Origin of the sequence: Prochlorococcus marinus str. MIT 9211 (assembly GCF_000018585.1) — a bacterium.
GTDB lineage: Bacteria > Cyanobacteriota > Cyanobacteriia > PCC-6307 > Cyanobiaceae > Prochlorococcus_D > Prochlorococcus_D marinus_B.
The window spans coordinates 1,247,464-1,302,585 of the sequence record NC_009976.1 but is presented as its reverse complement, the minus strand read 5'-3'; the positions used below and the strand labels follow the sequence as shown (position 1 = coordinate 1,302,585).

Here is a 55,122-nt window from a genome sequence, read left to right as displayed (position 1 = left end):
AGGGAGCCTTTGTAGTTCTTGAGTGGAAAAAAATCAATCTTATGCTTCCTATTTCATTTCAAGCAGGAGAGATTAGTTTTACTGATAAAAAATGGTTGTGGAGTTATCAAGATAAAGAACATGGATTATTCAAAGACACACCTAGATTTTCGCAGCGTTTACCCTCTGGAGAGATTGTAGAGCATGATTGCAAGCTCAATGACCCTATTGAACTAGAAAAGGAAAATATTGCTATGGGCTAATCAAAAAGGCGTATTGAGATTGGCTCTTCATTAAGCTTTAGAAATCAACTTATTTGGAACCCCTTTCAAAAAAAGTGCAACTCTTCTAGACCAAATCAAAATAGGGAACAAAAAAAATGTCCTTTTAGGCGATGAAAAAACAGCTCTAATAATTTCTAGCATTGTATCTGAAGGATTCTTAAGTTGAGAACAAATCCAACTAATGGCACTTGCTCCATGGAGAATTTCATCGTCCTTAATCAGAATTGCACCTTTATCTAAGTCATAGCCTTTTGCATATAAATTATTCATTTTGGTGAGATAGTCCCTTCCATTTAGAAATGAAATATTGGGCAAGTTACTTTTTAGTTCAAGCAATTCTGCAAAATGATTACAGAATGGACACTCCCCGTCGTAAATGAAAACAAGCTTATGTTCCATTCTGCAAGATTAATTATTTAAATTTTAGGCTCTTCTAATAAATTTTGCGTTTATTTTTTATTTCATTAAGCTTTTATTTATGGATTCAATTTGTAAGGCCTATCATTATTTATAGTGATCAAAAGAAGATTTCGTGGATTTCCAAGACAAGTTAATGATTGGCGCACTAGTTTTTCTAGGGATTTCTGGTGCTTATTACATTTGGCTTTGGTTTAGTGGCTTTATTCGTGAGAGTAGGGCTAGCGACCCAGTTAAACAGCCATGGGAATAAATCATATAAAAACTTTTCACGGTGAACTTAACTGTAAATTCAAGATTAGTTATTCCATCTAGGGAGCTCCAATGGCGATTCTCACGCTCATCAGGCCCAGGTGGGCAAAATGTAAATAAGACTGATAGCAAAGTAGAACTTATTTTTCATATCGAACAATCAAATGTTCTTAGTAAATTTCAAAAATATATACTGCGAGAACTATTAAAAAAACATATTGTTAAGGACTGTATTCGTGTAGTTGCTAAAGATAGTAGAAATCAATACCAGAATAGAAGATTAGCACTATTTCGATTGGCAAATTTGCTTAGATCTACTTTGAAGCCGCCTAAAAAATTAAGGAAACAAACTAAACCATCACTTGCTTCCAAGAAACGAAGGCTTGATTTAAAAAAACAGAGGAGTAATAAAAAAAAGAATCGTCAAGTGAAACCCTCATTAGAAGATTAATACAGCAAAATGATGTTATATACCAATCAATTAAAGCAAAGAGTCTATTTAACTAATACTGTCACTTTAACCTAGGTCATCAGCATAAACTCAATCAAGACTTATTTTTATATAAGCCCTAAAGCGGATGACCAGATTTGAACTGGCGACATTCAGCTTGGGAAGCTGACGTTCTACCACTGAACTACACCCGCATTTGACGAAAATTTCTTGGAAAGGTTTAAAGACCTTAAGGGATATGTATTGCATATACATTAGCTAAGATCTTCAACTATTTAACTATCTCCTTTCGCGATCGATTGCTAAGTCTTCTAAAGGCAAAGTCCAGTATTACCAAAAAGTTTGCAAACCTTATTCTTTCTTGCCTTTAAGAATTAATAAAAGAGGTAAGCCGATCGTAAAAATAATTCCAAAACTAATGATAAGTAGACCTAGCGTCGATGCTGGATCTACACCTTGAGATCGATCGGCTATCGAGATTAACTGAACAATCATATATTTCTTTCTTTCATTAAATGGAGGGAATGGATCTTTCTATCAGGACCGATGACTGCTCGCAAGGCAGTATCGACTTCTTCTTATTGTAGATATTTAAAAATTTCAGCGCTCATCAGAAAGGTCTTTCCTCTGAAAGTGGAGAGCACCTTTAGATTTCGATTCTCGGCCCTATAAGTAGCGTTTTTTCTTGGACTTGATCATTGCAACACTATAAGTAGTGTGTATCTTCAGATGACAAATCGCTTGACAGTGATTAGTGTTGAATTAATGGCCGGGTGATGGGGATTGTTCGGTCATCAGATGGGGGCTTTAAGCCCCTTCTTATTTCGAACTTTTGCCATGAATCTTGGATTGCTTTTTCTAGAATCTCTTAAAACAGGGATTATTACTAATGAAGAAATGGCTTGGGTGGCGAGTCATCAAGGTGATTTTTCCAGAATAGAAGAAGCAACCGCAATTAAATTAGGAAGGCTTTTGGATAGAGGATTGATTCGACTTGGTTGTCGTCTGTAGCGAATAAAAAGTCGTTAAATTTTTAACTGAGCTATGAAAAGCTTAAAAAAAATAAACCTTATGTCTTTTGGAGGCAACTAAATGATTTTTTGGTCTAAATAATCTATTGCTGGTTTTAAAAGCTCTGTATATTTCTTCCAGCCATAAAGAGATTTATTATTAATAGGATACCTTACTTGCACATTGCTTGCTGTACTAACTGCTCTATTACTTTTGTCAGGTGATAAATATAATTCTTCCCATTCCCATCCCAACCAATTTATTAGAGACCTGATTTGATCTTTTGGTGAAATAACCAATTGATCATAATCTAGGCTATAAATCTTTTCTGGGTATAATTTCTTATAATAATTCATTAGATAAATATGATTTGAAAGAACTTTTGAGCAATCTAATATTGATGAAGAGTAATAATTTCCTTTTGCAAAATTTGCTCTATACATAGAAAGAATATTATCAAGAGGATTCCTATAACAATGAATAATCTTAGCTGCTGGGAATTGACTAGCTATAAAACCAGAATACATATAGTTATACAAATTCTTATCTGTTGTTATGCATTCCTTTTCTGCAAAAGAAGACCTTTTTTCATAATAGATTTCAAAAAGACTCTTCCCCTTGGATTGCTTGTCTTGCATATTCCATTCAGAAAAGGCTTGTTCAAAAATAACTGTTTCTCCTAAGTCAACAACTTTTTCTTTCATACTTAGAATAGACTCTAATAATGTAGAACCAGAGCGAGGCATTCCTACAATGAAAATGCAATTCGAAACTGGACTTGTTACTGGTATGTCTTCTTGATAGTCTTTATATTTATCGAGAATTTCAATAGACTTTTTAATTTGCTTATTTGCATTAGATGGATATAATTGGAGCTTTATCTTATTGGCTTCTTTGAGATATTCAGAGCTTTCTAAAAAAAGATTTTTCTTATGAAGAATATTAGATCTTGCAAAACATAAATCTATCTTAAAAGATAAATTATCTAAATTATCTAAATTTATTTTAAAAAGTTTATCTTCTAACTCTCTCTCATTTGAATAATCGGTTAATGTTGATAATGAGTAATACGCTGGTGCGAGCAAGCCGTCTATCTGTATTGCTTTAATTAAAGTTTTTTCTGCTTCTTTTAGCTTTCCAAGGTCTTTTAATAAAATTCCAAGATTAAGATGTGCGTTTGCCAAGTTTGATTGCAATGATATTGCTTTTCTAGTGGCATCTTCAGCTTCTTTTAAATTGCCTTTTTCTTTTAGCAATACACCAAGGTTGAGATGTGCGTTTGCCAAGTTTGATTGCAATGATATTGCTTTTCTAGTGGCATCTTCAGCTTCTTTTAAATTGCCTTTTTCTTTTAGCAATACACCAAGGTTGAGATGTGAACTTGCCAAATTAGGGTCCAATATAATTGCCTTTCTTGTACAAAGTATTGCTTGATCTAGATCTCCTTGATCTTGTAAAATTCCACCTAGGATTAAATATGCATCACATAAATTAGGTTTCAATGAGATCGCTTTTCTAGCATATAACTCTGCTTCTTTTAATTCACCTTTCTCTTTTAGGATTAATGCTAAATTAGAATAAGCATCAGCGTATTCTGGGAATAAGGTGACTGCTTTTTTTAAGTAAAAACATGCTTTGTCAAGATTATTTCTTTGTTTATATATAGCACCGATATTTGAGTAGACTCTAGGATCTTTAAAACCTGCATTGATTAATTTCATATAGCAAGCCTCTGCGTCAACAAAATTACCGGAAGAAAGATGCCTTATTGCTCCAGTCATTAATTGATTAATCTGGACTTCTGATAGCTGATTGTGGAATTTCTTTTTATTTGAAATTTTTTTTTCTCCAAAGCCATTCATAGTTAGATATTAATGTTTAAAATTTTCTATAAATCGATTTAGTTCATTAGCATATTAATGCCTTTTGCTATTTCTTTATTTATTTAGCATTATATTTAAAGAATAGTGAAAGGCTTTAAGGCTAATTTACTGATTATGGTTACCAGATTTTTATGAGGCGAATAATTGATCAGAAGGTTTTATTTCGAGATTTGGCTAAGCCATGGTTAGGCCCATTACTCTCATTGATGGCTTTGTTCCTGCTTGGAGCATGTGGCTATCGCATCACAGAAGGATGGGATTGGGGTGATTGCCTGTGGATGGTTCTTATTACAATTAGCACAATTGGCTTTGGTGAAGTTGAACCGCTTAGTGCAGCAGGGCGAGTAGTTACAATATTAATCATTGGAGGAGGCTTGGTTGTTGTTCAGTTAACGCTGCAAAGATTTATTCGGCTTTTTGAGTCGGGTTATTTTCGTAGAATGAGTGAGCTTAGATTTCGTCGAAGATTAAGGAGTATGGAAGATCATGTAATCCTTTGTGGATTTGGTCGAATTGGAAAAGAAATTGCTGAAGAACTTCAATATGAAGGGGTCCAAGTATTGATTGTCGAAGCGAATGAATCTAGTCAAAAAGCGGCAGAGGCAAAAGGATTTAATGTTTTATTGGCTGATGCGACATTAGATGAGACATTGATATTGGCTGGAATCCAAAAATGTAGAAGTTTAGTCGTAACCCTGCCAAGTGATGCTGCAAATCTTTATGTGGTTTTAAGTGCACGAGGATTGAATTCTCAATGTCGACTAATAGCAAGAGCAGAAAGTGAAGAAGCTGCAAATAAATTGAAGTTGGCAGGGGCAAGTGTAGTTGTTAGCCCCTATGTAGCTGCTGGCAGAACAATGGCAGCAACTGCATTACGTCCTATTGCAGTTGATTTTTTGGATCTCTTGGCGGGATCACAATGTGAGATAGAGGAGTTTTTGCTCAGTAGTGATCTAAATAAGTTTAAACATTTAAACAACCCTACTTTGGCTGGGCTTGAACTAGGTAGTAAAAGCGGAGCAATGGTCTTGGCTATTCGTGACGGAACAAGTTTGAATACTAATCCAAGCGGGGATGTTGAAATAGGGCCTGGACAATTACTTATAGCTTTAGGAAGTAAAAATCAACTCTTAGCTTTAAGAAGATTGTTAGAAGATGTTTTGTCTAATGTTGGCAGAGTTAAATATTAGTTAGACCCTATTATCAATCTTAAAAAGTATTAAATAAATTGATTATTTAATTTACTAATAGGACATTTCTCAAGGATTATTGTTTTCTTTGAAGAAATCTAAAGGGAAAGGGCCAAAAGTATCAGCATCTTTCTGCTCATCCAAGTGTTGACAACTCATCAGAATACCCTCACCTAGACCATGTTCAATACGTATATGAATATCACCAGTATTTTGATTTGCTTTAAGAAAAACAGGTCCAGCATCATTAGGCTTTGTAGCTAAGTTCATCTTCGACCAACTAAAAAATGACTCTATTTCTCGAATAACCTTGATAGCAACTTCACTAGATGGAGCCATAATGCCAGTCGTTAACCAATCAGCGTTGTCAATATAACCAGCGAGCTCTTTTAGCAATCTTTTTGATTGATTTATGCTCAACCTTGGTGCTGAACGGAAATTATTTAGATCTTTCAAGGAGTCAATTTCGGAATCAATCATTATTAAATCAATCAAATGCTTAGCGAGAATATGAGCCTTTTAACTCTTCTGATGGCTTGATATTCTTTTTGGTTGCAAAAAGTTTAAAAAGCTTTGGCGAGATTAATTTTATAAAGTTTAATTTGTCGCACATCATCAAATCAGGGCACGGTGTGCGATACTTCTTAAACTTTTCTTTATTTTCTGTGTCCAAGGGCTACTGGATCAAGCAAGCAACAATTGCAAGCACTGACTTGTTCATTGAATATCTGCAAACAGTTATACCTTGGCTGCTTTCGGTTGGAGGCGTAATTATTGCAAAAGATATAAATCAAAATTCTGATTTGAACCAATGGGATGGTGGTCAGTTGGGGGTGATTGTGGAATTTGAATCTAAAGCGGCTGCCCAAAAAGCCTTTGATTCAGATGTTTTTCAGGAATATATTAAGTCAAATGGATTGGCTGCTAACTTAACGCTTTCAATAGTTGGTTAGATAATTATTTATTTTCATTGCTCATGGACTTATTTGGACCAGACATTATAGATAAAGCTATTGAGGCAGGGATTGATCTTGATGGCACCCAAATACCAGAAGAAATGCTTAAACTCTATAAAAGAGTCATGGATAAAGAAAAAAAAAGAAAAAGGAGTGGCGTTCAAAAATCAATGAGAAATAGGATTGTTAGAACTGGAGCAAAGCATTTCAGTGCAAAGGATCTTAATGAATTTCTTTTGAAGGCAGGCTGGGAAGGTTTAAAAGAAAAGGAGATCAGATTTTTCTTTGATTGATCAGTTCTTACAAGATTTAAATATTCTTGAACTCCATCTGTTTAGTACCCATAATCAAATTTTAGGAATACACCTGATTTATGCAAACTAGAGAGAAGTGGCGCTCTGGCTTAGGTTTTGTGCTTGCGGCTGCAGGCAGTGCAGTTGGTTTAGGCAATCTTTGGGGATTTGCTTATAGGTCTTCTCAGGGTGGGGGGCTTGCATTCCTATTGCTTTATATCTTGGTTGTTCTAGTGGTATGTCTACCAGTATTGGTTGGCGAGATGGTTCTTGGGCGAAGTACCGCAAGTAGTCCTTTCCTTGCGCCAGTCCAAGCTGCTGGTGAGAGTTGGAAGCCATTGGGGTGGCTTTTTGCTATTTCATCCTGTGGAATACTTTCCTTTTACGCTGTGATTATGGGCTGGACAGCTGATACCTTTTTCCATTCTTTGTTTATAGGACTTCCAGTAGATATGGTTGAGGCTAGTGATTTCTTTGGAAGAATTAGCAGTGGAAACAGTGTCTTTGTAGGGCAAATAATAAGCTTGGTTCTTACTGGATCAGTAGTAGCAGCTGGAGTGAGAGGCGGGATTGAACGCTTGACTCGTTGGGCTATGCCACTACTTTTTGTATTACTTTTGATTCTTGCTATTTGGGCAACCACACTTTCAGGTTCTTGGGAAGGTTACACTTCATTTCTATTCAAATGGGATCCCTCTCAATTATTAGATAAGACAACTATTAGGAATGCCTTTACTCAAGCTTTCTTTTCTTTAAGCCTTGGAATAGGAATAATGGTGGCATATTCCTCTTACCTTGACAAAAACAATAAATTACCCAAAGAAGCTTTAGGTGTAGCTTCTTTTGATACTGGGGTAGGCCTGCTTGCAGGGATGATTACTTTCCCCATAGTTATGAGCTTTGGGCTTAAAGATGTGATAAGTGAGTCAACAGTCGGCGCATTATTTATCGCTTTACCAACGGGCTTCGCAAATCTTGGCTTGATCGGTCGACTATTAGCTGCTGTTTTCTTTGGGCTAGCCTTTCTCGCAGCCATAACTTCATCTATATCTCTCCTGGAAGTTCCTGTATCTTCAATGATTGATAGACTTGGTTGGACTAGAAGGAAGGCAGTTTGGATATCAACATTTTTTGTCTTTTTACTAGGAGTACCTTCGGCAATTTCATTAAATTTTTTAGGCAATATGGATGCAGTATTTAATGTCTTCTTGATTTTAGGAGGCTTCTTGATATCTATATTGATGGGATGGTTTATACCATCCAAATATGATCAAGACTTAGCCAGCTCTAATTCAGATCAAGGCGTGCGCAGGTACCTTAAATTTATGATTCGATGGGTATCTCCGCCTGTTATTGCTTTTGGACTGATTGTAAGTGTTATAGATTTAGTTCAAGGTTGGTTCGCCTAAGCTACTAAATATTTAAAACAGGAATCGATGATAGATAATACTTGGTATATATTGATGGATATTTTAGGATTATAGAAAGTGATCATTTATCGAATGCTTGAATTCTAATGAATAACTTTGCTTTGATTAAAAGGACTTCCCCCTTGCATGATTATTGGCAATCAGAGCAGAATGATCTAGATGAAAGACAAAGGCTATTAAAAATTAATCATGAAAGCAAGGCAAAATATCTTTTTGAAAAAGAGCCTTATAAGTGGGAAAATTTATATCAGAGCATTATTAGAGAGGTTTTAAAAGGTGATGAAGGCTCTATAAATGGATTGAAGGTATTGCTCGATACTGTATCGTCAACTGAGAGGGAAAAAATATTTAAATCTTATCGAGATGTAAATCTTTTTGATGAAGATGTAATAGAGAATCTTTTGAATAAAAGAAAAAAAACAAAATAAAACGAAGAGGAATTTCTTGAGATTTATTAGAATATTATTTTCAATATTCTTCAATCCATATCGGATCGATATAAAAAGAAAATGTAATCATATATATGAAAAAACTGGTTATTTAAGTAATAGGCTCCTAATGCTATTTGACTGAAAGAAAAAGGTTAATAGAGCATACTTTCTATTTGCTTTACTCCTTCTTATAGCTTTAAAAGGATTTCTTATGAGAAGAGTTGATGGGAATAGTAACTACTTTTGTATCTACAGACTGATCAAGGATTCTTTTTGTGGGAGGTGCTTTTGTAAGCCAAAAAGCTTTTGGAGAATTATTTATTGTTGCCCAAGGGATTCTTCTTATATAACTTCTACGAGCATGTAGGCGCTGATTGGAGTAATCAAAAAAGTGTTCAAGTTCTTTGCTTTGAAACAATGTTCCAGAAAAATTTGCATAGAAGGTCTATGAATAAAAACACTAAAAGAATGAATTCAGACTTTGTTGGGCTAATTTTGAAAACTTAGCTTTTAAAGCCCCTTTAAAGCTTTTACCTAATGATCAAGGTTAGGACTCCGAAAACAAGGGCAGCTCCAACGAAGCCCAGTCCTACTAGGCCTGCCACGATTCCTGTATTGAGATAAACCGACACTGTCGCTAATTCTTTCCCTTTTTGCTCGGCCATGGGTTGATGAATGTGTTGATATAGATAATAAAACCATTCTTTGGCATTTAGCGACAAAAGAATTCCATTCATTAAATAATATTTGTTTTTAACTTGAGCAATTTTCGCTTTAAAGCGGCTTTCAATGGATTTTTACTTTTTCTTGGCTTAAGCTGACCGCCTTAAAATCATTGACCTGATTGGCTTTTCATTGACCGGCATTAGTTCAGTGCCATATCCCCCTTAAGAGTAAACAAAAGCATCATCCTTAGATCATTTCGCAGAGAAATGACTTGCTCTTGATGCAAAACAGTTTGCCCGGACTCATGCATTTTCTTTTCAATGAATAAAATTAATTAGAAACTAAATCTATTTTAAAGATAATAGACTCGTAAAGGCACTATTAGCGTGTCAGAAGCATTAACCCAAAGAGCTCAAGAACTTAGATTACTTGGATGGACCGAAGATGGTGCAAGGCACTATTCAGAATTATTAGATCAAGCTCAAATTCAGAGGGTCTTTTCACAGGTTGATATTGTCTTTGCTGTGTTAGCGTCATCAATTATAGTTCTTTGCTTTTTTCTCTATGCAACAAGGACTATCGAATTCAAAAAAGTTTCACAAGAGAAACTTCAAAATGTATCTGATGAAAGCAAAGCTTTAACAGCACCTTCTAAAAAAGAAGAAACTGCACAAAAAACACTTCCAGAAATAGCTCTTATTGAATCGACGGCAAGTTTAATTGAGGCAACCGCCTCTGTTCTTGAAAAAACTATTCCACCTATTGTTCTCAAAGAAACACCTAAAAAGCCTTTTATAACCTACTTCTCTAGCCTATTTAAAGATACTTCAATAGATACAAATAGATTGGCAGAGCATATATTATTGGCTACTGTACTTACTTCTGAGTCATTCATTAAGGCTATTAGACTACTTACGCCCTCAGTTAATAAAAAGGATCAAAAATCAATTAATTTAATTAAAGAGGCTCAAGTCAGGAAAGCTTTGTCTAATAAAAGTGATCAAGAGCTACGTGATTTATTAAAAGGAGTTGAGCTTGTTTCTACTTGTAGTAGTAAACAATTAACTGAGTTAATTTTATCGAATCCAAAAGCTTTTAAGAAGGCTTCACTTCAAGAAAGGAAAGCTACATTAATGGAGATGAAAAACACTGAATTAAGAGAGTTATTGGCAGGAGTTGGCAAAATCTCAAGATTGAATAAATCCCAACTAGTAGATAAGGTCTTATCTATTGAATATGGATTTGAATCTTAGCTCATTAAACATGGCTAACAAAGTTTAATTGTTCTTATTCATTGAAATTAAAGCCATGAGGCTTGAAAAAAATTAAGTGTTCGGTAAATTTTGACTATAAAATAAATTGAGGAACATGGTCGTCTCAACTTGCTTAAGAGGGAATCAGAAAGCGTTAACAGTAAATAGGTATAGTAAGATCAGGCGCAGAATTTCATTTTCATATCGGCAGTTAAATGGGAGACTTCTTGAGAGAATAAAAGAACTTGATTCTATTAGAAGTACCTCACTAAAAAAGAGTACTAAAAGTCTTCTTGATAGCTTTAAACCTTCTTTCAGAATACAAAATAGGATTGATATAATAAGGGCATTGATTAAAGCTTACTTTCCCTTCTTAGATAGTTCTTGCAATCAAATAATTGAGGAAAAAATTGACTGGACAAGAGGTAGATTTACAGGGAGTATAGTTTCTATAATTGTTTGTAATGGTTTAATTGTTGAAAAGATCTTTGTGACTTCAAAAGGATCAGTGATTTCAGTTAAACGATCTGAGCTTGGAATATTAGAAAGGGCATAATTTTTTTAGAGTATGTGCTGTTAGGGCTTTTGGGGCACCTCTGCTTTAGGCCGATTTTATTAAAACCTCTAGATAATTAACTTTTGGCAGATCCATTCCCCTGCAACTTTTGGTTTTATTAGCTATAACAAAATCGATTTTGCCTTAAGACAGATGTTCTTAAAAGATGAAAAGAAAGCTTTAACTCGCCTTGCATTGCTTTCTGTGGGCTGGGGTATAGGTCTTGATCGCTTTTATGAAGGGAAAACGCGTGATGGTTTTTTGGCCCTATTAGGTTGGGCGATTATCTTTGGCAGTCTCATATTCTTTATGCCCTGTCATGGCTATGAATATGCTGAAAATGGTAAAAGCTTGGCTTCGGAGAGCATTAGCCCATTAATAATTCTTCCTCTGAGCTTTGGAATTTATGGGATAGTTCTTGTTTTGAGAAAAGTCTTTAGGCTTTTGCGGCAATTCGAGCTAGTAGAAGAAGGATAAATCCACTTAAATTCTCCAATAAAGTCAAACATTTTTGCTGGCATTATTTCGGATTTGAATTGATTGCACTTCAAATGCCAAATTGCCTGTAATCTCTATACGTTTTAAAAAGCCTTTTTAACTCATGCAAACCTATGGGAATCCAAACCCCACTTACGGGTGGTGGGTTGGTAATTCTGTAGTAACCAACAAGTCAAGTCGATTTATAGGCTCGCATGTTGCGCATACAGGATTGATTGCATTTACCGCTGGCGCAAACACACTTTGGGAACTTGCCCGTTACAACCCTGATATCCCTATGGGACATCAAGGAATGGTAAGCATCCCTCATTTGGCATCTATTGGCATTGGTTTTGACCAAGCTGGAGTATGGACCGGGCAAGATGTTGCTTTCATTGGCATCTTTCACCTGATTTGTTCATTTGTATATGCCCTGGCTGGACTATTGCACTCAATAGTTTTCAGTGAAGACACTCAAAACTCATCAGGCCTTTTTGCTGAAGGTCGTCCCGAGCATCGTCAAGCGGCTAGATACAAGCTTGAATGGGATAACCCAGATAACCAAACCTTTATTCTTGGACACCATTTGATTTTCTTTGGTGTTGCATGTATTTGGTTTGTTGAATGGGCAAGAATTCATGGTATTTACGATCCTGCTATTGGTGCAGTTCGCCAGGTTGAGTACAACTTGAACTTGAATGCTATTTGGAACCATCAATTTGACTTCTTGACTATAGATAGCCTTGAAGATGTAATGGGAGGCCATGCATTCTTGGCTTTTGCTGAGATTCTTGGTGGAGCTCACCACATTGCAACCAAGATGGGTTCTGGAGCTCTTGGAGAATATACTGAATTCAAAGGTAAGAATGTTTTGTCAGCTGAGGCCGTTCTTTCTTGGTCTTTAGCTGGTATTGGCTGGATGGCAATTATTGCTGCATTCTGGTGCGCTACTAACACAACTGTTTACCCTGAAGCTTGGTATGGCGAACCTCTTGCTATCAAATTTGGAATTTCTCCTTATTGGATAGACACAGGAAACATGGATGGTGTTGTTACCGGTCACACATCTCGTGCATGGCTGACTAATGTTCATTATTATCTTGGATTCTTCTTTATCCAAGGTCATTTATGGCATGCAATTCGTGCATTGGGCTTTGACTTCAAGCGAGTTACAAATGCTATCGGTAACTTAGACAATCAAAAAATTACTCTTAATGGTTGAATTCTCTAGATGAGAAACTATTTTTAGTGGTTTAACTTGTTTTGTTTAAAAAAGCCCCGTCAAATTTGACGGGGCTTTTTTTTTTATTCATCTTGAAAGGTTTATTCTTTTAAAGCAGTGGCAAGATGATATTCCTTCTTTAGGAATGAACTTTGCTCTTTTGAATCTACGTTGAGCAAGTACTAAGAGTTTGCTTCCTATGACTAAAGAATTGACAGGTTTCAAATTTATAGAACTTTTAAAGCCAAATAAAATCTTCCCGTTTTTATTTATTTTCATTGGGCTTCTTGGCGCTTTTAACCATGTTTTGTGGCGAGATGAGATGCAAGGGTGGTTAGTTGCCTGGCGCAGTGACACTTGGGTCGAGTTATGGCAGAACAATGCTCCTTCGGGACACCCTGTCCTTTGGTCAGCATTGATTTACCTCGTTAAAGGCTTCACTGGCAACCCATTAAGTATGCAATTACTTCATTGGGGTCTAGGCAGTACTGCAATATTATGCTTTTGGCGTTGGAATCCTTTGCCAGCATGGCAAAAGGCATTATTTAGCTTTGGATATTTTCCTTTCTGGGAATATTTTCTCATATGTCGACATTATGTTTTGGCTGAACTCTTGACATTTGTTTTTTGCAGTAGTTACCCACTTCGCCGTAGAACTTACATACCTGCTGCAATTTGTATTGGTCTATTAACTAACACTCATGCATTTGCTTGGTCATTAGCATTCGCTATTGGGTTGGCTTTACTATTCGAGTGGTGTATTAGCCCTCTTCAAAGGTCTACCTATAAGTTAAATAAACTATGGCATTTTGACTTATTCTTCAGCTTCTTGTTGATTTTAATCTTAGCTGGCTTCGCAGCATTTAGTTTGTTTCAAGTTAGCGATTCAGTTGATCAAATTCCATCTTTATTTGACCTTAGACATTTTCTAAGAGTATTTGGGAGGATTTTCGGAGGATATTTATTAATAATACCTAATTATAATAATTGGTTGGATTTGTTTGTATGTGGAATCATCACTTCTGGAATGCTATCTATAACAATTGCATTTTTAAGAAGGTCTCCTGTCGCTCTAACTTTTTTTCTTGGGGGTATAGTTTCTTTATTCTTATTTAACTACTTTATTTATTTAGGAGTAGGTTCTCGACATTATGGATATTATTATTTAATGTTTATTAGTTCAATATGGCTGGCTATCCATCCGTCTAATAAAGATAATTCTAACGTCCAAAATTATTCACCTAGATCTAATCCTTTTCTCCTTAAGCTTAATTCGTTTTTCCCTATCTTGCTAACCTTTTCTCTTGCAGTTCATTTTGGGGCGGGAGTTCATAGAACTATGTATGATTTTTATCGTCCTTATTCAGCGGGAAAAGCAACAGCAGCTTATATAAAGGAAAAGGGATGGACTGATGCTGAAATCTTTGGGAGTAGAGATGTAGAAGTCTCAACTGTTGCAGGTTATCTAGATAAAGATTTTTACTATCCAGAAATTCAAGGTTATGGAAGTTATGCCCAGTGGAAAAAACGTAAATCTCTTAATCGAGAGGAAACCCTTGAACAATTGCAAAGCTACTTTGAGGGAAAGCCTTCTTTGAATAAGGCTCTCTTGGTTTTGAGTAGAGGGTCTTCAATAAAAGGATTAGAGCCTGGCCAAGCAATTATTAATGGCAATATAAGGATATTGGCTGACCAGAAATTTGAGAAGTCTTGGACAGACCCTGAAAGATTTTACCTTTATTGGGCTGAAAGGTTACAATGAAGAATTTTTATATTTAACTATTATCCCTATAAATACATGATTAAAAAGAGCTTAAGTAGCAGAATTGAGAATATTTATAGTCCTATATGCTCATATATGAAAAAACTTTATGCGGAGAAATATTTTTCAATATTGGTCATTATATGTATTTGTGGATTTGTTGGATTTGTTTGCCTTTTCAATGAAAGCACACAAAGTTTTTTTGCTCACGATGAAGGTCTTTATGCAAGAAGAGCAAAGTTGATATTGGATACAGGAGATTGGTTTGCACCTTTTTCTAAAGCTCACCATAAGACAATTGGTAGTTATTGGTTAATAGCATTAAGCATGAAGCTTTTTGGCTTAGGTGAATACTCAGCAAGAATACCAAGTGCTTTGTTTTCGGTTCTTAGTTCAATAGTTGTTTATAAGATAGGCTTAGAAATATCAAATAAAAGATCAGCATTTATATCGGCTTTAATACTTCCATCTATGCCGCTTTGGTTTCAATATAGTCATTACGCCAGCCCTGACATGGCGTTTGTTTTTTTAAATTTATTTGCTATTTATATGATTCTAAGAGCAAGTAGTGAAAATAACAGACAATCTAACCATCAATTCTTTTATTGGTTTTTAACAGGCATTTCCTTCTCTCTTGCTTTCCTGATAAGAAGTTTTTTAGCTCTACTACCGATTTTTGCTTTACTGCCTTTTATATGCCTATCTTTAAGACAGCAGGGTAGAAAAAAAGTTTATTTCTTATTGGGGGGGATGATAATAGGCTTTATACCCGTCATAGTCAGCATTTTCTATGCATACAATGCATATGGATCTGAGGCTTTTCTGGAGTTATTTGACTTTGCTAGAAGAAAGTCTATGGGAGGGAATTTGTTTAAGGGATTATTCTATTACCCTATTATTCTCATTATTCTTTCTTATCCATCAGGATTGATCAGTATATTTGGCTTTATCAGGGTAAATCAATACAAGAACTTAAAGCTCAGATACCTCTTGTCTATTTTCCCGTTGGTCATATTATTTGCCTTAATGGTTGCATCGACGGCTTTAAGTCATTATGCCTTGATGCTAATACCTTGGATTGCTATAGCATCAGGAATTGCAATTGATTCATTGATTTCATCAGAGCTTCTTAAATCATATCAATTTAAGAAGCTTTGCGCGTACATATTTTTATTAATAGGATTATCTCTGATGGTAATTCTTTTATTTAAAATTACAGGACTTGTATCAATAGATGTGCTTGATAAGCCAATAATAATAAGCTCTTTCTTTGTTGTATCATTAGTTAATATATCTGCTGGATTAGTTGGAATTAGGGGATTAAATAATCATAGAAACTTTTCAATTTCAATTGGTTTGATGGTAATTACACAAACTATTCTTTTAACTATACTTTATGGAATTGGAATCTTGGGTAATCCTAATCAAGAGATAAAAACGTTTGTTCGAGAGCCATTCGTAAATGAAATACTACGTTCAAATACTGTTTATCTTATAGGTGTGAATAGAAATACTAAAGTTAGAACTTTAATGGAATTTTATCTGCCTAATTATCAGGATTATCAAAAGTCACTTGATCAAGTCAAGGGAAACTCCTATTTTATGGTTAGCAAGGATGCTCTTTTGGAACTCTTAAAATTTAAAAAATATAGTATTAATAAAATAGCGAAGTACAAGGAATTCTTTTTTATAAGAGTTAATTAACTATTTCTTTTTGGTGACATAATTCTGAAGAATTAGCTTGAAGGATATGTCGAGCTTTTTATTTACTTTTGCAATATATTAGCATCCATTTACCTTCTGAACCTTTCTCTTGGCATTTTTCTTTTTCAATCAGATATTTACTTTTTCTCTGGTTAGAAGTTAGCAACCATTGATCAGATTGCCTACTACTTTTATTTACTATTCTTTGCTCTGCATACCAATTTAAGCTTGGTCTCTCGTTACTTCCTTCCATTACTACTTCTCCTGGATTGGCTTTTCTAATCATTTCACCTACAGGCTTGGCATTCCAAGTTTCATTTAGCTCCCATATCCAGTTTGGGGACCCCATTAGAATAAATAGACCTACTAAGTTACCTAAAGCTAAAGAGGATATTGCCAGTTGCCTTATTTTCATTTTCTTGTGATTTAGTAAATAACCTCCCACTAGCCAGCCTGAACCAACTGGAATCGAAATAAGTAAATATGACTCAAAACCTTTAATTAGCCCAGCAAAGCTTAGAAGAGAAAAAGAAAGCACTAAAGACCCTAGTAATAAGAACGAATATGGTATTAGTCGCAGTAAAAGGTTTCGGTGAAAAATACTTTTACTTTTCTTGATCAATTCAGAAACTGCTGGCCCACAAAGTAAAGCAAATGGTAACCACAGCGGATGGGAATACCAAGGTAATTGAGTCTTTAAAGGCAAAATAGAGATTATAAGAATTAAGGATGTACCTATAACCCACTTGCCCCACTTGCTTTTACGCTCATGCCACGCCAGGTAAGTTGCAAAGGGTAATAGAACCAGCCAAGGCCAGCCTCCTTCAATTAATTCAATTAAGGGAACCAAAAAGCCAAGATCACTCCCTTGCCCGGAATCGAAAATAACTCTTGACGCACCATCACCTAGCCAAAGATTTAATGCCTCATTTCCACGATTAATGGCATGCCATATATGCCATAAACTTCCTGGAACCAGTCCTATGCAGAACCATTTGCCCCATGACCATTCCCATAGGACCCTTTCCATTAGCATTGGCAACACAGCTGCACAAATAATTGGAATTAATAAAGGAGCTTTTAGTAAGAGCATGAAGCTGGCAATTAGGCCAGACATTAAAAACCTAATATTGTCTCTTGGAGAATTATCGATAGACACCAGTAATAGCCAAAACAAGGCGATAGCCGTCAATTGTGTCCCATCAAGCATTGCTAGTCGCCCATGTCTAATTATTGGCAGCAATGTCAGGAGAATAGTGCTGGTTGCAAGAGTTGTTATTGGTTCCTTTGGTCGCAACTTCCATTGAATTAGACCACCCAATGGAATAACTAATGTGGATAAAGATGCAGGTGCAAGTCTTATTAGGAATTCTGATGGAAGTTGATTTGATGAGAAAAAATTATTCAAATTAATCAACTTGGCTATTGCCCAATGAAGGCCAGGAGGTTTGTTTAAATAAGGGTTTGACCAAATTGTTGGGAGTAGTTGGTCAGCACCATTGCTTTGACTTAATTCATATGCAACTCTAGCCACTGTGGCTTCATCAAAATCTCTTAATGGAACACCTCCTAGTCCATATAAAGAAAGGCAAAAAGCAATAAACCATAAAACTAATAACCCGATCAAAGGTGCATCTGTAATGAGAGTGATTCTTTTCATTATTAGATATTTGTCATTTCGATTTGTATATTCCTAGCTAATGCATAAGAAATTTGGAGCTGTTAAAATACCTACGATTCATTGGGCGAAGAGTTCATTGCTGAGCTTTATAGTAATCATAGTTTAGAAATCCATTTATATCTTGTTATTGGTTTGATAGAACATCAAATAAATATATCTATTAGCTTTCTTATTAAGTCAGTGGAGACAATACAATTGAAGATTTTGTCAATTCTAGTGCAGCGCATCATTGCAGGATGATTCTGTATGAACAAAAAAGATTTCATAAGTCCCAAAAAGAACAAGTTTGTGCCAAACTTAAACAAGTTCTAAAAAGGTTCTACTGTTGGCTTCTTTTGCGGCAAACTTTAACCCATTTGCTCCTCTTAAAAAGAAGAAGATTCGAACACCCTGGGGTAACCTCACTCCAAAGGTTGATTTATTCCCAATACTCTACCTGATTATCATTTACGGATTAGTTTATATTTTACCTTATGGCAGATATATAGTGGGTATGAGTTGGTTTGATTGGTTTAGGAAGGAAGATGGTCCATTGGAATATGCACAATTTCTCTTTTATTTATTTGGATCTATATGTGCATTAATAGCATTCTTTAAAAAAAGGAAAAAGAGTACAACTTTAAATCTTACCTTATGGATTCTTATTGCCATTCTTTGTTTCTTTGTCGCTGGAGAGGAGATTAGTTGGGGTGAACGAATTACAGGTATTGGATCTCAGGCATTACGAGATATAAATAGTCAGGGTGAGTCGAATATTCATAATATGGAGTTTTTTCATCATATTCTTTTAGACCCTTCATTTGAGATATCTTGCGTCTTATTTGGATGGTTAGGCTGGAAACTATGGCCCAAGTTAGATTCCCTTCCTGCAAAAAGATTTAGTTTATACTTTCTAAGTGTAGCTCTATTTTACTTTTACTTTGATATATCTTATTCTTCAACTATTAAGCAGATACGTAATGATCAGGAAATCTTCGAACTATTAATGTCACTTGGCCTTCTTCTGCATTGTTGGACCAACGCATTTCCACTAAAAACGCCCAAAAAGTCCGATAAGAAACCAAAGAAGAAAATATTAATTAACTAAAAAATCACTTATCTATTAAATTTCTTTGGCTTCTGCTAGCCCCTATTGCTTTGATTACAGGAAGTAAGCTAGATGGGGTTTTAAGAACTTTACTTGCTTTATTCAAACTTCTTATTGCAATCAGACTATAATCAAAAAAGCTGATATAACAATTTTAACTTTTGCTCAAAATGTCTTTGGTTTTTGCATCTTTTAATGTAAACAGTGCCTTGGTTGCTTATATACACTATTTAAGCATCATCCTATGCTTTGGAGCTTTAATATACGAAAGGCTTAGTTTAAAAATAGATCCTAATAGAATTGAAGCTATTTCAATGGTTATAGCCGATGTTGTTTACGGATTAGCAGGCTTATCCCTTTTGATTAGCGGGATTCTAAGAGTTAAGTACTTTGGGGAGCCACCAGAGTTTTATACTCACAACCCTATTTTTTGGTGCAAAGTTGGAATATATGTGTTTGTAGGCCTTTTATCTCTTTATCCAACAATTACATATATTCTTTGGGCTATCCCATTAAGTAAAAATAAATTACCTGTGGTAGGGGAAAATTTAGTTTCAAGGTTGCGACTTTTAATTAATATAGAAATCACCGGCTTTTGCTTAATACCTCTATTCGCAACTTTAATGGCGCGTGGAATAGGACTCTAATCTTTTAGTAAGCAATTCTCATTGTCCAGTATATTGAGCTCAATAAACCTCATCTATAGAAATTTATATTAAGCTCTTGCTACTTTCCTTAATTGCTATATTTTGACTATATAAATGCAATTCTAGCTTGTACATACATCAACTAAGTCTTACTAATCAAATTATACGCAGTGCCTTAAAGAGATTTGACTCTAAAACTGTGACCTCGTCAGTTCTTCTTCTAGTTAATGGAGATGAAGATAAGGCAGATCAATTGGCAGAATGGTTTAGGAAAGTAGCAGAAAGTTGTAAAAGAGGCGAACATATGACATCTGATATTGCGATGATGCGGATGTGGCAGATTGGCAATGCAGATATAAAAGGCATTGATGAAGATGGCGAACCAATATTTGTTTTGACTTACTCTGGATCAGAGATTGTTAAAGAAGTCCCTAAAGATAAGGTTTTTCATGCTTTGCTTCTCGATAAAGAAGCCAAATCAGCTTAATGGCACTCACTTTTCTTACTGATTACCAGAGAACGAAACAAGACGAGACGGATGATGAATTATTTTATGCAGAGCCTCGCTTTGTTAATCATTTAGACCAGGGCTTTCGATCTAGGCTTACGCAGCTTTATAGGGACAGGATAACTTCAGGTTCTGTTGTGCTTGATTTAATGAGTAGTTGGGTAAGTCATTTGCCAAACGATTTAAAATATAAGCAAGTGATAGGTCATGGACTGAATAAATTAGAATTAGAGGCCAATAAACAATTAGATAGGTTTTGGGTTCAAAATTTTAATAGGAGCCAAAAACTACCTTTAGAAGATGATTCTGTAGATGCAGCTTTATTGGTAGCAGCCTGGCAGTATCTACAGTATCCAGAAAAAATTGCATCAGAAATTAGAAGAGTTGTCAAACCGAAAGGTCAATTGATAGTCTCATTTTCTAATAGGGCATTTTGGACAAAATCTCCCAGAATTTGGTTGGAAGGCTCAGATAGTGATCGTCTAAACTATGTTAGGGATGTGTTGCGTATGCAAGGTTGGTTAGACATAGAATATGTTATTGAAAATACCTTCTCAAAAGCTTTTTTTTCTTTACTGCCTCTGAAAGGAGATCCTTTTTTTTCAGTAATAGCTGTTAAGGAATCTTTCTGAATCTATTGAAAACTAAAATAATAGAAATTACATCACCTTACTTGCATAAATTCGATTTATTTGTTTTATTTTAATTGATGGGATCTTTAAATGAACCAAACATTAGAAGCTTTTGATGATTTTTTAGATGACTGCTTATTAGCTAATGATCCGATTTGTACATTCGAACTTGATCTTTTGGCAGCAGGTATTCTGAAAGAGGGAGAGGAATCTTATAAAAGCCTTTACACAGCATGAAAAGAATTAAACCTGAGGAAGTACTTCCTGTAAATGAATCCTTTTTAGGGGGGGCAGCAATCTCTAGGTCTGATTTGGCTATGATTGAATCCCAAGAAATACAATGGTCATTTATTGCTCATCAAGATGATTACTTAGAAGACAGGAACTGAACAGATAATTATATAAGCTTAACTATTCATAGATCTTTTCTAATTAGAAGTATTATTTATAATTTTCTCTTTTGATTTAAGGTTGTTTCTACTATCAAAGACAAACTTCAGTATTAAGATTGCCAAACCTAGTATGAAGGTGATTATATTGAATAAAATAACGGGCATCGAATGAATTTCCCAGCCATATATCTCCCATAAAACAATTCCTATAATAAATAGAATAAACATAAGGTAGGAAATATCATTTGCTGACTTTGATATCCATACTTTTAACAGTTGAGGCACGAAAGCAGCTGTTGTCAATGAGCCTGCTACTAACCCTAAAATATCAATAGGACTTAATGAGGACATGGAGCTTAAATAGATTTTGTGGGTTGATCCCATTCACCACAATATATCGCGAAAATGTACTTGTCTTTAGTTGATAGTCTAACTATGATTCTAAATACTTTGAAGATCTAATGATTTCATTGGTAAAAGACTTTTTGTAATTATCAGGGCTGTTTACAGGTTTACAAACTAGCTACTAGCCTTTGTTTTAAAAGGTTGTGAACTGAAAACAAATAAGGCCTTGAGTCTCCTTATAGTAATTATTACTTAGGTACTTTATATCTTTTAACTAATTGTCCTTGATTTGGTTGGTTTGTGCTAAATATATATTCCTTAGTTGAGTTTCTTCATGGCTAGTAAGAGAGAAAGCATTTCTATTGTTGAGGATTCAGACGCAATTGATTCATATTTTGAATGCATTACAGCTTGTGCAGTTGGTGATGACGGAGGCGAGTGCATTACTAAGTGCATAGAGGTTCATCTGAAGTCACAAACCGACTAAGGCGACTTACCTAACAAAGCTATTTACCTCTCTCAGGGATAAAAACCTTATTTGCATAGGGCATATTTCACTAAGTTTTTCATTTTTTTGAGGGTTAGTCTTTCTTTTTGCCTTTGAAGTAGTTGCCAATAAGCGCAGAAAATGCTCCAAAGGCCCATGAGCCAAACAATATTCCTGCAACAACTAATGCAATTGAAAGTGCAGAGGCACCGGCGTCATTGGGGCCATAATGAAGAGCAGGGTCAAAAGGATCCATTTCGATTTTGTTTTCAGGAAGATTTAAGAATTAAATGCCCAGTAATAAATTCTTGCCATCAGTAACATCATAAGCCTCTTCCGAAGGCTCTTATCCTTATATTGCAGAGACTTGCTGATTTTGTTGGACTATTTTTTTTCTTTGGCGGAGGTATCTTTTGCGTTGACCACTTCCTTCTACTTCTACGTACCAACCACAGGCTAAGCGATGGTCCATTTCTTCAAAGTTGACTTCATCAGACAACGTTTGGCTAAACTTCTTCTTTGGATTATCCATAATGCTTTATTACTCACAAATAAAGCTTTTGTCAAATTTTCCTTTGTTTGGGTGGAAATCTAATTTAAATAAATGATTCGCTTGATTTTATGTGCTTTAAAAAAAATCTTCTGCTTGCAATCATCACCTTTGTATTCATATTGCAGGCAAACCCTTCATTTGCATTAAGTAAGGTAGAAACTATTCCAGAATGTATTCAAACTGGCAATTGCTTTTCAACGAATATCAAGACGAAAGATGTTGAAGCAAGCTTTAATAAACTATTAAGCAATATGTCTTTATTGCCAAGATCTAAACTTTTAGAAAGCACTAAAGAATATTACCATTGGACTGTTAAAAGCTTTGTTTTCAGATTTACTGACGATATTGAAGCTTTTCTATTGTCTTCAGAAAACATCATTCAACTCAAATCGGCTTCTAGAATAGGGATTTATGATTTTGGGATTAATAAGCAACGGGTTAAGAAGCTTTCTCAAGATTTATTTAATTAAAGCTATGCATATGCTACATAGTTAGTTTATTGATTTTCTTTAGATGCTTTTAATGCTTGCATTGCCATATTAAGGTGAGCTTCAAGAGCGCCTAAAGCCATTATTGACTTAGTACTTCGTTTATCTTTTAAATATTCTTCCTTTCTTGAAAGTTCCGAAAGCAACTCTTTACTAATTAGGCTCCATTCTTCAAGTTTTTCATGAAAGAATTCTCGCTCATGAGAAAACTCACTAGAGCCCTCTTCTAAGGAAATGGTAAGTTCCTTTTTGGCATTAACCATGAGCTTATTAAGGCTTTTATGACTTATAGAGCTGGGAATTGGAAAATCTTCTCTCATGACAGGCAATCTGATTACTTTTTAACATATAGCCTTTGATTTTTTTTTGCCAGTAATTTTTAGTCGAGATGACCGACCAAACATTCTGGCATTGCCTTGTAATTATTTATTGTTTGCAGAAGATAAGATTATTACTTTGCCTTAACCAAAGCACTTTTTTGTAGCTTGCTAGGAATTAAGGATTAGCCATTGATTGATTATCTTTTTAAATTCATTACCTCGCTCTTCGTAGTCTTTATATTGGTCGAAGCTTGCGCATGCTGGTGATAATAAAATACTTTTTGCTTTTTCCTCAAAGGCAAGATTGAAAACTGTTTCAATCGCATCATTAAGTGATGGGAAACAATTGACAGGACCTGAAAATTTTGAGTCTCGGATAAGGTCGAAAAGAGTATTAGCGCTAGCGCCAAAGAGAACAACTGCGCAAGCTTTTTTATTTAACGCTTGCAACCAGTCATTGGGGTTGCCTTTTTTGCTTTGACCTCCTGCGATAACTATTGTAGGAGATGGGACTGCTTCAAGACCTATTTTAGCGGCTTCATAATTAGTGGCTTTGCTGTCATTAAAAATCTCTATACCTTTTATATTTGCAATCTTCTCTAATCGATGAGGTACGCCTTTAAAAGATGCAATTGCTTGTTCAATATCTCTTGGCGATAAACCTATTTCTCTTGCTGCAGCTGTTACTAATAAAAGATTTTGTAGATTGTGCCTTCCAGGTATGTTTAGCAAAGTAGTATCTAATATCTCTTCACCTTTTTCATATAGCTTTCCTTTCGAGGTTATCCAGAAGTCGGCTTGATTATTATTTATTGCAGCTCCATTAGTGCTAACCCAAATCCCCTCCATTAGTTTCGATCGAGCGTTCTTCAGGAAATGATCATCTAGGTTATAAATACGAATAGAAGAGTTTTCTAGAAGTCTTTTTTTTATATCGGAATAGTTTTCAAGTGATCCATGTCTTTCTAGATGATCGGGGGTAAGAGTTGTCCAAATTCCTATTTTGGGTGAGATATTAGGACTTGTTTCTAGTTGATAGCTGCTTAATTCCATTACTAACCAGTTGGGTTCCGTTCTTGAGGACCTTATAGAATCCAACGCTATTTGGGATGCTGGTATTCCAACATTCCCTCCCATCGCTGTATTGATTTGATTGCTATTCAAAACATGATGGAGCATATGAGTAACAGTTGTTTTGCCATTTGTCCCAGTAACACCTATCCAAGGAATATGTTTTAAAGCTTTCCATGCCAAGGAAATCTCACTTTCAATTTCAATGCCTTTGTTTCTTAATGCATTTAGGGTGCAATGGTCCCATGCGATTGCAGGGCTAGTCACTACTGATTTTAAATTCGAGAGCCATGGTTCAAAACTCTTTAACTCAAGTGATACGCCAAGCTTTACATCAATACCTTGATTATTTAGTTCTTTAGATAATGCCTCCAAGGAAGGCCCATTGGATTGTTCAAACACAACAACATTTGCTCCTTGCTCGTTGAGAAGCTTTGCTGCTCCTAAGCCTGAACGGCCTAGTCCAACCACAATAACTTTGGGATTTGAAGGATTAATTTGACTTACAAAACATGGGCGATACTGGAATCGAACCAGTGACTCCTACCGTGTCAAGGTAGTGCTCTACCTCTGAGCTAATCGCCCAACTAGTTTCCATCTAAAGATGGCTCTAAGAGAAATAAGCTAGCAGCAAGTCTTTCCGAATTCTTATTCGCGTTGTAATACAACTCGCCAGCGCGCTCGTTTAGTAGGTTCAATATTTTGAATTAATAAGCTGCCTTTCCCCTCAAGATGAATTCTGTCACCTGATTTAACGTCTTTAAATGGTTGGTTTGCTCTCGTCCAGTTAAGTCGAATGCGACCGGCTTTGATTTCAGTAACTATCTTGGCTCTAGAGAGCCCAAACCCTGCTGAAGAGATTGAATCTAGACGAGTAGATGCTTCGATAGTTGTTATTTTTTTCGGCATCCGCTTGCTCGGAAGTCTTAATTGATTGATATCGAGTAATTCATATTTGATGCTTACTTCTCTTATTAACCCATTTTGTTTGTTGAGCAGTAAACCAGCCTCTCTAGTACAGATCAATTGAGCACCTCTATCCCCAACTATCCAAATATCCCCTAAATCACTTGGCGAGATGCCTTTTTCTTCTAGGGCTTCTTTAAAGTCTTGGATTCTGGTTTTGTCAAATAGAAAATTCCCTTCTATTTGCATTCCGGAAAGAGTTGGCTTTGGAAAGATCTTCTTTTCACCTTCATGAGTCCTTCTGAAAAGAATTCTTTTTCTTTCAGCTCCTAAGTAGCCACCGTCAGCATGACAATTGATTTCATGAATTGGATCGAAGATTTTTAGAATCTCTTCTATTAGTTGGGCTTCAACAAAGGGAGACCATAATTCTTGCCAAGTTTTATGAGCTTTTTCCCCTAGAGAGATAAGCCTTTCTAGGGTTTCGGCATTTTTAGAACGTTTGATTAAGTCCCTGGAAATTAATTTCAAAGCTCATTCACGCTAACTACTTCAATTGGTTGGATTCCTTGAATTAATTCCCATGGCAGCTGGATCTCCGAAGGTGTTTGTAGAACTACAAGCCAATATCCTTGTTCATGTCGTTTTCGAAGTGCTTTGACATCTTCTTGATAAGTATTCACGCTAGCTGCTGCAAAAAAACTTCCTATCCAGCCAGATAGCATCCCTAGAAAACCTCCAAAAATTGTTTCTCCTATTGGTCCAAATCCAAAGTCTGAAAATGTTTTCAGATTAGTCATTCCAGCAAAGGTTATACCTGCGATTAAGCCGAAAGGCATTAACCATAGGCTCATACTGCGCTGACGTTCTTTGCGAGTAATTTTTGGGTTTAGTAGTTTGACATCATTAATAGAAATACTTTTCAGAAGTCTCAAGCTCTCGTCAGATGAGTCAGTTTTAATACTTGAGAGATCCTCTGATAATTGCTTATCAGTGCTTTGAAGAGGCTCTATTAGCTCAAACTTTGTTATTTGAGTTTTAGATGCTCTTAGCTGCTTTGCCAGTTCAAAAGCTTCTTGAGCTTTTTTTAGAACAAGTATTGAAATGGTCATTTAATCTTCATTAATTGTGTAAATTCTGACCCTGAATTGCAGAAAGCTCATCAGGTACATTTTGCTTATTAAAGTTCATATAGGCATATTCTCGCCTTAAATGACGAAAGTTTTGGTTTCTGATCCCATAGATCAGGCAGGCATCGAGATCCTTAGTCAGGTAGCTCAAGTTGATCAACGTATAGATCTTTCAAATGAACAATTGAAGGAGGTTATCAGTGAATATGAAGCACTGATGATTCGATCTGGCACACAAGTCACCTCTGAGGTTATAGAAGCTAGTGATCGATTACGCATTATTGGTAGAGCTGGTGTTGGAGTGGACAATGTTGATGTCCCTGCGGCAACTAAGCGAGGGGTTTTAGTAGTAAATTCTCCTGGTGGAAATACGATTGCTGCTGCAGAGCATGCACTTGCCTTGCTTCTAGCTCTTTCCCGAAATATTCCTCAAGCTCACTCGAGTACTTTTGGCGGCCTATGGGAAAGAAAGAAATATGTTGGTAATGAACTTTATAAAAAAATCTTAGGAGTAGTTGGGCTTGGAAAGATCGGCTCTCATGTCGCAAAAGTAGCTAATGCAATGGGGATGGAGGTTATTGCTTTTGATCCTTTTGTATCTGCTGATCGAGCCCAGCAAATGCAAGTCAGGCTTAGTTCAATTGACAACCTTTTCGAAGAAGCCGACTACATAACACTTCATCTGCCAAGAACACCGGAAACCGAAAACTTAGTTAATGCTCAATTGCTCTCAACTATGAAGAGCACTGCAAGATTGGTGAATTGCGCAAGAGGCGGAATTATTGATGAAGCAGCTTTGGCAGATGCATTGAATTCTGAAGTCATAGCGGGTGCTGCATTGGATGTATATGCAGAAGAACCACTGAAAAAAGATTCCCCTTTGCTTTCTGTTAATAAAGGCCTAATTCTCACACCTCATTTGGGTGCTTCTACTGCTGAGGCTCAAGAGAATGTTGCTATAGATGTTGCGGAGCAGATTCGTGATGTTTTATTAGGTTTGCCTGCTCGCAGCGCTGTAAATATTCCTGGATTAAGTGCTGAAATCATGGATAGCCTAAAGCCTCATTTACAGCTTGCCGAAACGCTTGGATTATTAGCCAGCCAGATCTCTGGAGGGCATATACAGAAATTAGAAGTTCGTTTGCAGGGAGAATTTGCTCAACATCCTTCTCAACCTTTAGTAGTAGCCACTTTAAAGGGACTTCTTTCTACAGCCTTAGGTGACAGGATCAATTATGTAAATGCTTCTTTAGAAGCTAAAGGTAGGGGAATCAATGTCTTAGAAGTGAAAGATGAGAGTTGTCCTGATTTCTCTGGGGGATCACTTCAGTTAACTACGGTCGCAGATGACGGGAGTCATAGCTTGGCTGGAACAGTCTTCGCTGATGGTGATTTACGTATAACTTGTATAGATGAATTCCCTGTCAATGTAGCTCCAAGTAGGCATATGCTTTTTACGAGGCATCGGGATATGCCTGGCATAATTGGAAAGATTGGATCTTTGCTTGGTGTTCATAATGTGAATATTGCGTCAATGCAAGTTGGAAGACGCATAGTTAGGGGAGAAGCAGTAATGGTGCTGAGTATTGATGATCCAATTCCATCAGAACTTTTGAAGTCTATTCTTCAAATCCAAGGTATTAATGAGGCACATCCAGTAACTTTATAGGATTTTAAAATTGATTGATTTTCGAAATATTTTTTGGTGGCGATTAAAATTACCTGTTCCTCATGAACTTGAGGAGTCGATGATATGGAAGCTTCAGCATCTTTCGATCAAGTCATATGCGATAGAAATCGATCCGAAAAATAATTCTCGATCTTTTTTTTATATTTGGCTGATATCTTCTGAGTGGCCTAAGTATCAACGTGAGCAGTTAATCAATTGCTTTAAGCCTCTTGCAAGAACCTTTGATAAAACCCTAGAACAAGTAACTTGGGAGAAAGTTGATGATGAGGATTGGAGTTCTAGTTGGAAAAAATATTGGGGGCCAGCTCCTGTTGGGAAAAGACTTTTAATTTTGCCTGCATGGATGGATTTACCTGCGTCTTATTCAGAAAGAATTGTTGTGAAACTAGACCCAGGCGCAGCATTTGGAACAGGGGATCATCCGACCACAAAGCTATGCTTGGAGGCAATTGAAAGACAGCGACCTAAAGATCTGAGAATTGTTGATATAGGCTGTGGAAGTGGGGTTTTAGGCTTGGCTGCGCTCAGATTAGGTGCTAAGGAAGTTATAGGAGTAGATATTGACCCCTTGGCGATTGGATCGGCCCAGCGCAATGCCTTCTTAAATGATTTCGATGAAAATAGTTTTAGAACTTTCCATGGATCAATTGATACTGTTCATAACGAGTTACAAGGAGCAAAGGCTGATTTACTCCTTTGCAATATTCTTGCTCCAGTTATTAAGACCTTAGGAGAAGATTTTGATCGGGTAATTTCTCCTCAAGGAAATGCGCTCATTAGCGGGTTGTTGGTTGAGCAAATGCAGGATATAACTAAGTTCCTTGTTGACCTTGGTTGGAACTTTATTGCTTCTTATCAACAAGATAATTGGGCTTTAATTCAGCTTTCCAAGTCATCTCGTCACTAGAATCATTGATAAGCTAAACTTATTAATTATTGATTTTTGATTGGCTTGCATGCTTTTTCTTACAATTTTGAGTTTCTTTTGACCCAAGACAGTGTAAAAAGGATCCGTCTTGAGGTAAAAATTTTTACCTCCAATTTCCCAAGTCCCCCTTTGATATCCCATGGCTTCTTATAAAGTCACCCTTGTTAATGCTAACGAAGGTTTGAATTCGACCATTGAGGTGCCTGATGATCAGTACATTCTCGATGCTGCCGAAGAACAGGGAATAGACCTCCCTTACTCTTGTAGAGCAGGAGCTTGTTCTACCTGTGCAGGCAAAATCACAGCTGGCAGTGTGGATCAGTCTGACCAAAGTTTCTTAGATGATGACCAACTTGAAGCTGGTTTCGTTTTAACTTGTGTCGCTTATCCAACTTCTGACGTAACTATTACAACTCATGCAGAAGAAGAGCTTTATTAAATAGTTTTCTGTCTGTCTGTCTCAGTCGAAGATTTAATAGTTGCGTTTCAAGCATTAATCAGCCACCCTCTGAGGGTGGCTTTTTGTTGGGGGCAAATCCCCCTGAGATTATTTAGTGAGTTTTCAACCAATTTCTGAAAAGAGAATAGAGACCCTCTTGGAGCATGGGAGTGTGCATCCAAGTGCTGGAGGTCATTTTAGTTTTCGAGTTGTAGGACCTTGTTGCAGATTATTTGATAGGGAAGAGCTCCCTTGGCCTTGCTCACGTATAGCTTGGAAGAGCAAGGAGCCAAGTTGGAGGAGGATTGGCTCAAGGTTGGTCCCAGATATAGCCGCTAGACGATGTCCATCTTATTCAGTCGAAATTTTGCAACCCGGTGCTAGATCTATTCCAACAACTCTTACTTTTTTTTCTGATCGGTTTACTCCAGTTATGCAGGAATGGTGGTACAGCAGGCATTTCCGCTCCAAGGATGAGTCAAACGTCTGCCCTTACTAGGTTTAAATAACATTTGATTTTCACTTCCTTGGTCTTATTAAAATACAAGTATTGAAAAGGGTTGTTGATTAATTTTGACTTTTCACTTCAAATATCCATTTATTAACGATTTACTGAGATACTCTTTTCACAAAGGCTTAATTTACGAATGAACTTCGATTATCACGCTGTTGCTTCAATTTTGCATGCAGCTATTCCATTGGCAGCTGGTGCGGCTGGTGTTGCTTATTACATTATTCGTTCTAAAGGTGTTGGCTTTGGCGGTGCTCACCTGGTAGTAGGACTGCCAATGTTTGTTGTTGGTGCAGCAGCAGCAGCTTTTTACTATGTAACTGCTCCATGAATCTTTAGTGCTAAATAAGCCAACAGATTCAAATAGCTAATAAAAAAGGGCCTATAAGGCCCTTTTTTATTAGCTATTTGGAATAAATAATCTAATCTTTAGCCAATCCCAGGGTTGAATTTGTTTTCTCCTTTGGAGGCTGGTACATAAGATTGATTTAGCTGGCTGCACTGAAGGCTTTCAGCTGTTTTTCCAGTTGCTCTTTCGCATAAGGATTTAACTTGAGGTAGATCCAGTACAGCGTTTGTGAAGTCAGTTCCTTCTATAACTGCACCATTAAAAACGCTTTTTAAGAGCTCTGCACCACTCAGGTTGGCGCCCGAAAGATCTGCATTATCAAAGCGAGTGGCATATGCAATAACGTTTTGCAGGTTTGCTCCTCTTAGGTCAGCATTTTTAAGGCTTGATACGCTGAAATATGAGCCACTTAGATTTGCATCGCCTAAGTCCCTTCCTGAAAGGTCATATTTGACATATTCAGTGTTCTGAAGGTTTTGGCCATGGAGGCTAGTGTCAAGCGAATCTACTGAAGATGGATCACTTGGATATAGCGCACCTACGGATATTGGACTGATAGTCAAACCAAATATTACTGGTATCAAGACCAGTAATCTTGATAGAGAACGTTTCAAGAAAGAAAATAGAGAGGTCATTGAATACACCAAAGACTTACGGATACAACCGCACGCAGCCATTCTTTCATGATGTGGGATGAGATCGGCTAGGTATCACGAACTGTTTCAGGCTTTTCTATATCAATTTGCATAAAATCCTTTGCTAGAAGGGTATTGGGAAAAATTTCTTTTGCTTCTTTAAGCAAGTCATTAGGAGAAAAGGCATTCCCAGGAGCATATCTGGGACTCAGATGAGTAAGAACAAGCTTACCTACACCCGCTTCTTTAGCGGTTTGGGCTGCCATTCTTGAGGTTGAATGCTTCCTTTGAAAGGCCATATCTGTATCTTTGTCTGCAAAAGTTGATTCATGTATGAGCAAATCTGCTCCTTTGGCAAGTTGAATTGCTGCTTTGGAGAAAATCGTATCTGTGCAGTAAACAATGCTTTTCCCAGCTTTTTGAGGTCCACAAAAATCTTTTCCATTAATAATTCGGCCATCTTCAAGTCTTACCTGTTGTCCAAGTTTTAACTTTGCAAATACTGGTCCTGGAGGGATGTTAAAAGCCTTTGCTTTCTCAAGATTAAATCTTCCTGGCCTTGGCTTTTGGTCAACTCTATAGGCAAAAGCTGGGATTCTATGGATTAATGGTTTGCAGCGAACAATAAAATCCTTGTCTTCAAAAACGATTTGGTTATCTTCAGCAACTTTTTCTACTGAATGAATTTGGAATGGATAGGAGATTCGACTGGAGCTACTTTTCAGCACACCATTTAAGTAATTGCTCAATGGATTGGGTCCATATAGATCTATTCCAGAACTATTGCCAGCGAGTCCTAAGCTTGCAAGTAATCCTGGTAAGCCATAAATATGGTCTCCATGCATATGGGTAATGAATATTCTTCTAAGCTGAGAAGTCCTAAGATCACTGCGTAGAAATTGATGTTGAGTGCCTTCCCCACAGTCAAATAACCACAGCTCAGACCTTTGAGGTAGTCGTAAAGCTAAAGCCGATACATTGCGACTTCTTGTTGGAACGCCTGAACTTGTTCCTAGGAATGTAATTTGCAACTTTCTAAGGTGGTCAATCAAGGTTCTGACATTTCCGAGTCTGACCTTTTTTGGTAGAACTGTCTCCTAGAAAAAATTAGATTCGTATTCTTATTGGTATTGGACTGTCCTTTTGCTAAAGGCTTTATTTCAACTACTACCTGTTTTTGCCATAGTCTTGGTCTATCCAATTACGGATATTAAGGCTCAGCAAGAACCATTTATTCGTGTATTGCTTCTTGATGCAAGTAATCTTTCAATTAGATCTGATGGCTCAACGCCAATTCTTGTTAAAGGACTCGATGCCATAAGTCGAGAAAAGAGTTTGGATTCATTGAAACTTATAGTTGAAAACGGTTTCATCAAGTCAATTGTTAATGGTGATTTTAAAAACGTAGATAGACTCCCTTTGAAAAGCGCTTTGAGGATTAGGAGCCGCGATCCACGAGGGATATGGCTTGGCAAAAGAAGATATGCTGGGGAGCTTAGAGTTACTGGGATAGGGGATAAATTAAGGGTTATAAATCATTTGCGTGTTGAAAAATATTTGCAAAGTGTTGTTGGCGGGGAAATGCCTAAATCTTGGCCTATGGAAGCTTTAAAGGCTCAAGCTGTTGCTGCAAGGACTTATGCATTAAATCAATTGAAAAAAAAAGGAAACTACGATATTGGATCTACAGAACAATCTCAGGTTTATCTTGGGATTGAATCTGAAACAGCCAATATTCGAAAAGCAGTTAAATCAACTAGGCCTTTAGTCTTGGTTCATAACGGGAAATTAATAGATGCTGTCTTTCATAGCAGTTCAGGAGGTAAAACTGAGGACAGTGGTTCAGTCTGGAAAAGACAAAAACCTTATTTAGTTAGTGTTATTGATTTTGACCAACATGCACCTTCTTTTAAATGGACTAAAACAATTCCTAAAAGAGAACTTCAATCTATCTTTTCAGAGATTGGAGGTTTAAACGCTCTTCGTTTAACTAGATCCACGAAAAGCGATAGGGTTTTAGAAGCTTTGGCATATGGACCTAAAGGAAAGGCTGTATTTTCTGGGAAAGAATTAAGAAAAAGATTAGGCTTGAAGAGTACTTTAATTCAATTTGAGATGATTATTCCTAAGAGAAATAATAACAACAAACAAGAGATGATAAATGAATATATGCAATCAACTAAAAGCAGTAAAACCACAACTATAAAATCACCATTTGGGCTGCCCCCATTGCCTAAGATAGGGATACAAACTCCACCTAATTTACCTGTTATTCCTAGAGATTATGCATTACTTGTTAAAGGGTTTGGAGCAGGGCATGGGGTGGGTATGAGTCAATGGGGTGCTAATGGAATGGCTAAAAAAGGTAAGAATTTTAAGAAAATTCTTCGCCATTATTATAAAGGAGTAAGAATTATACCTTTTTTATATAGATATAATTGAGTTTAACCTTATTGGCTTTTTAGAGTGGATTTAAGACTACTTTTGGCTGAATTATTGAATCATCGACCCATTCAGCAATCCCTGCTATAGAATAGTCATTATTGATAACCAATAAAAAATTTTTATATGAATTTAATTCACCTTTCTCAATAATTTTAGATACCTCAATACGGCTATTTGAAGTAATTATTTTACGACCGTTTCTCCAGTAAAAATCTTCTTCACACTTTAGTCGGAATTTAGATAAGTGATTTAATGAGAGAATAGGATCAACAACTTTTGAAAGCAACTTTTCCTTATTATAATTAAGATCTGGTAATGGTATTACTTCGTCTTCATTGAAACCTAAAGCTTCTAATCTCCTTAGTTTAAATAACATACCTCCACATCCTATATTTTCTCCTAGGTCTCTTGCTAAAGAGCGGATATATGTGCCTGAAGAACAATGAATATATAAATCTAATCTTCCAGTACTCTGATTCCAAGAATTAACCTTTAGCTGGTAAATGGTTATTTCTTTTCTAGGCAGATCAAATATTTCTCCTTTTCGTGCTTTTTTATAAGCTCTCTCTCCATTTATATGAACACTTGAGAATAAAGGGGGCTCTTGAAAAATACGTCCTCTAAATAAATCTAGAAATTTATCTAGATCGGCTTCACTTAATTGTGGCCAGGGACTACTTTTGATTGTTTCTCCCTCTAGGTCATCGGTATTAGTTCTTTCTCCGAGTTGGATTGTGCCTTGATACTTTTTCGATGTATGTAAATAAGGCAAAAGCCTTGTCGCCTTACCAATTGCTATAGGCAATACCCCAGTTACTAATGGATCGAGTGTTCCCCCATGCCCAACTCGTTTTATTCTCAAAATTTTTCGAAGCCTACTAACACAGTCATGAGAAGTAACCCCTGCTGGTTTGTCTATGACTAAGAAGCCAAACTTGGCATCCATTAACTTGGGTTCAGAAGTGATCTTTTAAAATTAATGGTGTACACAATTAAGCATAAACATATAGTTTGAGAGTGATAGTGAATTAAATGAATCCTAGGCATGAATAGGTTCAATATCCATTTGGAGGAATTCCTAAGCAATGGTTTTCAGCTTAAATCCCATTTGGCTGAATATTTGGGGAAAACAGATGAGGAATTAGAAAAAGATTTATCATCGGGAATAAAAGAAATGGCTTCCTTACACCCAGGAAGCTTAAAGAATGATGATCTAATTGGTTTCTATGAATCTAAGGTTGGTACTGCACACCTTTTTGAGTTGGCTGCGTGGCATTTAGCGAGTTCAGATTATATAGCTGACACCTTGAGACTCCAGAGTATGTTTGCTAATGGCCAGGTATTAGATTTTGGTGGAGGTATAGGTACTCATTCTATTGCTGCAGCTGCTTTGCCATCAGTTGAGCATGTATTCTTTGTGGACCTTAACCCAGATAATAGGAACTTTGTTCAGTACCGAGCCAAGCAACTTGGATTGAGTGAAAGATTATCTGTTCATAGAGATCTAGAAGGCACAGGTGAAATCCAATTTGACACCGTTATATGTCTTGATGTGTTAGAACATCTTGCAGATCCTTCGAGTCAGCTTTTATCTTTTTTAGATAGACTATCTGCTGATTCAATAGCGTTGTTGAATTGGTACTTTTTCAAAGGCCATCAGGGCGAATATCCATTTCATATAGATGATGAAGCAATAGTGAATAAATTCTTTTTGACATTGCAGACAAATTTTATTGAAGTATTTCATCCATTTTTGATTACTACTCGTGCTTATAAGCCGATAAGCCTTAATTAACTCGTTAAAGCAACGCTTATTCTTTTGCGATTCTTAAGCCCTCTTCGAATAGTTTCGAAAGTGACAATTCCATCAGTTAAGGCAAAAAGGGTATCATCCTTGCCTTTGCCAACATTGATACCTGGCAAGACTGAAGTACCTCTTTGACGTATGAGTATTGAACCAGCGGTTACAGGTTCACCTCCATAAGCCTTGACTCCAAGGCGTTTAGAGTTGGAATCTCTACCATTTCTTGTAGAGCCAGTACCTTTTTTATGTGCCATTGATAGCTAGGTGGTTGCAGTACCTTTTGTTTTTGGTGTCTTTACTTTACTTGGTTCTTTGGCTTTATTGACTGTTTTTGAACCTTTAGCTTCTTTTTTTGTTTGAACTTTAGGAGCAGCAACCTTTCCCTTAGTAGCTGAGACTTTGTTTGCAGCTGTCTTTATTGATTGGACCATTACTCTTGTGAGTTCTTGCCGATGTCCATTCTTTCTGCGGGTTTTTTTCTTAGGGCGCATCTTATAAACAATTATTTTGGGTCCTCTTCTATGGGCTATTACTTTGACTTCAACCTTTGCGCCATCTATGTATGGCTTCCCTAGGGTTATACCTTTTTCATCATTTAATAAAAGGACTTTATCTAGAGTAATTATTTCATCAATATCAGCGTTGATTCGATCTAATTCATAGTAGCGGTTTGCTTCTAGCCAGAACTGCGAACCTGAAGTCTCAACTATCGCATAATTGCTTGAGGAAGATGAGGTGGTGGATTTATCAGTGGTTTTTTTACTAGAAGTCATTAATCTGAAGACGTGAGTAGGCTCGGTTTTTGGTCCATTGTGAAACTAATCTCACTTTATGGTGATGCCGATTAGGCCAGCTGCACAATCTAAAAACAGATTTTTATTTTCACTGCTCAGGGTGTATTTAGTCAAGATATCCTCAGCATATTTTTAAGGAATAGTTTATTCAGGAACTTTAAAAATGAGTCCAAGGAAAACCTACATACTTAAGCTTTATGTGGCCGGCAATACACCAAATTCAATGCGAGCATTGAAAACACTCCATGAAATCTTAGAAAATGAATTTAAGGGGGTATATGCCTTGAAGGTGATTGATATTTTGAAAAGCCCTCAACTAGCAGAAGAGGATAAAATATTAGCGACTCCAACCTTGACCAAAATTCTCCCCCCCCCTGTCCGGCGTATTATTGGAGATCTATCAGACAGAGAAAGAGTACTTATTGGGCTTGATTTGCTTTATGAAGAATTGTCTGGGAATGAATTTTTATCATCTATTGCCAGTCCCAATTCAGATGAGGATAATTAAAGAATAGATCTTTAATTATTACTGTTGATTTTCTCCCTAATGAAAGACTAGGCCTTAGCTTTTATTTAAATACTTGTTTTCATGCAATTTGCTAACAATTTATCTTCCCTCAAAATGAATTTACAGAAGCTGCCAACAGGTATTGAAGGCTTTGACGATGTATGTCAAGGAGGCTTGCCTATAGGCAGAAGTACTTTAGTTAGCGGAACTTCCGGAACTGGGAAAACAGTTTTATCTTTGCAATATTTACATCATGGCATTTGTAATTTTGATGAACCTGGTATTTTTGTTACCTTTGAGGAATCTCCATTAGATATCATTAGGAATGCAGCAAGCTTTGGTTGGAATCTTCAAGATTTAATTGATCAGAATAAACTGTTTATTCTGGATGCATCTCCTGATCCTGATGGTCAAGATGTTGCAGGTAACTTTGACTTATCTGGCCTAATAGAAAGGATTACTTATGCAATAAAAAAATATAAAGCAAAGAGGGTTGCTATTGATTCAATGACAGCAGTTTTCCAGCAATACGATGCAATTTATGTGGTTAGACGTGAGATTTTTAGATTAATAGCAAGACTTAAAGAAATAGGTGTGACAACAATTATGACAACTGAACGAGTTGATGAATATGGACCTATTGCTAGGTATGGAGTTGAAGAATTTGTATCAGACAATGTAGTGATTTTAAGGAACGTTTTAGATTCTGAAAGAAGGCGAAGAACTGTTGAAATACTTAAACTAAGAGGGACTACACATATGAAAGGTGAATTCCCTTTCACTATGAGTAGTCAAGGTATTAGTGTATTCCCCTTGGGTGCTATGAGGTTAACTCAACGCTCTTCTAATGTGCGGATTAGTTCGGGTGTCCCTGATTTAGATGAAATGTGCGGAGGAGGTTATTTTCAAGACTCAATTATTCTTGCTACTGGAGCAACTGGGACTGGTAAGACAATGCTGGTTTCTAAATTTATTGAAGATGCATATAACAATAAACAAAGAGCAATTCTTTTTGCTTATGAAGAATCACGAGCACAACTTCTTAGAAACGCAACAAGTTGGGGTATTGACTTTGAAGAGATGGAAAGAGATGGATTGTTGAAAATTATTTGTGCATATCCTGAATCAACTGGTCTTGAAGATCATCTACAGATAATTAAAACTCAAATCAGTCAATTTAAACCCTCTAGAATGGCTATAGACTCTCTTTCTGCATTGGCTCGTGGCGTAAGTTTGAATGCATTTAGGCAGTTTGTAATAGGAGTTACTGGATATGCAAAGCAGGAAGAGATTGCCGGCTTTTTTACAAATACTGCAGAGGAATTTATGGGGAGTCATTCTATAACTGACTCACATATATCAACAATTACTGATACAATTTTACTTCTTCAATATGTAGAGATTAGAGGGGAGATGGCTAGGGCTGTAAATGTATTTAAGATGCGTGGTTCTTGGCATGATAAAAGGATTAGAGAGTTTAACATAACTAGTGATGGACCTGAGATAAAGGACTCTTTTAGTAACTTTGAGCAAATCTTTAGCGGAGCCCCTCATCGGATAAATAGTGATGAATCAATCCCAGGTGTTTTTAAAACTATTGAAGTAAAAGATAAACAATAAATTCATATCTTAATTTAATTCTTCCTCCAGGCTTTTTTCCCATTCACGAGCTTTCTTTTCTGATTCAATTAATAGTTCATCCTCATCACTTTCGGAAAGCGGAAGATCAAACCAAAAAGTTGTTCCTATTTCGGGCTCACTTGCCATTCGGATTTGGCTGCCATGCTTTCCTAGGATGCCTTTAACTATCGATAACCCAAGACCAGTCCCAGCTTCAGTATGGACAGAATTTTCTACTCGATAGAATCTCTCAAAGATTTTCAGTTGATCTTCTCTCGATATACCGCAGCCTGTATCCGATATTTCAACACGAACTCTTGGGAGGGGTGAAATCACATCACAGCAGGGGGCATCATTAGATTTATTCTTAAAAGAAGTTATACATATGTCTGGCCATGTATAGGCTCTGATCATTAACTTTCCGCTACGTCTACTAAATTTCAGTGCGTTACCTACCAAGTTGTCTAATACTTGTAAAAGCATATCCCAGTTTCCAAGGATTGAAGGTAAATTTTCTTCAATTTCATGACAGAGATCTACTTTCTTGTCTTCGGCGTTTAATTTATAATTTCGAAGAGTTTGTTCTATCCCAGGATCGATATTTAGCTTTTCAAATTTAACCTTTGGGCTTGTTTCAAGTTTTGATAGATCTAGTACATCATTTACTAATCGAGTTAATCTGTCTGTTTCCGAATTCGCAATACCAAGGAACTCTATCTTTTCTTCTTCGGTAAGTTTATCATTGAGATCATGTAGCGTCTCAACGTAGCTCTTGATATTAAATAATGGTGTTCTTAATTCATGAGATACATTGCTAATAAAACGACTTTGAGCAGCATTAAGTTCTACCTCTCTGGTTAAATCCTGGATGGTTACTGCAACACCTTTTAGATTTGAACCAGTAGAGTCTCGAACTGATTGCATTACAATTCTTAGAGTCCTTGAAGGTTCATCGATGTTACATCTAAGGTCATAGTTTTCTAAAACATTATTTCTAATAGAAACTAGAGTTGGTTGTAAATCATTAGCAATTATTTCTGGTAATTCATCAATTAGTTCCTGCCCTTCAAGATTACGCCCTTCCCAACGAAAAAATCTTCTTGCAGTAGCATTAACCAATACTATCCTACCCTCTTGGTCTAGTAATATTGCACCATCTGCCATAGTTGCAATAAGAGATTGCTGTTTAACTTGGGCTGATTTTAACTCTTCAATATTTGCAGCATCATAGTCTTCAAGTTGTGAAGCCATAGCATTAAATCCATTCAAGAGTTCGCCTAGTTCTCCTCTCATAGGAAGATCAATTCGAGATTTAAAATTTCCTTGCGCTATTTCCTTAACACCAACAAGAAGTTCTCTTACTGGACGTGTAATTGTTAGTGCATTAAATACTGAGCCAATGATGACAAGTATCCATATTGATATAAATACAGCAATAGTGATTTCTCTAGTAAGCGAAGCACTCTCAAGTGCAGTCTTATTAGGTGTTACTCCTAATGCAAGGTTGCCTACATATTTACCTTTAAAAAGAAGTGCAACAAATACATCAGTAACTTGACCTTGAGGGGTTAGGTGCTGTCTAACTAAAGGGAACTGCGGCGTTTTCTTAAGTTCATTTGGTAGCTTAAGCTTTCTTGTTAGTTGAAGGTCATTGTTAGTATTGTCTGGGGTAGCACTAATGGGTATGCCTAATTGAACAGTACCCTCTGGATCAGTGAAAAATATATATCTAATATTTCTACTTGATCTCCAGAATTTTTCGGCAACATTAAATAACTCTCTATCTTGCCCTTTTGCTACTAATTCCGTTACATTTCCCGAAAGTAGAAGACCTAAATCTCTTGCATATCTAGTGTCATTCATACCAGCATCACGCTGGATACTACTTAATGCAAAAAATGTGATGCCTGTCATTAATAGACTGACAACTAAAGTTGCAATTGCTAGTAACTTAGAGCGTAAACTGAATTCCCCCCACCAACTACTTACCTCCCCCCAAAAACCATTCACGGCATTTTGCTGATTCACTTGATTTTTTTCGATAATGGTTTGAGATTCTGTACTTTCCATTAAAGAGAATTTTCGGGAAGAAAAGAACTTTTTCTTATTTGATGGCCAATATCATTTCGGTAATGCATTCCTTTGAATTTAATTTTACTCAACTCTTTATATGCGAGGTTAAATGCCTCGTCAAAGTTATTCCCTTGAGCAACAACTGATAGTACTCTTCCACCTGAAGTTAATAATTCTCCAGATTCAATTTTTTTAGTACCAGCCTGAAAGATCTGAAATAATGGGTTTGATATAACCTCAATATTTATGATGTCACCTTTCTTAGGAGCTTCTGGGTACCCAGCGGAGGATGCAACTATACAAACGCTACAAAGATCATTGACAGTTAGCTTAGGAGCTTTTCTGAGACAGCCCATTGCACAAGCTTGAAGAATATGAGCAAATTCTGGTCCCATTAATGGCATCAAAGCCTGGCATTCTGGGTCCCCAAATCGACAATTGAATTCAATAACTTTTGGTCCTTGAGTAGTAATCATTAGACCTACATATATAACTCCTCGATAATCGATATTATTACTTTTAAGAGCTTTTAAAGTTGGATCAAGAATTTTTTCTTGTACTTCCTCTAATTGTTGTTTGCTAAGAATATTTGCGGGTGCATAAGAACCCATGCCTCCTGTATTTGGACCTTGATCTTTATCAAGTAGGCGTTTGTGGTCTTGTGCTGTTGGTAAGACTAAAAGCTCTTCTCCATCACATAGTGCAAAAACAGAGACTTCTGGACCTTCAAGGCATTCTTCGAGTAAGACAGTTTCTCCTGCAGTACCAAACTTACCCTCGAAGATATTATTTATTGCATTTAAAGCTTCTTCCTTGGATTTACATACCGTCACCCCTTTCCCTGAAGCAAGCCCATCGGCCTTGATAACTAAGGATTGCTCAAAATTTTTGAGTAATCCTATTGCTTGTTCTTTTGAGTTTGCAGACCAATAAAGCGCAGTTGGAATGCCAGCTTCAATCATTAATTTCTTGGCCCAATCTTTACTGGCTTCTATTTGGGCCCCATCAGCACCAGGGCCAAATACCAACAATCCTGCTTTTCGAAGTTTGTCAGCCAAACCTGAAGCAAGAGGGGCTTCTGGTCCTATCACTACTAATTGAATCTCTCTAGACTGGCAAAAACTAATTAATGCTTCAACATTTGAGGTATCAATACTGAGGCAATGGCAGCGATGATGATCCTCTGTACCCCCATTGCCTGGAGCAACAAATACTTCGCAGATTCCTTCACATTTGCTTAGCGCCCATGCCAATGAATTTTCGCGCCCACCATTACCAACTACAAGGACTCTTTGGAATGAAGGCAGAGAATCATTGCTTGTGTTTGTAGCTTTCATCGATTAGAAAATGATCTGTTTACAGGTATGGCTGTGGATGAATTGAATAAATGGAATAGGACTTTATGCTTCTATTGATTCTGATGCATCTTCTAGGGCAATGTGGGCTTAACAGCTTTCGTTAATTATTTCTTCTTAGTCTTTAGAAATTTTTGGCATTGCTTTATTAGAACTTCGTTTTTAAGGCCCCTTTCTGCGAGTCTCCACCAAACCTAATTTATTTTTAATGAAAAAACAGCCAGGTTCATTTTTATTTGATGGCAAGGCCAAAACAATTTTCACAACGGATAAACCTTATGAGTTACTGGTTCACTTTAAAAATGATGCCACAGCTTTTAATGCCCTTAAGCATGCTGAATTAGAGGGTAAAGGCAAATTAAATTGTCAAATATCTGCTTCCCTTTTTCAGCTACTTGAAAAAGAAGGTGTGCCGACACATTTTCTTGGGGTTCAAGACGAAACTTGGATGCTGGTTCAAAAAGTTGATGTGATCCCATTGGAAATCGTTGTTAGAAATATTGCGTGCGGCTCTTTGTGTAAAGAGACACCATTGGAAAGAGGGGAAAAATTGTCCTCACCATTACTGGATTTTTATTACAAGGATGACCAGTTGGGAGATCCTCTCTTAACAGATGCAAGATTGAATTTATTGGGCTTGACAACCTCTGGACAAAGATTGGAAATTCAAAGTATTGCTTTCAAAGTTAATAATATTCTGAAGAATTTTTTTCAAAAGATAGATCTTTTGTTGGTAGATTTCAAATTGGAAATGGGACTTAATAACGCAGGTGAATTATTGGTAGCAGATGAGATTAGCCCTGATAGCTGCAGGCTTTGGGATCAACGAAGTGATGACCCTGAACAAAGAATTTTAGATAAAGATAGGTTTCGCCAGGACCTTGGTGGGGTTGTGGAAGCCTACGGGGAGATTCTTAAACGTATACAAGGGAATCCTTAAAAGATACTTTCACAGATAATGTCTGCACTGTATAAAGCTCTTAGATCTGGTCTAAGAATCCATGACCCGAAAACCTACAGTCAAGTCGATTCAAGTTTTAAGGCGAGGTGCATGTCTTTTGGCATTGGCTTTGCCTCTCGTAGGAGGTTCTGCTAGTTCAGATTCATCCAATGAAAAAGATAATTTAAAGAAATCATTTTCTGATTTGCATTCTTTTGAGATAGCCGAGTCCAAAGAAGGTGATGCAACTAGCGATTCGGATGACTCAGAACCTTTGGTTCAAATTTCTGAAGTAGTAATTAAGGGGCTTGAAGGACATCCATCTCAGAAAAGATTGGAATATGCTGCTTACGATGCAATGAGTATTAGACCTGGCAGTAAAGTTACCAGATCAGAAGTAAAGAATGATCTTAATTCAATCTATTCAACTGGTTGGTTTTCAGGTGTAGCAATAGACCCAATTAATACTCCTTTGGGAGTACAACTTTTGGTTAGAGTTGAGCCAAACCCCTCACTAACAAAAATCGAGATTAATCCAGAAGGGACAAAACTTACTCAAGAAGTAATTGATAATATTTTTAATTTTGATTATGGAAAAACATTGAATTTAAATGTACTCCAATTAAGGATGAAAAGTTTAAAAGATTGGTATAATAAAAAAGGTTATTCATTGGCAAGAATTTTAGGCCCAAATAGAGTAACTGCTGATGGAACTGTGCAATTAAAAGTTATAGAGGGTACCGTACAATCAGTAAAGATTGAGTTTCTTGACCAGGAAGGTAATACAGTAAGAGAGAATGGGAAGCCTGTTAAAGGTAAAACAAGAAATTGGGTTATTGAAAGGGAGCTTTTGACTAAGCCTGGTTCAGTATTTAATAGAGAGGTCTTAGAATCTGATATAAAAAGATTGTATGGAACATCTCTATTTAGTGATCTAAAAGTAACACTTAATCCAGTGGCTGGAGACCCAGGGAAAGTAATTATTGTCTTAGGGATCACTGAACAGAGAACAGGTTCTTTAACTGGTGGCCTTGGATATAGTGGTGCTCAAGGTGCATTTGGTTCTATAGGACTTCAAGAGTCAAATTTATTGGGTAGATCTTGGACTGCAGATTGGAACTTTACTTATGGAGAGTATGGAGCTCTGGTAAAACTTTCATTGACTGATCCTTGGATAAAGGGAGATAAATTTAGAACTACATTCAGAACATCAGTTTTCATTAGTAGGGAAGTCCCTCAAGAATTTAGGAGTGATGATAGTGGCAAATTTGAAGGAGTAAAAGATTATTACCAAGCACCAGGTTCAGCTGGATCTGCAACTGTTTATGATATTGGTACTGCTCATGGAGGCGGTGTTGGGGGACCTTTTAGTTCTATTGCCACTGCAAAAGCAAGTGATTCCACTATAAGTTGGTTTGATTATGCTGGAGATTCAATTATTCTTCAGAAGACTGGAGGAGGTTTTTCTTTTTCTAGACCATTAAATGGAGGCGACCCTTTTAAAAAAGCTGAATGGAATGTTTTGGCAGGAATGAATTTCCAAAAAGTAGAGCCAATAGACTATGCTTCTAATAAAAGACCTTATGGGGTAGTAGATAATAAATACACTTCCTCTAATACATCAACTAATGATGATGTTATTTGTGTAGCTTTTAATTGTGCGACAGAAAATACACTCGTTAGTGTAAGAACTGCAGTGAATAGAAATAAATTAAATGACTCAAGGAATCCTACTTCTGGAAATTTATTTAGTCTATCTACAGAGCAATTTGTTTCAGTTGGAGAGAACTCACCAACATTTAACCGATTAAAAACTAGTTATTCTTATTTCATTCCGATTGATTGGGTTAAATTACATAAGGGCTGTAGGCCTAAGGCTGGAGAAAAGTATGAATGCCCTCAAACTCTTGGCTTTCAAGTTAAAGCTGGTTCGATAGTTGGAGATTTGCCCCCATATGAGGCATTTTGTTTGGGAGGATCTAAGTCTGTACGTGGTTGGGCTGCATGTGATTTGGCAGTAAGTCGGAGTTTTGGAGAGGCCTCTGCTGAGTATCGATTCCCTATTTGGCGAATGGTTTCAGGGAGTTTCTTTGTGGATGCAGGTACTGATTTTTCAACTCAAGAAAATGTTCCCGGTAAGCCAGGAAAACTTCTTGAAAAAGAAGGTTCTGGATTTTCCCCTGGAGCTGGATTATCTTTTAATACCCCTGTAGGCCCATTAAGATTTGAAGCTGCGAGTAAAGATTTTGGTGATGATTGGAGATATAACCTTGGTTTTGGTTGGAAATTCTAGTGGAGTGGCTTCCTGAAAATTATCAAGGTGCATGGACACTTGGGCGGTCTGTCTCTCGGGAAGGTATTTGCTTGCATAGCGGAGAGCATTCCACGGTAACGCTTTCTCCATCTGTTGCTCCTGGTATTAATTTTGTTTGGGCGGGAGAAGAAGGTCTCACTGAATTAATTAATCCCAACAAAGTAGTCAGTACTCAACTGTGCACAACACTACGACTTGGCAATAAAACCCTTTCAACAGTTGAACACTTATTCGGAGCTTTAATTGGCTGTGGAGTTACTCATGTCCAAATAAAGGTATCTGGTGAAGAAATACCTTTACTAGATGGTTCTGCAATTGGTTGGGTGGAAGCCATTAAAGAAGCAGGTCTAGAGTCAGTAAAAAGTGAGCAAAGAAAAATTCTTGAGTTGAAGAAACCTTTGATAATTCATAAGGGTAGAAGTGTGATAACAGCTACTCCTGCTGACAGCTTTAGCTTAATAGGAATTATTGACTTTCCTTATCCAGCAATTGGTCAACAAAGTTTTTCAATAGATCTAACTCCAAGAAAATTTGTTGATCAAATAGCACCTGCACGAACCTTTGGATTTAAAGATCAAATCGATCAATTGAGAGAACAAGGATTAATTAAAGGAGGCAGTCTTGAGAATTCTTTGGTATGTGATGATAACTTTTGGGTAAACCCGCCATTGAGATTTCAGAATGAACCGGTCAGGCATAAGTTACTTGACTTGATTGGTGACTTGGCTTTAGTCGGCTTGCCAAAAGCGCAGGTTTTGGTTTACAGAGGATCTCATGCCCTTCACGTTGAATTGGCGGCTGCTTTTTTAAAAGATTCTTTCTCGAAACAACCTTCTTTTGACTAACTCTCCTTCTAATGATGTTTTTTTAACCAGTGAGGCAATCATGGGTCTCCTTCCCCATAGGTATCCATTTGCTCTGGTTGATCGAGTTATTGATTATCAACCCGGTAAAAGCGCAGTTGCGATAAAGAATGTCACAGTTAACGAACCGCAATTTCAAGGACATTTCCCTGGAAGGCCATTAATGCCAGGTGTTTTGATTGTTGAGGCGATGGCTCAAGTAGGAGGATTAATTGTTACTCAGATGCCAGATTTACCAAAAGGGCTTTTTGTTTTTGCGGGTATAGATGGAGTTCGTTTTCGAAGGCCAGTGGTGCCTGGAGATCAACTGACTATTGGTTGTGAATTAATCAGTATTAAAAGACAACGTTTTGGCAAAGTTAAGGGAGAAGCCAAAGTAGATGGACAGTTGGTTTGCTCTGGTGAATTGATGTTTTCTCTAGTTGATTGAGTCAATGATTGAGTCAAGTAAAACCCAAAATTTGACTATTCAAAGACCAGTTGAGGTGCATCCTTTAGCTGCAGTGGATTCAAAAGCAGAGCTTGCTAATGGAGTGATAATTGGTGCTGGTGCAGTTGTTGGCCCCGATGTTCAGATTGGTGAGAATACGCTTGTTGGACCAAATGTTGTCTTAGATGGACGATTAAAAATAGGATCATTTAACAAGATCTTCCCTGGGGCTTGCATAGGCTTGGAACCCCAAGATCTAAAATATAAGGGTGCTTCTACAGAAGTTGTTATTGGTAATAGAAATACCATTCGAGAATGTGTAACTGTTAATAGAGCTACTAACGAAGGTGAAAAGACCAAAATTGGTGATGAGAGCCTCTTAATGGCTTATACCCATATTGCGCATGGATGCGAGATAGGTAATCAAGTTATTATCTCGAATAGTGTTCAGGTCGCTGGTGAAGTCGTAATTGAGGATCAAGCAGTAATAGGAGGTTGTTTAGGAATCCATCAGTTTGTTCATATTGGATGCCTTGCAATGGTTGGAGGGATGACAAGGGTAGATAGGGATGTCCCCCCATATTGTTTGGTTGAGGGTCACCCTGGAAGGTTGAGGGGGTTAAACCGAGTAGGAATTAGGAGAAGAGGTTTGGAGACTCAAAATCCTGCAGAGTTTAAACAGTTGATTGAAGTATGGAATTTGATATTTAGATCAGGGCACGTTTATGCAACTGGATTGGAATTGGTTAAAGAAAAAGAACTTTTTCCTGCTGCTAATAAGTTGTGCAATTTTCTTGAAGCTTCCATAAAAAAAGGACGTCGTGGACCTATGCCTTTCTTAAACCCAACGAATTAACTATGCGGTTGCTTATTAGCACCGGTGAAGTGTCTGGGGATTTACAAGGAAGCTTTCTTGTAAAAGCTTTAAAGAAAGAGGCTGCTTCCAGATCAATGCCATTAGAGCTCATAGCTCTTGGAGGACCAAGGATGAAATCAGCTGGTGCAGAATTGTTAGTTAATACAGCATCGATTGGGGCAATTGGTTTTTGGGAAGCATTGCCATTTGTTATGCCTACCTTACGTGCACAAGCGATTGTTAATGAATTGTTGGTTGAACAACCACCAGATGGATTGGTCCTTATTGATTACATGGGACCAAATATTCGTCTTGGGAATAAAGTTAAGAAGGTTCTACCTGATGTTCCTATTACTTATTACATTGCTCCCCAAGAATGGGCGTGGAGATTAGGTGATGGAGGAACTACTGATTTAATAAGCTTCACAGATAAAATCTTGGCGATTTTCAAAGAAGAAGCAGAGTTTTATTCGAGCAGAGGAGGAAATGTCACTTGGGTAGGTCATCCAATGCTTGATAATTTAAAAAAGCTTCCTGACCGTGATGAAGCATGTCAAAAATTAGGAATAGAGCCTTCACAAAAAATCTTGTTGCTTTTACCCGCTTCAAGATCTCAAGAACTTAAATATGTTTTGCCAATCTTGCTTAAAGCAGCTTATTTATTACAACAATATGATCCTTCTATTTATGTGATTGCTCCGTCAGGTATGGAAAGCTTCGAAAAATCTATAGAGGATTCTCTACATAATTTTGGGGTTAATGGGAAAGTAATTCCAGCCAACAAAGCTGATGATTTAAAGTCTTGCCTTTTTGCGGCTGCTGACATAGCTTTAGCTAAATCTGGAACAATTAATATGGAATTAGCATTGCATAATGTCCCGCAAATTGTTGGTTATAGAGTTAGTAAAATCACTGCATTTATTGCTAAAAACTTACTTAAGTTTAATGTTGATCACATATCTCCAGTAAATTTACTTTTAAAAGAGAGATTGGTTCCTGAACTTGTGCAAGATATGTTTAACCCAAAGGCTATATTTGAATTAGCTGTTCCTCTGTTAGAAGATCAACAGTCTCGCATAGATATGATTAGAGGTTATAAAAGATTAAGGGAGAGTTTAGGTTCTCCTGATGTAACACAGAGAGCTGCTAAAGAGATATTAGATTTATTGACTTGATGAAACTTCCTCTATTTAAAAAGATTATTCCTCTTCTAGCAATTGCCTTCTCTTTGCTATTTAGTTCACCATATGCCGCTGTAGCATCGTTGGAAAAAGCTGTCTTAGCAGGAGGTTGCTTTTGGTGTTTAGAGCATGATTTGGAAGAATTGCCAGGAATCCTTTCTGTAGAAAGTGGATATACAGGAGGAAATCTTCAAAACCCAACTTATAAAAATCACAAAGGCCATCAAGAGGCAGTAATTGTTGAATTTGACACTAAAAAAATTGCTTTTGACAAACTCTTAAGAAGTTATTGGCGCAACATTGACCCCTTTGATTCAAGAGGCCAATTTTGCGATAGAGGTGACTCTTATAGGCCTGTAATTTTTGCTAGAGATGATTCTCAACTTAAGGAATCTATCGAAAGTTTATCTTTTGCCTCTAAAGAACTTTCTGCATCAATTGATGATATTAAAGTTGAGATTAAGAATGCAAATAAATTTTGGCAAGCAGAAGATTATCATCAGAATTTTGCAGAAAATAATAATCTCAAGTATCAATTTTATCGGTATAGCTGTGGCCGAGACAAACGGCTAAATGAAGTTTGGGGATCAACTAGTCGTAAAGATTTACCATGGAGCATAAATAATTGAATATTATAAAAACCTTAAGAATCAAGCCTAGTGTTTTAATTCTTTAGTAAAGATTTTTAGAGAAGAACACTTTCTTAGCTGTTTTAAGAAGGTACTCTTAGCCAGAAGATTTCATAATGAAAATTTTATGTATCTATTAATCCTAAAAGATGGTCATGATACTAGGTATATAGGCCCATACTCCACAACTTCTCAGGCATCTGAGGACTTGCAAAGGGTATTATCTTCTTGTTCCAATAGAGCCAGTTGGCAGATACATGCTCTTGAAGTTGTAAAGCGAAAATCTTTTGCTACAAACTCAACTACTTTCAATCAAGAGCATTGTCTTTATAAAGCTTCCTGACTTTGAATTGATTTAATAATTCTCTATTACTTTTAGGGATTGATTGATCTGCTAGCCCAATTAACTAAAGTTCTTACTCCAAACCCAGTCGCTCCTGCAGGGTTTATGCCTCTGTCTTTATCGGTCCAGCAAGTACCCGCAATATCGATATGTGCCCAAGCAATATCTTCTTTAATAAACTCTTTTAGGAAAAGAGCTGCTGTTATAGATCCACCTGCTCTTGGCCCAGTATTTTTTATATCTGCGAGCATAGATTTAAGACCTTCTTTGTATGAATCTTGCAAAGGCATTTCCCAAAGCCCCTCTCCACATGCTTCTGCTGATTCTTTGAGCTCTTTAGAAAGATGTTTGCTATTAGTCCACAAACCAGCCAATTCCTCTCCGAGGGCAATGACACATGCTCCAGTAAGCGTTGCTAAGTCAACGATTGCATCTGGCTTCAACTCGCATGCATAAGTAAGTGCATCAGCAAGAGTAAGACGTCCTTCGGCATCGGTATTATTGATTTCAATTGTTGTTCCATTTGAGGCTTTAACAATATCTCCTGGATGAACTGCAGAACCATTGATCATGTTTTCACATGTCGCGACTAAAAAATGAATCTCTACACCAGAAGGAGCTAGTTCACCTATTGCTCTAGCTGCGCCAATTACTGCTGCGCTACCACCCATGTCATATTTCATCATTTCTATTTGAGAAGCACCAACTTTTAGGTTGTAGCCGCCAGAGTCAAAAGTCAGGCCTTTCCCTACCATTGCTATACGACGCTTTATTTCCCCTTTGGCTCTATAAGTGAGGTGAATAAATTTAGGACTTAGATCTGATCCTTGCGATACGGCTAAGAAGGCTCCCATATTTTTAGCTTGGCATTCTTCCTGTCCCAGTATTTTTGCTTCAAGACCAAATTGATTAGCTATTTCTTTTGCTTGATTAGCTAATGCTGAAGGGGTCAGACTATTCGGGGGAGCTCCTACAAGTTCTCTAGCAAGCTTGACGCCTGAGCAAATAGGGACTATTTCGCTCAAGTATTTTTGCGAAGATTCAGGCAGTCCTAAAAGTTCCAGTTTGTTAGGTAATTTTTTTTGTTTGGGATCTTTTTGGAATCGATTGTCCTTGAAGAATGAAAGGATAACAGCTTCACCTACAGCTTTAGCTGCTATATCAGAATCAAAAATATCCCAAGGAAGCAATATTCCTAAAGTACCCTCTTGGCCAATAACTTTTCGACAACTTATGGCTGTGGCTTTTCTCAAATCATCTAGTACAAGTTTTTCTGCTGAACCAAGACCTATGAGAACAATTTCACGAGGTTCTTTACCTATTAATTGGAAGCTTTGAAGATCTCCTTGTTTCCCAACAAATTCCTTATCTTGGAGAGCCTTCGCGAGCGATGCTGGAGTGCAAATCTCTTTTAAAGCATTTAGTTGACTTTCCAGTGCTCCTTCTAGGAGACCAAATACCAGTATCGAACCCCTCCATCCCTCTAGACCTTTTTGAATAATCGAGATTTGCATTTGCCTGTGAATAGATTATTAGATGTTAACCAGTAATTGTTATGAATTAATTCCAGAAGTGAAAGGTGTGTTCCAGTGATCTCTTGTCTCTTTATTGAATGGTGGAATCCAGGTTTGTATTAGTTCTTGCTCTAACTGACGTCTAGATCTGGTTTCTTTAGGCACATCAGTCCAAAAGCGAATGCTCAATTGGGTCCCCAGGCTCACTTTTTGAAAGGCTTGTACATATGCATCTATATACTTTTTACAGTCGTGGTCGCCTTTCCACCTTTTCTCTGCAGAAACTGTTTCACCTATATAAAGAAGTAAGTTTGAATTAATACTTTTAGGCCGGTCCATCACTAAATAAATAGCAGGACCACGATGCATACTTTCTGGCCAGCGCCAGAAATTGATAGGTAAGGGAGTTAGTCTTAATGGATCAAGAAGAGCATTGGTAGACTCTAAATTTGAATTAAACAGATTCCCTTGCAGTTGATTTGGAGCAACTCCTTGAAATAGTTTCGATTGGTAATTGTGAACTGCTTGTTGCCAGTCTTGCAGAGTTTTTTTATTCAAAAAAAAATCTTTAGATGAATGCTTAGATTTATATAAAAAATCAGGCTCTTGAAATAACTCTCCTTGTTTTTTTAATTGCTTCATTGCCGAGCTTGCGAAGAAAGGGATGCTTTGTTCTTTTTGATTTGCTTAGTTCGACTGGGTATAAGGTGATTTCCTAATCCTGAAAATAATTTATAGGATTTAGTTGGTGAAAAGTTCTCAACGGCAATCCCTACCTGTCTCAATTCAAAACATAGTTCAAAATTGAAGGATTACAATCCAAACGATTTTTTTAGACTTTATTGTGACTTTGTCTTGGATGATTGAAGCTTATTCTTGCTGCTTCATCAATTCTTCACAAAATCAGGCAATAGCAATGGAAGTAAATCGAGAACTATGAATTTTTTTGAATCCGAGATCGTTCAGGAGGAAGCTAAGCAGCTCTTTGCTGATTATCAGAATCTGATGAAGTTGGGATCCGATTATGGGAAGTTTGATCGAGAGGGTAAAAAAATGTTTATTGGGAATATGGAGGAGCTAATGGATAGATATAAGGTTTTTATGAAACGATTTGAACTGTCGGAGGATTTCCAAGCAAAAGTGACTGTTGAGCAATTAAGAACTCAACTTGGCCAGTTTGGCATTACTCCAGAACAAATGTTTGATCAAATGAATATGACTTTGGAAAAAATGAAAGCTCAACTTGACCAGCCATCCTCCTAAGAGATGTTTATTCATCTACTATTTGCCTAAATAAAGAAGAATTTCTCATGTCGGAGGAAACAGTTACATTGCCAAGCTGGTTAAGTAGAGGAATCGCTGATTTATTTCCTCTTGCCAGTACCAATGACTCAGATCAAAGCTTGGCAAGACGTTTGATTGAGTCTGAGCAGAATCAAAGCCCTCTAAGAATTAAGCTAGGAATAGATCCCACAGGTTCAGAGATTCATCTTGGGCACAGTATTTTATTTCGAAAACTAAGATCTTTTCAAGATGCAGGTCATATAGCAGTTCTGATTATTGGAGATTTCACTGCTCGTATTGGCGATCCTACGGGTAAAAGCAAAACAAGAAATCAGTTGACATCTGAAGAAGTCGAGAAAAATGCCATTACTTATCTAGAACAACTGGGATATGGCAAATCAAGTGAGACATCTTTACTGGATTTTGAAACCCCTGGACGCATAGAAATACGTCGTAATAGTGAATGGCTCTCAGACTTTGACATGTCAAAGATTATTGATCTTCTAAGTCATGCAACTGTTGGTCAAATGTTGGCAAAGGAAGATTTCGCGAATCGGTATAACTCAGGAACACCAATCTCTTTGCATGAGCTTCTCTACCCTCTTTTGCAAGGCTATGACTCTGTAGCAGTAAAGGCTGATGTTGAATTGGGTGGGACAGACCAAAAATTTAATGTAGCAATGGGACGTGATATCCAACGCCTTTTTGACCAGCGCCCTCAGTTTGGATTGTTATTGCCAATTTTGGTTGGTTTAGATGGTGTTCAAAAAATGAGTAAGACACTTGCTAATACTGTTGCCCTTAAGGATGATGCTCTTTCAATGTATTCCAAATTAGAAAAAATCCCTGATGACCTTGTGAATAGCTACCTTACATTGCTTACCAATCTAGAGCAAACCGACATGCCTTCTAACCTTCGAGAAAAACAAAAGTTAATGGCATTGAATGTCACTGCAAATTTTCATGGAATGCCTGCTGCAATAGCTGCTCAAGAAGATGCGTCTAAGCTTGTTGCTGGTTTGCAAGATTCATTAAGTGATGTCCCTGAAGTCTCAATCAAAAAGGTCAATTTACCAGTTAAGGCTTTTTATTTATTAAGTGCTATTGGTTTATGTAAAAGTAGTAGTGAGGCTAGGCGGCAAATTTTAGGTGGAGCTGTTCGCTTAGATGGCAAGAAAATCCTTGATCCAAACTTGGAGTTTGATAATGATTCAGAGCTCGTTGGGAAGGTGGTGCAATTAGGGAAAAGGACTTTTAGACGCCTTTCTATATAAACCGACCTCGTTGAATTTTATGACTTTAGTTAACCCATCAGAAAAATTAATTCTCGCTTTAGACGGCATGGATGTTTTAGAAGCTTTGTCTTTCATTGATAAAGTTCCTGACTTGATTTGGGTTAAGGTTGGCTTGGAATTATTTGCAACAAGTGGCCTGGAAATCTTTACCGAACTTCGGGCCAGGGGAAAAAAAGTTTTTCTTGATCTGAAGTTCCATGATATTCCTAATACTATGGCTGGGGCATGTTATCGAGCAGCAAGGAATGGTGCAGAGTTAATTACAGTGCATGCTTGCGCAGGTAGCAAAGCTCTTTTAGTAGCCAATGAAGCTGCTAAGAAAGGAGCCGCTTCGGTGGGCTTACCATCTCCAACATTGTTGGGAGTTACTGTTTTAACAAGTTGGACGTCCTATGAATTTGGTGATGAGCTAGACATTCATCACTCTTTAGAGAAAAGGGTAGAGCACTTGGCTCAATTGGCCTTCAAAGCTGGCCTAGGAGGCTGTATCTGTTCACCTTGCGAGGTAAAAAGATTAAGAGAAATTTTCCCTGAATCGTTCGAACTAATAACCCCTGGTATTCGCTTCTTAGATAGTGGATTAGATGATCAAGCAAGAGTTATGCAACCAAGAGACGCATTCACTTCTGGTGCTTCACGATTGGTTTTAGGAAGAATAATTACTCGATCTACTAATCCTGCTGAGGCCTTTACAAGGGTTTGTAGAGACATACAAACAGATTAATTTATTTTTCCAATTCTTGGTTCGTCACCATTAAGTAGTCGTTTTAGGTTAGCTCTGTGCCTCCATAGCACCATTATCATTGCAGCAAAGCTTGCAATTATGTATGCGTTCAGGAAACTTGCTTCTTGCAAACTTAAAAACATAAGTATAGGTAGACTTATGGCAGCAGAAATACTTGATAAAGAGACGATTTTACTTGAACTGAGCACTGCCATGAAAATGCCCAAAGAAGCAAGACCAACTTGCCAAGATATCCCTAAGAATACTCCTAGACCTGTGGCTACTGCTTTCCCCCCTTTCCAGTTAAGCCATATTGGCCATATGTGCCCGGATAATGCTGCAATCCCGCAAATAACGTGAAAGGATGGACTTAGGAATAGACTCTTTGCAATTAATATTGAGCCAATACCTTTACTTACGTCAATAAGAAAGACTATTAATGCAGCTTTCTTTCCTACATGCCTTAGGACATTTGTTGCACCAGTAGACCCTGAACCAACTTTTCTAAGATCGATCCCTTTTAGCCATTTGCCAGCAATGAAACCACTCGGGAATGATCCAAGTGAGTAGCTAACACCTATGCACAAAAATGCAAGAAAAATCTTTGTTAATTCCATTAGATAATTTCTTCGTCAAGGTAAATTTCCTGGGGACTCGCCGCGAAGGCAAGCCAAATTGGGAATTGAAGTATCGGTATTTCAACGCCCTTTTCTGCAGCATCAATAATAATAACTGGGACCTCATCGCGCTCTTCAAGCCTATCAGCTTTTTCTATCAGTCCATCAGCACGCTCAAAAAGAACTATCCCACTATTTGGTCCAAAATCTTCTCTACTTAAGCCTAAAGCATCTTGGAGCCCACGTCGCCATTCCCCTAGTCGTTCAGGTTGACTTGCCAACACAAGGACTTGGAATTGGTCTCCATATAGCTCGCCGAGAATAGCAATTAGACCAGAAGCGACTAAAACATTTTTAGATCTATTGCCTCTACTGGGTTGGGCGCCTCTGCCACCCATGTTAAAGAACCAGTCTTCCAAAAGCTCTATATCTTTAGGCTCAAGACTCCTTCGTAATTTCCAGGGATCAGCATAAAAGTCAGGCTCTTTTCTAAATTGTTCAAGGCAGGTACGTATTA

The 55,122-nt window shown here is 37.1% G+C and carries 67 protein-coding genes and 2 tRNA genes (2 of these 69 cut by a window edge); 42 read left to right on the top strand and 27 right to left on the bottom strand.

All coding sequences use genetic code 11. The features are described 5' to 3' along the window. On the top strand, positions 1-242 hold the 3' portion of the coding sequence (locus P9211_RS07040; RefSeq protein ID WP_225866201.1) for a hypothetical protein. The gene continues 151 nt to the left of window position 1, outside the view; 242 of the gene's 393 nt are visible here — the last part of the coding sequence; its start codon lies off the left edge, out of view; it ends in the stop codon at positions 240-242. A gap of 30 nt (positions 243-272) precedes the next feature. On the opposite strand, the gene P9211_RS07035 is transcribed toward P9211_RS07040, so the two are convergent. Next, on the bottom strand, positions 273-662 hold the full coding sequence (locus tag P9211_RS07035; protein WP_012195997.1) for a DCC1-like thiol-disulfide oxidoreductase family protein: 390 nt from the start codon (positions 660-662) through the stop codon (positions 273-275). A gap of 292 nt (positions 663-954) precedes the next feature. On the opposite strand from P9211_RS07035, the gene arfB reads away from it, so the two are divergent. Continuing rightward, complete coding sequence (arfB, locus tag P9211_RS07030; protein ID WP_012195995.1) at positions 955-1,383, top strand: alternative ribosome rescue aminoacyl-tRNA hydrolase ArfB; 429 nt, start codon at positions 955-957, stop codon at positions 1,381-1,383. Positions 1,384-1,505: 122 nt separating this feature from the next. On the opposite strand, the gene P9211_RS07025 is transcribed toward arfB, so the two are convergent. Continuing rightward, a tRNA-Gly gene (locus tag P9211_RS07025) sits at positions 1,506-1,577 on the bottom strand. 157 nt (positions 1,578-1,734) lie between these two features. Next, positions 1,735-1,878, bottom strand: a complete 144-nt coding sequence (locus P9211_RS09615; protein WP_159088381.1) for a hypothetical protein — start codon at positions 1,876-1,878, stop codon at positions 1,735-1,737. Between the two features lie 342 nt (positions 1,879-2,220). Here P9211_RS09615 and P9211_RS07020 point away from each other — a divergent pair, with 342 nt between their 5' ends. After that, positions 2,221-2,394: a hypothetical protein gene (locus P9211_RS07020; RefSeq protein WP_086934887.1), complete on the top strand. Its 174-nt coding sequence runs from the start codon at positions 2,221-2,223 to the stop codon at positions 2,392-2,394. A gap of 77 nt (positions 2,395-2,471) precedes the next feature. Here P9211_RS07020 and P9211_RS07015 read toward each other — a convergent pair whose 3' ends face one another. Next, positions 2,472-4,256 carry a tetratricopeptide repeat-containing sulfotransferase family protein gene (locus tag P9211_RS07015; RefSeq protein ID WP_012195993.1) on the bottom strand — a complete coding sequence of 595 codons (1,785 nt, stop codon included), beginning with the start codon at positions 4,254-4,256 and terminating at the stop codon, positions 2,472-2,474. 152 nt (positions 4,257-4,408) lie between these two features. On the opposite strand from P9211_RS07015, the gene P9211_RS07010 reads away from it, so the two are divergent. After that, positions 4,409-5,467 (top strand): potassium channel family protein, encoded by a 1,059-nt coding sequence (locus P9211_RS07010; RefSeq protein ID WP_012195992.1) that lies wholly within the window; start codon positions 4,409-4,411, stop codon positions 5,465-5,467. A 69-nt stretch (positions 5,468-5,536) separates the two neighbouring features. Here the strand turns inward: P9211_RS07010 and P9211_RS07005 are convergent, their stop codons facing one another. Continuing rightward, positions 5,537-5,947 carry a DUF1824 family protein gene (locus P9211_RS07005; RefSeq protein ID WP_012195991.1) on the bottom strand — a complete coding sequence of 137 codons (411 nt, stop codon included), beginning with the start codon at positions 5,945-5,947 and terminating at the stop codon, positions 5,537-5,539. A 185-nt stretch (positions 5,948-6,132) separates the two neighbouring features. Here P9211_RS07005 and P9211_RS07000 point away from each other — a divergent pair, with 185 nt between their 5' ends. From P9211_RS07000 to P9211_RS06985, 4 genes are all read left to right on the top strand, one after another. Beyond that, positions 6,133-6,420: a DUF1330 domain-containing protein gene (locus P9211_RS07000; protein WP_041391194.1), complete on the top strand. Its 288-nt coding sequence runs from the start codon at positions 6,133-6,135 to the stop codon at positions 6,418-6,420. Between the two features lie 23 nt (positions 6,421-6,443). Beyond that, positions 6,444-6,716 carry a small RNA NsiR4-regulated ssr1528 family protein gene (locus P9211_RS06995; protein WP_012195988.1) on the top strand — a complete coding sequence of 91 codons (273 nt, stop codon included), beginning with the start codon at positions 6,444-6,446 and terminating at the stop codon, positions 6,714-6,716. Positions 6,717-6,796: 80 nt separating this feature from the next. Next, a complete protein-coding gene (locus tag P9211_RS06990) occupies positions 6,797-8,125 on the top strand; it encodes a sodium-dependent transporter (RefSeq protein WP_012195987.1) in 1,329 nt (442 codons plus the stop codon). 107 nt (positions 8,126-8,232) lie between these two features. Further along, the gene (locus tag P9211_RS06985) at positions 8,233-8,574 is read left to right on the top strand and encodes a hypothetical protein (protein ID WP_012195986.1); all 342 of its coding nucleotides are present in this window, start codon (positions 8,233-8,235) and stop codon (positions 8,572-8,574) included. A 199-nt stretch (positions 8,575-8,773) separates the two neighbouring features. Here P9211_RS06985 and P9211_RS06980 read toward each other — a convergent pair whose 3' ends face one another. Next, a complete protein-coding gene (locus tag P9211_RS06980) occupies positions 8,774-8,995 on the bottom strand; it encodes a hypothetical protein (RefSeq protein ID WP_012195985.1) in 222 nt (73 codons plus the stop codon). A gap of 112 nt (positions 8,996-9,107) precedes the next feature. Beyond that, entirely contained in the window at positions 9,108-9,242 is a 135-nt protein-coding gene (locus P9211_RS09980; RefSeq protein ID WP_263969732.1) for a hypothetical protein, read from the bottom strand. A gap of 387 nt (positions 9,243-9,629) precedes the next feature. Between P9211_RS09980 and P9211_RS06970 the strand changes: the two genes are divergently transcribed. The 6 genes from P9211_RS06970 (at position 9,630) to P9211_RS06945 (ending at position 16,217) form a co-directional block, all read left to right on the top strand. Next, positions 9,630-10,496, top strand: coding sequence for a hypothetical protein (locus tag P9211_RS06970; RefSeq protein ID WP_012195983.1), 867 nt, complete (start codon positions 9,630-9,632; stop codon positions 10,494-10,496). A 115-nt stretch (positions 10,497-10,611) separates the two neighbouring features. Beyond that, positions 10,612-11,052 carry a hypothetical protein gene (locus P9211_RS06965; RefSeq protein ID WP_041391192.1) on the top strand — a complete coding sequence of 147 codons (441 nt, stop codon included), beginning with the start codon at positions 10,612-10,614 and terminating at the stop codon, positions 11,050-11,052. Positions 11,053-11,205: 153 nt separating this feature from the next. Next, positions 11,206-11,529, top strand: a complete 324-nt coding sequence (locus tag P9211_RS06960) for a hypothetical protein (protein WP_012195981.1) — start codon at positions 11,206-11,208, stop codon at positions 11,527-11,529. A gap of 124 nt (positions 11,530-11,653) precedes the next feature. After that, on the top strand, positions 11,654-12,751 hold the full coding sequence (locus P9211_RS06955) for a chlorophyll a/b binding light-harvesting protein (protein WP_012195980.1): 1,098 nt from the start codon (positions 11,654-11,656) through the stop codon (positions 12,749-12,751). A 199-nt stretch (positions 12,752-12,950) separates the two neighbouring features. Further along, positions 12,951-14,513: a hypothetical protein gene (locus P9211_RS06950; RefSeq protein WP_012195979.1), complete on the top strand. Its 1,563-nt coding sequence runs from the start codon at positions 12,951-12,953 to the stop codon at positions 14,511-14,513. 36 nt (positions 14,514-14,549) lie between these two features. Then, complete coding sequence (locus P9211_RS06945; protein ID WP_012195978.1) at positions 14,550-16,217, top strand: ArnT family glycosyltransferase; 1,668 nt, start codon at positions 14,550-14,552, stop codon at positions 16,215-16,217. A 58-nt stretch (positions 16,218-16,275) separates the two neighbouring features. On the opposite strand, the gene P9211_RS06940 is transcribed toward P9211_RS06945, so the two are convergent. After that, positions 16,276-17,877 carry an ArnT family glycosyltransferase gene (locus P9211_RS06940; protein ID WP_012195977.1) on the bottom strand — a complete coding sequence of 534 codons (1,602 nt, stop codon included), beginning with the start codon at positions 17,875-17,877 and terminating at the stop codon, positions 16,276-16,278. Between the two features lie 346 nt (positions 17,878-18,223). On the opposite strand from P9211_RS06940, the gene P9211_RS06930 reads away from it, so the two are divergent. The 6 genes from P9211_RS06930 (at position 18,224) to P9211_RS09605 (ending at position 21,161) form a co-directional block, all read left to right on the top strand. Further along, on the top strand, positions 18,224-18,985 hold the full coding sequence (locus P9211_RS06930; RefSeq protein ID WP_012195975.1) for a hypothetical protein: 762 nt from the start codon (positions 18,224-18,226) through the stop codon (positions 18,983-18,985). A gap of 170 nt (positions 18,986-19,155) precedes the next feature. After that, the gene (locus P9211_RS06925; protein WP_012195974.1) at positions 19,156-19,632 is read left to right on the top strand and encodes a DUF2214 family protein; all 477 of its coding nucleotides are present in this window, start codon (positions 19,156-19,158) and stop codon (positions 19,630-19,632) included. A 199-nt stretch (positions 19,633-19,831) separates the two neighbouring features. After that, positions 19,832-20,119 (top strand): hypothetical protein, encoded by a 288-nt coding sequence (locus P9211_RS06920; protein ID WP_041391188.1) that lies wholly within the window; start codon positions 19,832-19,834, stop codon positions 20,117-20,119. Next, positions 20,119-20,772: a methyltransferase domain-containing protein gene (locus tag P9211_RS06915; RefSeq protein ID WP_012195972.1), complete on the top strand. Its 654-nt coding sequence runs from the start codon at positions 20,119-20,121 to the stop codon at positions 20,770-20,772. The genes P9211_RS06920 and P9211_RS06915 overlap by 1 nt, the downstream gene beginning before the upstream one ends. Before the next feature lie 90 nt (positions 20,773-20,862). Beyond that, on the top strand, positions 20,863-21,009 hold the full coding sequence (locus tag P9211_RS09610; protein WP_159088380.1) for a hypothetical protein: 147 nt from the start codon (positions 20,863-20,865) through the stop codon (positions 21,007-21,009). Further along, a complete protein-coding gene (locus tag P9211_RS09605) occupies positions 21,006-21,161 on the top strand; it encodes a hypothetical protein (RefSeq protein WP_012195971.1) in 156 nt (51 codons plus the stop codon). Before P9211_RS09610 ends, P9211_RS09605 begins: the two co-directional genes overlap by 4 nt. A gap of 39 nt (positions 21,162-21,200) precedes the next feature. On the opposite strand, the gene P9211_RS06910 is transcribed toward P9211_RS09605, so the two are convergent. Beyond that, positions 21,201-21,515: a SemiSWEET family sugar transporter gene (locus P9211_RS06910; RefSeq protein WP_041391186.1), complete on the bottom strand. Its 315-nt coding sequence runs from the start codon at positions 21,513-21,515 to the stop codon at positions 21,201-21,203. A gap of 328 nt (positions 21,516-21,843) precedes the next feature. On the opposite strand from P9211_RS06910, the gene P9211_RS09795 reads away from it, so the two are divergent. Further along, the gene (locus tag P9211_RS09795) at positions 21,844-21,996 is read left to right on the top strand and encodes a hypothetical protein (RefSeq protein WP_193328930.1); all 153 of its coding nucleotides are present in this window, start codon (positions 21,844-21,846) and stop codon (positions 21,994-21,996) included. 94 nt (positions 21,997-22,090) lie between these two features. On the opposite strand, the gene P9211_RS09790 is transcribed toward P9211_RS09795, so the two are convergent. Both P9211_RS09790 and P9211_RS06905 read right to left on the bottom strand, forming a co-directional pair. Beyond that, the gene (locus tag P9211_RS09790; RefSeq protein WP_012195968.1) at positions 22,091-22,252 is read right to left on the bottom strand and encodes a hypothetical protein; all 162 of its coding nucleotides are present in this window, start codon (positions 22,250-22,252) and stop codon (positions 22,091-22,093) included. 96 nt (positions 22,253-22,348) lie between these two features. Then, positions 22,349-22,528: a hypothetical protein gene (locus P9211_RS06905; protein WP_012195967.1), complete on the bottom strand. Its 180-nt coding sequence runs from the start codon at positions 22,526-22,528 to the stop codon at positions 22,349-22,351. Between the two features lie 89 nt (positions 22,529-22,617). On the opposite strand from P9211_RS06905, the gene P9211_RS06900 reads away from it, so the two are divergent. Next, positions 22,618-23,019 (top strand): DUF1499 domain-containing protein, encoded by a 402-nt coding sequence (locus tag P9211_RS06900; protein WP_012195966.1) that lies wholly within the window; start codon positions 22,618-22,620, stop codon positions 23,017-23,019. Between the two features lie 26 nt (positions 23,020-23,045). Here P9211_RS06900 and P9211_RS06895 read toward each other — a convergent pair whose 3' ends face one another. The 5 genes from P9211_RS06895 to P9211_RS06875 all read right to left on the bottom strand — a co-directional run bounded on the left by P9211_RS06895 (position 23,046) and on the right by P9211_RS06875 (position 26,446). After that, positions 23,046-23,300 (bottom strand): MATH domain-containing protein, encoded by a 255-nt coding sequence (locus P9211_RS06895; RefSeq protein ID WP_143703348.1) that lies wholly within the window; start codon positions 23,298-23,300, stop codon positions 23,046-23,048. Positions 23,301-23,525: 225 nt separating this feature from the next. Continuing rightward, a complete protein-coding gene (gene murD / locus P9211_RS06890) occupies positions 23,526-24,899 on the bottom strand; it encodes a UDP-N-acetylmuramoyl-L-alanine--D-glutamate ligase (RefSeq protein ID WP_012195964.1) in 1,374 nt (457 codons plus the stop codon). A 42-nt stretch (positions 24,900-24,941) separates the two neighbouring features. Next, positions 24,942-25,013: transfer RNA gene (locus P9211_RS06885), tRNA-Val, on the bottom strand. A gap of 63 nt (positions 25,014-25,076) precedes the next feature. Beyond that, on the bottom strand, positions 25,077-25,865 hold the full coding sequence (locus P9211_RS06880; protein WP_012195963.1) for a photosystem II S4 domain protein: 789 nt from the start codon (positions 25,863-25,865) through the stop codon (positions 25,077-25,079). Then, positions 25,862-26,446 carry a hypothetical protein gene (locus P9211_RS06875; protein WP_012195962.1) on the bottom strand — a complete coding sequence of 195 codons (585 nt, stop codon included), beginning with the start codon at positions 26,444-26,446 and terminating at the stop codon, positions 25,862-25,864. Before P9211_RS06875 ends, P9211_RS06880 begins: the two co-directional genes overlap by 4 nt. A 100-nt stretch (positions 26,447-26,546) precedes the next feature. Here P9211_RS06875 and serA point away from each other — a divergent pair, with 100 nt between their 5' ends. The 5 genes from serA to P9211_RS06850 all read left to right on the top strand — a co-directional run bounded on the left by serA (position 26,547) and on the right by P9211_RS06850 (position 30,363). Continuing rightward, positions 26,547-28,133, top strand: a complete 1,587-nt coding sequence (gene serA, locus P9211_RS06870) for a phosphoglycerate dehydrogenase (RefSeq protein ID WP_012195961.1) — start codon at positions 26,547-26,549, stop codon at positions 28,131-28,133. Between the two features lie 10 nt (positions 28,134-28,143). Then, positions 28,144-29,061: a 50S ribosomal protein L11 methyltransferase gene (prmA, locus tag P9211_RS06865; RefSeq protein WP_012195960.1), complete on the top strand. Its 918-nt coding sequence runs from the start codon at positions 28,144-28,146 to the stop codon at positions 29,059-29,061. A gap of 160 nt (positions 29,062-29,221) precedes the next feature. Beyond that, the gene (locus tag P9211_RS06860) at positions 29,222-29,521 is read left to right on the top strand and encodes a ferredoxin (RefSeq protein WP_012195959.1); all 300 of its coding nucleotides are present in this window, start codon (positions 29,222-29,224) and stop codon (positions 29,519-29,521) included. 115 nt (positions 29,522-29,636) lie between these two features. Continuing rightward, positions 29,637-30,020, top strand: a complete 384-nt coding sequence (locus P9211_RS06855) for a hypothetical protein (RefSeq protein ID WP_012195958.1) — start codon at positions 29,637-29,639, stop codon at positions 30,018-30,020. Positions 30,021-30,168: 148 nt separating this feature from the next. After that, entirely contained in the window at positions 30,169-30,363 is a 195-nt protein-coding gene (locus P9211_RS06850; protein ID WP_012195957.1) for a hypothetical protein, read from the top strand. A 98-nt stretch (positions 30,364-30,461) separates the two neighbouring features. Here P9211_RS06850 and P9211_RS06845 read toward each other — a convergent pair whose 3' ends face one another. Together P9211_RS06845 and rnz are read right to left on the bottom strand one after the other, a co-directional pair. Next, positions 30,462-31,016, bottom strand: coding sequence for a pentapeptide repeat-containing protein (locus P9211_RS06845; RefSeq protein WP_012195956.1), 555 nt, complete (start codon positions 31,014-31,016; stop codon positions 30,462-30,464). 68 nt (positions 31,017-31,084) lie between these two features. Next, positions 31,085-32,047: a ribonuclease Z gene (rnz, locus tag P9211_RS06840; RefSeq protein ID WP_041391584.1), complete on the bottom strand. Its 963-nt coding sequence runs from the start codon at positions 32,045-32,047 to the stop codon at positions 31,085-31,087. Positions 32,048-32,159: 112 nt separating this feature from the next. Between rnz and P9211_RS06835 the strand changes: the two genes are divergently transcribed. Further along, positions 32,160-33,458, top strand: coding sequence for a SpoIID/LytB domain-containing protein (locus P9211_RS06835; RefSeq protein WP_012195954.1), 1,299 nt, complete (start codon positions 32,160-32,162; stop codon positions 33,456-33,458). Positions 33,459-33,477: 19 nt separating this feature from the next. Here the strand turns inward: P9211_RS06835 and truB are convergent, their stop codons facing one another. Continuing rightward, a complete protein-coding gene (gene truB / locus P9211_RS06830; protein WP_012195953.1) occupies positions 33,478-34,407 on the bottom strand; it encodes a tRNA pseudouridine(55) synthase TruB in 930 nt (309 codons plus the stop codon). A gap of 99 nt (positions 34,408-34,506) precedes the next feature. Here truB and P9211_RS06825 point away from each other — a divergent pair, with 99 nt between their 5' ends. Next, a complete protein-coding gene (locus P9211_RS06825; RefSeq protein WP_041391184.1) occupies positions 34,507-35,256 on the top strand; it encodes a class I SAM-dependent methyltransferase in 750 nt (249 codons plus the stop codon). Here P9211_RS06825 and rpmA read toward each other — a convergent pair. Continuing rightward, positions 35,253-35,519, bottom strand: coding sequence for a 50S ribosomal protein L27 (gene rpmA, locus P9211_RS06820; protein WP_012195951.1), 267 nt, complete (start codon positions 35,517-35,519; stop codon positions 35,253-35,255). The two genes, P9211_RS06825 and rpmA, sit on opposite strands and share 4 nt — an antisense overlap. A gap of 6 nt (positions 35,520-35,525) precedes the next feature. Beyond that, positions 35,526-36,038: a 50S ribosomal protein L21 gene (gene rplU, locus P9211_RS06815; protein WP_012195950.1), complete on the bottom strand. Its 513-nt coding sequence runs from the start codon at positions 36,036-36,038 to the stop codon at positions 35,526-35,528. Positions 36,039-36,222: 184 nt separating this feature from the next. Here rplU and kaiB point away from each other — a divergent pair, with 184 nt between their 5' ends. Further along, entirely contained in the window at positions 36,223-36,567 is a 345-nt protein-coding gene (gene kaiB, locus P9211_RS06810) for a circadian clock protein KaiB (protein WP_012195949.1), read from the top strand. A 114-nt stretch (positions 36,568-36,681) separates the two neighbouring features. Continuing rightward, a complete protein-coding gene (gene kaiC, locus P9211_RS06805; RefSeq protein ID WP_086934913.1) occupies positions 36,682-38,187 on the top strand; it encodes a circadian clock protein KaiC in 1,506 nt (501 codons plus the stop codon). A 9-nt stretch (positions 38,188-38,196) separates the two neighbouring features. Here kaiC and P9211_RS06800 read toward each other — a convergent pair whose 3' ends face one another. Further along, positions 38,197-40,257, bottom strand: coding sequence for a HAMP domain-containing sensor histidine kinase (locus tag P9211_RS06800; RefSeq protein ID WP_012195947.1), 2,061 nt, complete (start codon positions 40,255-40,257; stop codon positions 38,197-38,199). Then, positions 40,257-41,597 carry a phosphoribosylamine--glycine ligase gene (purD, locus tag P9211_RS06795; RefSeq protein WP_012195946.1) on the bottom strand — a complete coding sequence of 447 codons (1,341 nt, stop codon included), beginning with the start codon at positions 41,595-41,597 and terminating at the stop codon, positions 40,257-40,259. Before purD ends, P9211_RS06800 begins: the two co-directional genes overlap by 1 nt. A gap of 226 nt (positions 41,598-41,823) precedes the next feature. On the opposite strand from purD, the gene purC reads away from it, so the two are divergent. The 8 genes from purC (at position 41,824) to P9211_RS06755 (ending at position 49,171) form a co-directional block, all read left to right on the top strand. Continuing rightward, positions 41,824-42,555: a phosphoribosylaminoimidazolesuccinocarboxamide synthase gene (gene purC / locus P9211_RS06790; RefSeq protein ID WP_012195945.1), complete on the top strand. Its 732-nt coding sequence runs from the start codon at positions 41,824-41,826 to the stop codon at positions 42,553-42,555. Positions 42,556-42,616: 61 nt separating this feature from the next. Further along, positions 42,617-44,848 (top strand): BamA/TamA family outer membrane protein, encoded by a 2,232-nt coding sequence (locus tag P9211_RS06785; RefSeq protein WP_012195944.1) that lies wholly within the window; start codon positions 42,617-42,619, stop codon positions 44,846-44,848. Then, positions 44,848-45,714, top strand: a complete 867-nt coding sequence (gene lpxC, locus P9211_RS06780) for a UDP-3-O-acyl-N-acetylglucosamine deacetylase (RefSeq protein ID WP_012195943.1) — start codon at positions 44,848-44,850, stop codon at positions 45,712-45,714. The genes P9211_RS06785 and lpxC overlap by 1 nt, the downstream gene beginning before the upstream one ends. Positions 45,715-45,754: 40 nt before the next feature. Next, complete coding sequence (gene fabZ / locus P9211_RS06775) at positions 45,755-46,162, top strand: 3-hydroxyacyl-ACP dehydratase FabZ (RefSeq protein WP_012195942.1); 408 nt, start codon at positions 45,755-45,757, stop codon at positions 46,160-46,162. Positions 46,163-46,166: 4 nt separating this feature from the next. Continuing rightward, positions 46,167-47,018 (top strand): acyl-ACP--UDP-N-acetylglucosamine O-acyltransferase, encoded by an 852-nt coding sequence (gene lpxA / locus P9211_RS06770; protein WP_012195941.1) that lies wholly within the window; start codon positions 46,167-46,169, stop codon positions 47,016-47,018. A 2-nt stretch (positions 47,019-47,020) separates the two neighbouring features. Beyond that, positions 47,021-48,193, top strand: a complete 1,173-nt coding sequence (lpxB, locus tag P9211_RS06765) for a lipid-A-disaccharide synthase (protein ID WP_012195940.1) — start codon at positions 47,021-47,023, stop codon at positions 48,191-48,193. Continuing rightward, complete coding sequence (gene msrA, locus P9211_RS06760; protein WP_012195939.1) at positions 48,193-48,828, top strand: peptide-methionine (S)-S-oxide reductase MsrA; 636 nt, start codon at positions 48,193-48,195, stop codon at positions 48,826-48,828. Before lpxB ends, msrA begins: the two co-directional genes overlap by 1 nt. 127 nt (positions 48,829-48,955) lie before the next feature. Next, positions 48,956-49,171: a hypothetical protein gene (locus tag P9211_RS06755; protein ID WP_041391179.1), complete on the top strand. Its 216-nt coding sequence runs from the start codon at positions 48,956-48,958 to the stop codon at positions 49,169-49,171. 32 nt (positions 49,172-49,203) lie between these two features. On the opposite strand, the gene P9211_RS06750 is transcribed toward P9211_RS06755, so the two are convergent. Then, positions 49,204-50,685: a leucyl aminopeptidase gene (locus P9211_RS06750; RefSeq protein WP_012195938.1), complete on the bottom strand. Its 1,482-nt coding sequence runs from the start codon at positions 50,683-50,685 to the stop codon at positions 49,204-49,206. A 39-nt stretch (positions 50,686-50,724) separates the two neighbouring features. After that, positions 50,725-51,327 carry a GIY-YIG nuclease family protein gene (locus tag P9211_RS06745; RefSeq protein ID WP_012195937.1) on the bottom strand — a complete coding sequence of 201 codons (603 nt, stop codon included), beginning with the start codon at positions 51,325-51,327 and terminating at the stop codon, positions 50,725-50,727. Positions 51,328-51,621: 294 nt separating this feature from the next. Here P9211_RS06745 and P9211_RS06740 point away from each other — a divergent pair, with 294 nt between their 5' ends. From P9211_RS06740 to pyrF, 3 genes are read left to right on the top strand one after another with little or no spacing between them, the layout of a single operon-like run. Further along, positions 51,622-51,948, top strand: coding sequence for a DUF1825 family protein (locus tag P9211_RS06740; protein WP_012195936.1), 327 nt, complete (start codon positions 51,622-51,624; stop codon positions 51,946-51,948). A 47-nt stretch (positions 51,949-51,995) separates the two neighbouring features. Continuing rightward, entirely contained in the window at positions 51,996-53,243 is a 1,248-nt protein-coding gene (tyrS, locus tag P9211_RS06735) for a tyrosine--tRNA ligase (protein WP_012195935.1), read from the top strand. A 19-nt stretch (positions 53,244-53,262) separates the two neighbouring features. Next, positions 53,263-53,988, top strand: a complete 726-nt coding sequence (gene pyrF, locus P9211_RS06730; protein WP_012195934.1) for an orotidine-5'-phosphate decarboxylase — start codon at positions 53,263-53,265, stop codon at positions 53,986-53,988. On the opposite strand, the gene plsY is transcribed toward pyrF, so the two are convergent. Beyond that, positions 53,985-54,605 carry a glycerol-3-phosphate 1-O-acyltransferase PlsY gene (gene plsY, locus P9211_RS06725; protein WP_012195933.1) on the bottom strand — a complete coding sequence of 207 codons (621 nt, stop codon included), beginning with the start codon at positions 54,603-54,605 and terminating at the stop codon, positions 53,985-53,987. The two genes, pyrF and plsY, sit on opposite strands and share 4 nt — an antisense overlap. After that, positions 54,605-55,122 carry the 3' end of a DUF3086 domain-containing protein gene (locus tag P9211_RS06720; protein ID WP_012195932.1) on the bottom strand. The gene runs 523 nt beyond the window's last position, so 518 of the gene's 1,041 nt are visible here — the last part of the coding sequence; its start codon lies off the right edge, out of view; it ends in the stop codon at positions 54,605-54,607. Before P9211_RS06720 ends, plsY begins: the two co-directional genes overlap by 1 nt.

What these genes read in the sequence shown, in the direction of transcription:
- P9211_RS07035 (WP_012195997.1), bottom strand. Translation starts at nt 662, where the DNA reads ATGGAACATAAGCTTGTTTTCATTTACGACGGGGAGTGTCCATTCTGT.
- P9211_RS09615 (WP_159088381.1), bottom strand. Translation starts at nt 1,878, where the DNA reads ATGATTGTTCAGTTAATCTCGATAGCCGATCGATCTCAAGGTGTAGAT.
- P9211_RS07020 (WP_086934887.1), top strand. Translation starts at nt 2,221, where the DNA reads ATGAATCTTGGATTGCTTTTTCTAGAATCTCTTAAAACAGGGATTATT.
- P9211_RS07015 (WP_012195993.1), bottom strand. Translation starts at nt 4,256, where the DNA reads ATGAATGGCTTTGGAGAAAAAAAAATTTCAAATAAAAAGAAATTCCAC.
- P9211_RS07010 (WP_012195992.1), top strand. Translation starts at nt 4,409, where the DNA reads ATGAGGCGAATAATTGATCAGAAGGTTTTATTTCGAGATTTGGCTAAG.
- P9211_RS07005 (WP_012195991.1), bottom strand. Translation starts at nt 5,947, where the DNA reads ATGATTGATTCCGAAATTGACTCCTTGAAAGATCTAAATAATTTCCGT.
- P9211_RS06995 (WP_012195988.1), top strand. Translation starts at nt 6,444, where the DNA reads ATGGACTTATTTGGACCAGACATTATAGATAAAGCTATTGAGGCAGGG.
- P9211_RS06990 (WP_012195987.1), top strand. Translation starts at nt 6,797, where the DNA reads ATGCAAACTAGAGAGAAGTGGCGCTCTGGCTTAGGTTTTGTGCTTGCG.
- P9211_RS06985 (WP_012195986.1), top strand. Translation starts at nt 8,233, where the DNA reads ATGAATAACTTTGCTTTGATTAAAAGGACTTCCCCCTTGCATGATTAT.
- P9211_RS09980 (WP_263969732.1), bottom strand. Translation starts at nt 9,242, where the DNA reads ATGGCCGAGCAAAAAGGGAAAGAATTAGCGACAGTGTCGGTTTATCTC.
- P9211_RS06965 (WP_041391192.1), top strand. Translation starts at nt 10,612, where the DNA reads ATGGTCGTCTCAACTTGCTTAAGAGGGAATCAGAAAGCGTTAACAGTA.
- P9211_RS06960 (WP_012195981.1), top strand. Translation starts at nt 11,206, where the DNA reads ATGTTCTTAAAAGATGAAAAGAAAGCTTTAACTCGCCTTGCATTGCTT.
- P9211_RS06955 (WP_012195980.1), top strand. Translation starts at nt 11,654, where the DNA reads ATGCAAACCTATGGGAATCCAAACCCCACTTACGGGTGGTGGGTTGGT.
- P9211_RS06950 (WP_012195979.1), top strand. Translation starts at nt 12,951, where the DNA reads ATGACTAAAGAATTGACAGGTTTCAAATTTATAGAACTTTTAAAGCCA.
- P9211_RS06945 (WP_012195978.1), top strand. Translation starts at nt 14,550, where the DNA reads ATGATTAAAAAGAGCTTAAGTAGCAGAATTGAGAATATTTATAGTCCT.
- P9211_RS06940 (WP_012195977.1), bottom strand. Translation starts at nt 17,877, where the DNA reads ATGAAAAGAATCACTCTCATTACAGATGCACCTTTGATCGGGTTATTA.
- P9211_RS06925 (WP_012195974.1), top strand. Translation starts at nt 19,156, where the DNA reads ATGTCTTTGGTTTTTGCATCTTTTAATGTAAACAGTGCCTTGGTTGCT.
- P9211_RS06915 (WP_012195972.1), top strand. Translation starts at nt 20,119, where the DNA reads ATGGCACTCACTTTTCTTACTGATTACCAGAGAACGAAACAAGACGAG.
- P9211_RS09610 (WP_159088380.1), top strand. Translation starts at nt 20,863, where the DNA reads ATGAACCAAACATTAGAAGCTTTTGATGATTTTTTAGATGACTGCTTA.
- P9211_RS09605 (WP_012195971.1), top strand. Translation starts at nt 21,006, where the DNA reads ATGAAAAGAATTAAACCTGAGGAAGTACTTCCTGTAAATGAATCCTTT.
- P9211_RS06910 (WP_041391186.1), bottom strand. Translation starts at nt 21,515, where the DNA reads ATGTCCTCATTAAGTCCTATTGATATTTTAGGGTTAGTAGCAGGCTCA.
- P9211_RS09795 (WP_193328930.1), top strand. Translation starts at nt 21,844, where the DNA reads ATGGCTAGTAAGAGAGAAAGCATTTCTATTGTTGAGGATTCAGACGCA.
- P9211_RS09790 (WP_012195968.1), bottom strand. Translation starts at nt 22,252, where the DNA reads ATGGATCCTTTTGACCCTGCTCTTCATTATGGCCCCAATGACGCCGGT.
- P9211_RS06905 (WP_012195967.1), bottom strand. Translation starts at nt 22,528, where the DNA reads ATGGATAATCCAAAGAAGAAGTTTAGCCAAACGTTGTCTGATGAAGTC.
- P9211_RS06900 (WP_012195966.1), top strand. Translation starts at nt 22,618, where the DNA reads ATGTGCTTTAAAAAAAATCTTCTGCTTGCAATCATCACCTTTGTATTC.
- P9211_RS06895 (WP_143703348.1), bottom strand. Translation starts at nt 23,300, where the DNA reads ATGGTTAATGCCAAAAAGGAACTTACCATTTCCTTAGAAGAGGGCTCT.
- P9211_RS06875 (WP_012195962.1), bottom strand. Translation starts at nt 26,446, where the DNA reads ATGACCATTTCAATACTTGTTCTAAAAAAAGCTCAAGAAGCTTTTGAA.
- serA (WP_012195961.1), top strand. Translation starts at nt 26,547, where the DNA reads ATGACGAAAGTTTTGGTTTCTGATCCCATAGATCAGGCAGGCATCGAG.
- P9211_RS06860 (WP_012195959.1), top strand. Translation starts at nt 29,222, where the DNA reads ATGGCTTCTTATAAAGTCACCCTTGTTAATGCTAACGAAGGTTTGAAT.
- P9211_RS06850 (WP_012195957.1), top strand. Translation starts at nt 30,169, where the DNA reads ATGAACTTCGATTATCACGCTGTTGCTTCAATTTTGCATGCAGCTATT.
- P9211_RS06845 (WP_012195956.1), bottom strand. Translation starts at nt 31,016, where the DNA reads ATGACCTCTCTATTTTCTTTCTTGAAACGTTCTCTATCAAGATTACTG.
- truB (WP_012195953.1), bottom strand. Translation starts at nt 34,407, where the DNA reads ATGGATGCCAAGTTTGGCTTCTTAGTCATAGACAAACCAGCAGGGGTT.
- P9211_RS06825 (WP_041391184.1), top strand. Translation starts at nt 34,507, where the DNA reads ATGAATAGGTTCAATATCCATTTGGAGGAATTCCTAAGCAATGGTTTT.
- rpmA (WP_012195951.1), bottom strand. Translation starts at nt 35,519, where the DNA reads ATGGCACATAAAAAAGGTACTGGCTCTACAAGAAATGGTAGAGATTCC.
- rplU (WP_012195950.1), bottom strand. Translation starts at nt 36,038, where the DNA reads ATGACTTCTAGTAAAAAAACCACTGATAAATCCACCACCTCATCTTCC.
- kaiB (WP_012195949.1), top strand. Translation starts at nt 36,223, where the DNA reads ATGAGTCCAAGGAAAACCTACATACTTAAGCTTTATGTGGCCGGCAAT.
- kaiC (WP_086934913.1), top strand. Translation starts at nt 36,682, where the DNA reads ATGAATTTACAGAAGCTGCCAACAGGTATTGAAGGCTTTGACGATGTA.
- P9211_RS06800 (WP_012195947.1), bottom strand. Translation starts at nt 40,257, where the DNA reads ATGGAAAGTACAGAATCTCAAACCATTATCGAAAAAAATCAAGTGAAT.
- purD (WP_012195946.1), bottom strand. Translation starts at nt 41,597, where the DNA reads ATGAAAGCTACAAACACAAGCAATGATTCTCTGCCTTCATTCCAAAGA.
- purC (WP_012195945.1), top strand. Translation starts at nt 41,824, where the DNA reads ATGAAAAAACAGCCAGGTTCATTTTTATTTGATGGCAAGGCCAAAACA.
- P9211_RS06785 (WP_012195944.1), top strand. Translation starts at nt 42,617, where the DNA reads ATGACCCGAAAACCTACAGTCAAGTCGATTCAAGTTTTAAGGCGAGGT.
- fabZ (WP_012195942.1), top strand. Translation starts at nt 45,755, where the DNA reads ATGGGTCTCCTTCCCCATAGGTATCCATTTGCTCTGGTTGATCGAGTT.
- lpxA (WP_012195941.1), top strand. Translation starts at nt 46,167, where the DNA reads ATGATTGAGTCAAGTAAAACCCAAAATTTGACTATTCAAAGACCAGTT.
- lpxB (WP_012195940.1), top strand. Translation starts at nt 47,021, where the DNA reads ATGCGGTTGCTTATTAGCACCGGTGAAGTGTCTGGGGATTTACAAGGA.
- msrA (WP_012195939.1), top strand. Translation starts at nt 48,193, where the DNA reads ATGAAACTTCCTCTATTTAAAAAGATTATTCCTCTTCTAGCAATTGCC.
- P9211_RS06755 (WP_041391179.1), top strand. Translation starts at nt 48,956, where the DNA reads ATGTATCTATTAATCCTAAAAGATGGTCATGATACTAGGTATATAGGC.
- P9211_RS06750 (WP_012195938.1), bottom strand. Translation starts at nt 50,685, where the DNA reads ATGCAAATCTCGATTATTCAAAAAGGTCTAGAGGGATGGAGGGGTTCG.
- P9211_RS06745 (WP_012195937.1), bottom strand. Translation starts at nt 51,327, where the DNA reads ATGAAGCAATTAAAAAAACAAGGAGAGTTATTTCAAGAGCCTGATTTT.
- P9211_RS06740 (WP_012195936.1), top strand. Translation starts at nt 51,622, where the DNA reads ATGAATTTTTTTGAATCCGAGATCGTTCAGGAGGAAGCTAAGCAGCTC.
- tyrS (WP_012195935.1), top strand. Translation starts at nt 51,996, where the DNA reads ATGTCGGAGGAAACAGTTACATTGCCAAGCTGGTTAAGTAGAGGAATC.
- pyrF (WP_012195934.1), top strand. Translation starts at nt 53,263, where the DNA reads ATGACTTTAGTTAACCCATCAGAAAAATTAATTCTCGCTTTAGACGGC.
- plsY (WP_012195933.1), bottom strand. Translation starts at nt 54,605, where the DNA reads ATGGAATTAACAAAGATTTTTCTTGCATTTTTGTGCATAGGTGTTAGC.